Below are 57671 nucleotides of genomic sequence, written 5' to 3'. Positions count from 1 at the left end.
GGGAATTGACCTGCCAAATGAATTCTTGGGTCAAAGAAACTATACCAATATAGAAGCTGCTGGTAGTGCGCAGTCCGCACTGGTCTATGCCTCTTTCGGACAACAAGGAAGTTATACAGTAATGCAGCTTGCGCAGTATGTTACAACACTTGCTAATGAAGGACAGCGGATTAAACCTCAACTGGTTAGCAAGATTACTGATGCAGATGGAAATATAATCAAAGAATTTAAACGTGAGGTGCTTGATGAAGTAACAAACTTCGATAAGTCCTACTGGAATGAAATTAAGCAGGGGATGCGAAGTGAAGTTAGTGCTTTTTCTGATTTCCCTTATGACTTTGCCCGTAAGACGGGAACCTCTCAGCAAGTAGCTAAGGGTGAAATTCGCGATAATGGGGTATTTATTGCATATGCTCCACGTAATAATCCTAAGTTGGCTGTGGCGGTTGTAATCCCTGAAGGTGGTTTTGGTTCACAAAGTGCGGCACCAGTCGCACGTAAAATATTTGATGCCTATGATTGGGAATATGGCCTTGATGGAGTTCCAAAGAAAAGTCTCCAGTCTGGCAATAATACTAATGATAATGCGAAGGAGGGAGAGACTACAGGTACCGAGTAACTCTGACCCTATGGCTAAGATGTAAAAAAATAAACAGCTTCTCAAATGAGAGCATACAAGAATGGAGGGGTGGCAAATGATTGCCAAATACCGCCTGCTTGCATTGGATATGGATGGAACCCTACTGAATGATGAACAGATAATTACACCCACAACGGTGGAATGGATTCAAAAGGCGGTCAACGCAGGCGTTCATGTCTGTCTGTCGACAGGCCGGGCATTTGTAAGTGCCTTACCCTATGCAGAGCAGCTAGGTTTAGAGACACCGATGATCACTGTGAACGGCAGTGAGGTGTGGAGAGCGCCAAATGAAATATACCGGAGATCACTAATGGATCCCAAGCTGGTACAAGAAATGTATGATCTTGCAAAAGCAGATGACATCTGGTTCTGGGCTTATTCTCTGGACGAAGTTCTTAAACAGGATAACTGGGATGGGGATGTAACGGGTAGAGAATGGCTTAAGTTCGGTTATCACACTGAAGATGATGAGCTTCGTCATAAGCTGTTGCTTCGTCTTCAAGATATGGGTGGACTGGAGATTACGAACTCTTCTCCGCACAATCTGGAGATTAATCCTCTAGGCGTGAATAAGGCAGCAGGAATAAAGGAAGTCTGCAAGCTGCTGGGAATAGAAATGTCGCAAGTTGTAGCTGTGGGCGACAGCCTTAACGATCTGGCGGCGATCCAGCAGGCTGGGCTTGGGGTTGCCATGGGCAATGCGCAAAAGACGGTTAAACAAGAGGCTGACGTTGTGGTGGCGACCAATAATCAAGACGGGATTGCCGAGGTCATCCAAAAGTATATCTTTACCGAAGCTGCAGCCTCTGTAGGCAGCAAATAATAAAAGCAGTACTGCGAAGTGAATCCATGGAGCATTATGCTAGTAGGAGGTTAAGGAATTGACGATCCTGGGTTGGATTCTTATCATTGTTTTGTTTGCTGTAGGATTGGCAGGGGCTGTGTATCCTATACTGCCGGGTGCGTTAGCGATCTATCTTGCCTTTTTTGTATACGGCTGGTTCTTTTCTTTTGAGCCCTTTGGGGTTTGGTTCTGGATTATTCAAACACTGATCGTTGTAGTTCTTTTTGTTGCTGATTATGTTGTAGGAGCGTGGGGTGTCAAAAAATTTGGCGGCTCACGTTCATCGATTATCGGGAGCACGATCGGGCTGATCTTGGGACCTTTTGTTATTCCAGCTTTTGGTCTTATCATTGGACCATTTCTAGGGGCTTTTATTGGAGAATTGATTGTGGGATCTTCCCCGTCTAAAGCTGCTAAGGTAAGTGTTGGCTCCATACTCGGCTTATTTAGCAGCACCTTGGTCAAAATCGTGTTGCAGGTAATTATGGTCGTCCTCTTTTTTATATGGGTCGCCCGGTTTTAATTTAACAGTGAAGAAGGGGAAAGAGTTTGTCCAAGAAAGAGTCTTTTGTTAAAGGCACGCTTATCCTTGCTGCTGCAGCTTTGGTGGCAAGGGTACTCGGGCTTGTCCAGCGGGTGCCGCTGGAGCATTTATTTAATGATGTTGGTAATGCTTCATTTACGCAGGCAAACACAGTTTATTTGATGTTATTACCGCTGGCTACAGCAGGGATTCCAAGTACATTAAGTAAAATGGTATCTGAGCGTTATGCACTGAATAGGCCAAATGAAGCTCAACAGGTGTATCGGGCGGCATTAATGTTTGGTGTTGTAGTTGGCGTAATTATGAGCGCATTGTTATACATAGGTGCTCCTTATTATGCAGAATATGCAAAAGTTCCTGAAAGTACTTTGGCGATCCGGGCCATAGCTCCGGCACTCCTACTCTTCCCTTCTATAGCAATGATGCGTGGGTACTTTCAAGGGCGGAATAATATGATGGCTGGTGGCATCTCTCAAATTGTGGAGCAGATCGCGAGGGTATCTACAGCTGTTCTTCTGGCATTTGTATTGTTACAAAAAGGGTACGACAACACTTGGATGGCTGCTGGAGCATCATTCGGTAGTGTATTTGGTAGTGTTGGTGCTTTTGGTGTAATGCTCTATTACGCTATGAAATTACGGCGTAGTGAGGGGCAAACTGCGTTATACGAAACGAATGAAGCGAAGCTTCCTCTATTTGGAATTTATAAGGATATATTTAAATTATCCATTCCTATCGTGCTATCTTCAGTTACGGTTCCAGTAGTGAACTTTATTGATACATCTTTAATTGTACCGTTACTGAGTGGACAAGTTGGTGTAGCTGATGCCACACGTGCTTTGGGTATTTTCGGGAGTCGGGCACAGAGTGTCGCCGGGATTCCGCCGGTTCTTTCTATAGCACTGAGCACTTCACTAATACCAATTATTTCAGCTGCATATGCCCGTCGGGATGAGAAACATCTAAAAGGGCAAGTGACGTTAGCGCTTCGTATCTCTATTTTAACAGGAGCACCGATTGTTCTATCACTCGTAGTTGCTGCATATTCAGTTAATGGCCTCTTATTCAGTAGTTTAGATGGCAGTGGTATCGTAGCCATGCTTACTTTAGGAACGATCTTTCAGATTACGATGATGACAACGAACTCTATTTTGTTAGGTATGGGCAAATCGCGAATTTCCATGTATTATGTGTTAGCGGGTATTATTGTAAAATTAGTGGCAAGCTTATTACTTAGTAAGGTATTTGGCATCTACGGAATCATCGGTGCAACAGCACTTTGTTTCGTGGTCATTACTTTGCTTAACTTACGTATGCTGAAATCGATTGTGTCTTTTGAAATTATGGGCAAACGTTGGGGCGGTTTCGTGATTGCGGTACTTGTGTCCGGCGGGATTGGTTATGGCTTGAATGAGGCTGGGATTCTGTTAACAGATCTGATGCCTGCACGTTTGGCGTTTCTGATCACTTGTCTTGTTGTAGGAGCCGCTGTTGTTGTTATTTATCTAGTACTGCTTATTGTGCTGGGCGTGCTGACTAAACAGGAAATCTCCAGTTATCCGCGGGCGCTGCAAAAATTATTGAATCCGCTGATGAAGTTACAGCCTGCACGTGTTCGTATGAGAGAATAGGTTTGACTTCTACACTGCATTTTGCTTCACTTAAAGAGTAGAAAATAGACAGATATTGAAGAAGGGACTGAGTAAATCATGGACAAAATTAGTTCTCCTGCTGAATTTCAGGTAGCCATTCAATCACCTCGATTAACAGTGGCCATCTTCAAGGCTGACTGGTGCTCGGATTGCAAATTTATCGATCCTTTTATCCCAGAGGTAGAGCAGTCTTATGCAGACCGCCTTACACTGGTTGAGGTAGATGTTGATGCCGTGGGCGATGTTAGTCAAGAACAAAATATTATGGGTATTCCAAGCTTCGTCGCATATTCGGATGGGCGGGAATTGGTTAGATTCGTTAATAAATTGCGCAAATCCCGTGAAGAGATTGAGAATTTCCTTGATAAAGCGGTCCAAGTGCATCAAAGCCTTCAAAAGTAATTCCTAAGGAACCACCGCTTTCGCCTGTTTGTGCAAAGCGGTGGTTTTTTGAAATATAAGTCTGGCTGCTTCTTCATTACTAAAAACTGCGGGTGATATTTTTGACGACAAATCAGTTGAAATGGCTTAGTTATCTTACTTGCCTTATCATGTTCCTCGCTGTACTCGGAGGAGCGGTAGTGACGAAGACTGGATCGGGCTTGGAATGCGGAAATGAATGGCCGCTCTGTCATGGAAAATTAATTCCGGCTTATACTATAGGCTCGATGATTGAATACACCCATCGCTTGTTTAGCGGTTTGGCAGGGTTATTCTCACTTGCCTCGATGTTTGCTTTTTGGCGTTATGCCCGTACTCGGCGCGATTTGCTGGGATATGCATTTATGACCTTAGTATTCGTCATCGTTCAAGGTGGTATGGGAGCGCTTGCAGTAATTAAATCCCAATCCGCCGCTGTAATGGCGTTGCATATGGGTTTTTCTTTGATCGCCTTTTCAAGCGCTATGATGTTGGCTCTTGGAACCAAGAGATGGCATGAAGCACGTGAATATGATCATAAGCTGGAGGCTCAAAAGAAGCCCGTAAGTAAGGCTTTTCGCAATTTAACCTGTTTTACTGCCATCTATTCATATATTGTCGTGTATATTGGAGCCTTTGTAAGTCATACGGATTCACAAGGCGGGTGTACGGGTTGGCCGCTTTGTAATGGAGAATGGGTTCCGGAGCTTTCCGGAGGTGTAGGTGTTGTTTTTACGCATCGGATTGCGGCTTTAATCTTATTCATGCTTACTGCGCTGCTCGGGCATTTAGCATTTTGGAAACATAAGGATTATCCAGAGCTTAGAGCGCTGGGTATAGCTGCAGTGCTGTTATGCTTGATGCAGGTATTTAGTGGGGCGGCTGTGGTTTACACTCTAGATAATGAAAGGCTGTACATATTTGCCGCTTTGGCTCATATTTTGCTGATTGCCAGTTTGTTTGGTGTCTTATGTTATATGAGTGTAAGAGTCTGGCAGCTAAATCGCGCGAGTAGTGTCGTGTCTGGAAAAAATGTAACGAGCCCAATGATTCCACCGCCTTGGTAGAACATTCCCTCCGTGGATAGAGGTGCTTCACCCGCGGAATAATAAAGTGGAAATCGGTATATCGTGGAGCTGATTGGCCGATGCTTACGTCGCGAGTTTTGTACGAAGCAGTCCATGGAAGCAGACGCTGAACAAAACTTTAGGAGGACTGGGATATGCTGCGGGTATTACTTGGAGAGCCGCCTCGAAAGAACAGCGGTGTGTTGGCTGATGCGATGGAGAATATGGCCACTTTTGCAGCATTGCTGCGCAAGGAAATGAGTGCCCATGAGGATAATGACCATGAATACCGCAAGCTGGAGATTTGGACACGTGGGCTGATTTCCTCTCTGGATGAACTGGAGCAAAGTTGGTTCGCGGCCGCTTTTTACCGGAAATTAGTGATTGCGGGTTATATGGATGATATGACACCGGTGGAACAGGGTGATTATGCACGTTATGTTTATTTTTATAAAGATGGCTTTATCCGGGTTTTCTCTCTTCTGGACAAGCTTGGGACGGTACTGAATCATTTTTATGATCTCAAAACATCCAAATTAAAAACGCACTTTTCTTACTTTACAGTGCTGCGTCAGCTTCAATTATTGAATGTGCATCCTGCATTAGCGGATCAACTGGAAGAGATTAAGAACTCCTACCGCGATCCATTGGAGAATTTACGCAAGCGCAGAAATGCTGAAATTCATTATATGAATTCCGAAATGCAGGATGATTTGTGGCAGCGGCACCAAGGTCTGCATGACAAAATTCAGCTCGAGGATCTGGATAGCCATCTTGAGGATTTAAAACAATCGCTCGAAATGAACTGTAAGACATTAATCGCGGCATTTAGCTACAGCAATGAACAGCTGCGTAAGGAAATAAGCAAGGTAAAGAGCATAAAATCGTAATTGTTCAATATATTTCCTTTTGACAAAAATAGATAAACTCACTATACTTATGCTTGCATTAAAGTATGTACGATTTCAGAAAAAATATAATTTCATAACTTTATCTTATCGAGAGCGGCGGAGGGATAGGCCCGATGAAGCCCGGCAACCGATTTGTAACCAGCGCGGGAAGCGTTGTACAAATGTCATGGTGCTAATTCCTACAATGGCGCAGGTTGCGGTCGTTGGCAGATGAGAAGGCATTGTCTTAATAAACCCACAGAGCCTCTTGCGATCTGCATCGATCGTTGGAGGTTTTTTTGTATAGAATAAGTGAAGTATAAAGGGGGGGCGACGAGAGTTGATTAATCTAAAAGGGATAACAAAGGTTTATGGAAAAGGGAGTAATGCGGCAACAGCACTTTCTGGATTGAATCTGTCCATCGAGAAAGGTGAAATATTCGGAGTCATCGGCCACTCTGGAGCCGGGAAAAGTACATTGATCCGTTGCATTAATCTGTTGGAACGTCCGACAGAAGGAGAGGTCTGGGTAGACGGTGTTGAGCTAACCAGTCTTAACCAAGGTCAGCTGCAGGAACAGCGGCGCAAGATTGGGATGATTTTTCAACATTTCAATTTGCTGTCTTCGGCGACCGTATACGATAATATTGCCTTTCCACTGCGCCTTGCAGGTACATCTAGAACAGCTATTGATACAAAAGTCAAAGACCTGCTCGCTCTAGTTGGGCTTGAAGAACATAAAGATAAGTTTCCTTCTCAGTTATCTGGAGGACAAAAGCAGCGGGTCGGCATCGCCCGGGCACTAGCCAGTGACCCTGATGTGCTGCTGTGTGACGAGGCCACTTCTGCGCTTGATCCCCAGACAACGGATTCCATTCTTAAGCTGCTGCTCGATATTAATAAAAGATTCCATTTGACCATTGTGCTGATCACACATGAAATGCATGTAATCCAGAGCATCTGCGACCGTGTCGCGGTCATTCATGGTGGTGGGATTGTTGAGCAAGGCAAAGTTACAGAGGTATTTCTCAAGCCGCAGCATGAGGTTACACGCGATTTCATCCGCAGTGAGACACAGAATGAAGGACCTCTTCGAGTGGCGCTTGATGCTGCTGCCGGGGATAACTCTAAAGCTGTCAAAATTACTTTTTTCGGAGAAAAAACATACGGCTCGGCACTATCCGATGTCGTGCGTGATACGGGTGTAAGCTTTGCAATCTTACATGGTACCATCTCAACGATTAAAGATGTGCCTTATGGACAGATGATTGTGCGGTTCGAAGGGCCAGCTGAGGCGATTGCTGTAACGATCTCCAGACTAATTGCTCAAGGCCTTGATGTGGAGGTGATTTCGTAATGAATTTTGCAGATCTAAATTGGCAAGAAATGATGGATGCTACGGTTGCTACTATAAAAATGATATTTTTTTCCGGATTGTTCACAATTATTCTTGGTTTACCACTCGGAATTCTATTGTATTTATGGGGAAAATCGAATAGTATAGTAATCAGAGTAACTTACTCGGTCTTATCATTACTTGTAAATATCCTACGTTCCGTACCCTTTATCATTTTGATGGTGGCTCTAATTCCTTTCAGCAAAGCCGTTGTTGGAACCTCCATTGGTGTACTCGGTACGATTCCACCTCTGGTGATTGGTGCAGCTCCATTTTTTGCCCGCTTGGTAGAGACGTCGTTAAGAGAGGTAGACCGCGGAGTCATCGAAGCCGCACAAGGTATGGGAGCATCGACGAACCAAATCGTTATGCGTGTTCTTTTGCCAGAAGCTCGTCCAGGTCTGCTCGCTGGAGTTACGATCACACTGGTTACACTGGTCTCCTATACAGCAATGGCTGGTATGGTTGGGGGCGGCGGATTAGGTGACTTGGCGATTCGTTACGGCTACCACCGCTATGAGACGGAGATTATGATTGTTTCTATAGTATTTATTGTCGTACTGGTGCAATTGCTACAAATGGCCGGTGACCGACTCGTAAAACATTACACACGGAAATAAGGTACATCCATATATATCCTTATTCAATACAAAATATAGATTAGAGGGGGATTTACAATGAAAAAAGTACTACTTACATTTTTTAGCCTGACACTGGTTGCGGTGCTTGCGGCTTGCGGTAACAACAATGCATCTAATAATGCTGGGAGCTCGGCTGCTACAACAGCACCAAACGCAGAAGCAACAAGTGAACCTACTAAAGATCCAGTGAAATTGGTTATTGGTGCCTCACCTGTTCCTCATGCTGAAATTTTGAAGGCTATTGCTCCATTGCTTGAAAAAGATGGAATTACACTTGAAATCAAAGAATTCACTGACTATATTCAACCTAACGTGCAGCTTGATGAGAAGGAGTTAGATGCTAACTTTTTCCAACACCAACCGTATCTGGATGACCAAAACAAAAATAATAAAACCGACCTGGTCTCTGTTGCATCCGTTCACGTTGAACCTTTTGGGGCTTATTCCAAAAAAATCAAATCGATCGATGAGTTGGCTGATGGTGCAAAAGTTGCCATTCCGAACGATGCTACTAACGGTGGCCGTGCACTAATCCTACTTGCAAAAAATGGTCTGATTACCTTGAAAGATGATACAAACATTGCTGCAACAAAAGCAGATATCACTGAAAACAAGAAAAATCTCGACATCATTGAGTTGGAAGCAGCTATGCTCCCACGTCAACTGGATGAGGTAGACCTTGCTTTGATCAACACGAACTTTGCACTAGACGCTGGTCTTGTGCCAACTAAAGATGCATTGTTCATCGAGGGTGTAGATTCCCCTTATGCTAACATTTTGGTAACCCGTCAAGACAATAAAGATTCCGAAGCCATCAAAAAGCTGGTTGCTGCCCTGAATTCTCCAGAAGCTAAAGCTTTCATTGAAGAAAAGTACGAAGGTGCGATCATTCCAGCGTTTTAAGGAATGAAGTTAAATTCATCTATAGTCATAACAAGAACCCGCAGCCAAGTTGGCTTGCGGGTTTTATGTTCTAAGGTTGTGAGAGAATGTTAAATCCTCTATAATAAGAAAATCCCGATCTCCTTTACAGGAGAATCGGGATGGTTATTGAACGGGATTTAGAATACTTGAACTACTTCTTCAACGCCTTCTACTTCTTCAAGGAGGGCGCGTTCAATCCCGGCTTTCAAGGTGATCGTGGAGCTTGGGCAGCTGCCGCAGGCACCCATAAGTTTCAACTTAACGATGCCGTCTTCCACATCGACCAGTTCTACGTCACCGCCATCGCGCTGCAGGAACGGACGAAGCTTATCCAGCACTTCTAGTACTTCATCATACATTTCGGTGCTTTGTGCATTCTCACTCATTTCTCAATCACTCCTTTCGTAAGTTCATTATAGTACAAAAAGTTAAAAAATAAAATGGTTAGGCGGAATAGGGAGATCATCATGAGACCAATTATTGAATTTTGTTCCAGCAACATGGGTCACGGAACAGACAAGCTAATGCATAAGCTGGAGGAAAATCCAGATTATGATGTTATTGAATACGGATGTCTGAACAATTGTGGAGAGTGTTATTTAATGCCTTTCGCCATGGTTGAAGGTGACATTATTGCAGCAGACACTGTTGCAGAGCTAGAAGAGAAAATTGAGGCCAAGATCAAAGAGCTTGAGGCTTGGTTTAATATAGATCTTGACTAAATTTCTCGAGAAAAAAAGAGGGAGCACTCCATAATCTAAATTATGGAGTGCTCCCTCTTTTTGGAACCTTACTTGAACAAAATCCACCAATTTGATCGATTAGGCAACATATTGGAGAGTGCAGGGGCTACCGTGAAGGTGCCACCGGACTCAGGCGACCTTATATTGAGTGTTTTCCTACATTTGGATTGCTATCGGACCCCATAGTCACTATTCACCTGAAAAACAGCATAAATGAACCTCATTATAAGCAATAACTTCACTGGAGTCCGAAACTCTCCTTCAAAGGCTGAAAATTTGCGAATAAGGTCATCTGAGTCCGAAGGGTATACGCACCAATAACGTAAGGAAGCTACTCTCGTGTTTATCTGAGAGTAGCTTCCTTTAATACTTATGAACCAATCATAGGCTTATCCTAAAGTGCGTTTCGACATCCAGAGCACTCCGCTCTTGAGGATGCGGGGAACCCGTCCTTTGACGGAGCGTTGTCCCATAAGTCCGAATCCTGCTTTTTTTCCTAGTGACCCTAAAGTACCCTTCAGGCGAATAGGATGAAGCTTAGGAGTCTCACCGCGCCAGGTCGCTTGGATAACCTGAGCTACCTGCTCACCCTGTGCTCCAGCGGCTTGTGCGCTTGGTGCGAATGGCAGACTGGCACAGTCACCAATCACATATACCTCCGGATAATCCGGTATACGATAATACTCATCCAGCATAATCCGTCCACCGCGGTCCTTCGACACATTCAAATCTTGAACTACTTTTACAGGTTGAATCCCTGCGGTCCATACTGTCACATCTGAAAGGATTTCCTCGGTACCGTTAAAAATCGAATCCTTCTCTACATGAGATACAGAGATTCGTCCCAGCGTTTGCACCTGATGGTGATGAAACCATTCCTCTACGTACTGTGACAGCTTTGCCGGAAAGGCAGACAAAACACGTTCACCGCGATCCAGAATAGCAATGTTAAGGTCTGGACGGCTCTCCCGAAGCTCTGCAGCTAATTCAACACCGCTTAATCCTCCACCTACGATGTTTATCGTTCCGTAAGGCTTCACATCATTTAAACGGCGGTAGGTTTCCCGAGTACCAGCAAAGGTCTGGATGCTGCAGGTATATTGATCAGCACCAGGGATGTTGTGGTAATTGTCGGTACAGCCAAGAGCAATGGCTAGGAGATCATAAGATACAATCTCACCGGATTCCATACTGACTATTTTGCTCTCCAAATCAATGGAACTCACTTCACCGTACCGGACAGTAAGCCGGGGGTGAACCGGAAAATGAATGCGCAGGTGATAATCAGTTACGGTACCTGCGGCGAGCGCATAATATTCCGTTTTGATTCCTTGATAAGGCATTCGGTCAATTAAGATAATTTCAACATCATGAGGAAGATGATTATTGAGTAATTCTTGAATTAAGGCTAGGCCGCCGTAGCCACCGCCAAGAACGAGTATTGTTCTCATGCTGACCGAACTTCCTTTCCAATATGGGATAACAAATCTCAGGTATTCTTCTTATTCGTATACCTTAACTTCATTATAGAAAGTGTCACGTTCGACAGGAATTCGTCCAGCACCTTTCACTAGCCAGATCAATTCGTCGCGAGTCAGACCTTCCGGTGTTAAGGCGCCAGCCGCGTGGCTGATACGTTCTTTTAGAATTGTGCCATGCACATCTGATGCACCGAAGTTCAGCGCAACTTGAGTAAGCTGAGGGCCAATGTTAATGAAGTACGCTTTGATGTGATCGAAATTGTCCAACATCAATCTGCTGATCGCAATGGTCTTCAGATCCTCATAAGCAGAGTTGCGGCGCATGATGCCAGCGTTTTTATTCTTAGGCTGCATGGACAATGGAATGAATACCATAAAGCCATTGGTTTCGTCCTGCAAATCACGGATTTGCATCATATGGCGGATACGGTCTTCATGAGATTCAATGGAGCCGTACAGCATAGTGGTATGGGTCTTCATCCCAAGCTGATGTGCTGTCCGATGGACTTCCAGATATTCTTCCACATTAGCTTTGTCTACACGCATTTTTTTACGATATTGGTCGGATAATATCTCTGCGCCACCACCGGTGAGTGTTTTAAGTCCAGCAGCACGCAATTGTTCCAGTACCTCACGAATACTCAAACCGCTAATACGGGTGAAAAAATCAATTTCAGCGGCAGTGTAGGCTTTTAAGGTAACCTCAGGGAAACGTTCGTTCAAAGCTTTTAAAGAATCCACATAATATTGGAAGGGAACCTTGTCGTTATGGCCACCAACAATATGGAATTCGCGTACGCCTGGGTGGATATGCTGTTCGACATATTGCACCATTTCCTGACCGGAAAGGGTATAGGCTCCCTCTTCTCCATCATCTTTGCGGAAATTGCAGAATGCACAGTGCGATTCGCAAACATTGGTGAAATATAGACTCATGTTTTCGATAAAATATACCCGATTGTGATTCTTGGCGATATTGACTTCATTCGCTAGCTGGCCAATGGTAAGTAAATCGTTGCTTTGATATAAATAAACGCCATCTTCCAAATTCAATCTTTCGCCGCTGCGAACCTTATCAATAATGTTCGCCATTCGGGCATCCGTGTGGGGGGTAAAAAGAGTAGACATATTATGATTTCCTCCTGAAAGTTTACGAGCAGATTGCTCGAAGATAAATTCCAGACGTACCCAAGTGGTAGCTGTTCATTCTAAAAAAGAAAGAGGCGAGCTTGCCTCCGTGACAAATTTCCGAATTTTTACTTAGAGTGCCTTCCCTATTATAAACCTACTCTCCTAAGGGTATCAACAGCTTGATATTGATGGTGTTTTTTGCTGTGAAGGGTCATGCCGAAGGCAGTTGTGACTTGAGGGTAACGGAATAGTCGGTTATACTGAATTTATCAAGCATAAACGTCATTGGCATCCTTATAAAGTTGATAAGCGTTTAAGCGAGAAATATAAGACATAAAGAATAGGTGCAACACTTATACTTTCTTATATTTTTATGAAATAACTTTTGGCCGGAAGGTCCCTTAAACATAAGTTTCCGCTTATGAAGGGAGACGAATTTGTAGGAGGATGAGATCATGATTAATATTAGTGAAAAGGCAGCAGAACAATTAAAGGCGATGCTTGCTGAACAAGAAGTACCGAACATGTTCCTCCGTATTGGAGTAACGCCCGGCGGTTGCAGTGGATTCTCGTACGCTATGGGCTTTGATGATAATGAAACCGATCAGGACGTATATATGGACATTCAAGCCATGAAAGTGGTTGTGGAGAAGGAGAACCTTCGTTACCTGGACGGCCTCGAAATCGACTTTGAAGAATCCGGTATGACGGGTGGTTTCACCATCAACAACCCTAACGCTACTGCAACTTGCGGCTGCGGTTCAAGCTTCCGTACAGCTACGGATGCAGGGAAACCTAACGAAGAGCCTTGCTAATCACAGCAATCACGGCTCCAAGCCCCGTGTTGGATTCTAACAACACAGGCTTGGAGTTTTTTTTATTCTCAATGACAAAAATCATCACAAGGAGTTCGGAAATGGAAATGGAAATCAGAAAATTAAAAGCTGGTGAACAGCCTCCATTAGAATTACTTCTATTAGCAGATCCTTCGGAGAGCTTAGTTAACGGATATTTACAAAGAGGGTTATGTTGTGTGGCTGAGGTGGATAACAGCATCATCGGAGTCTACGTTGTGCTGCAGACAAGACTGGAGACTGTAGAAATCGTAAATATCGCCGTCGACGAAAATAAACACGGGCAAGGAATAGGTAAGCAGCTGCTGAACCATGCGATTCAGAATGCCAAGCAGCTTGGGGCAAAAACCATTGAAATTGGCACAGGAAATTCGAGTGTTGGACAATTGGCACTTTATCAGAAATGTGGATTCAGAATCACCGGCATTGATAGAGATTTTTTTATTAGGCATTACAGTGAAGAAATCTTTGAAAATGGGATTCAAGTCATAGATATGATACGCCTGTCGCTGGATTTATGAGTAATAGGGGAGTTTCTCAGAAGTCATTTAATGGGCGCTGGGGTAGTTCTTTATTCTTTTACATAGGAAGCAAACGATATATCGCTAATCATGTATCGCAAGCCAGGTATCGGACACAGAGGACCCTAAACGCCGCATTTTCCCATATTTGTGGTGCCAACGGACTGCATTGCCGCTATTGCTATGAAAATCAGTAAATATGAAGCTCTTTCTAAGCGATAGTGTCACTGGAGTCCGAAACCACGCCTCAAAGGTTGAAAATCTGCAAATAACGTCATCTGGGTCCGAAATGCTCATGGGTTAACGACACTGTTGAAGCAGATAGCTATTGTTTAAAAACACAGAGCAGCGATTCTCCACATAACTGGAGAATCGCTGCTCTGTGTTTTTTTTGCGAGGGTCGGACCGTCTGTGCATAGAAGTAAGCTGTTTATAGGCAGTCCCCTGCGTACATTAGGCTGGAATAATAAACTTGTAATTAATCATAAATACGATGAGCGCTGCAGCTCCAAGGGAGAAGGCGATACAGCCCGTACCCAGTGCTCTGCGTTTGTCTTTAATAAATTTAAAGCCAATGGCGCAGATCAGTATAGTCGTTCCAGCCAATACAATGGACATCCCAAGCATAGCCACCCAATATAAAACCTCAAAAAACTGTGCCATTCTGAGCCCTCCCCGCGCTGTGCTTTTTAGTGATTCTGTTAGTACTCACTATAATAGTAGAAATTGAAAATGTAACCGCTATTAATAATACAACGATTTTGAAGATTATTCTAGTTATAGTGAACTCATCCATTAAGATATTGATGTCGAATTTCTTGAGAACTGAATCTACAAAATCCGCGGTTGTACCCTGTCGCTGTCGACTGATGCTGTGCTAAACACTAAGCCCTTTTTGCTAAGAGCGGCATCTTACACGGACAATCATACAAGAGGGCGAGACCTTCTCTGAGTAATGTATAGGGTAGGCTGGATTGTGAAGGGAGGGAAAGGACGATGGCAGGAAGACAATTGGCCAGTAAGTGGCTGAAGACAGAGGCGTTGCTGACCGACGCTCGGGTTGCACCCTATATCCCAATGACGAGGGGGTACAGGGCAGAAACGCTCCTGGCAATGCTTCGTAGATATGGAAATGTTGTCATTAAACCTATTGTGGGTGGCGGAGGTTACGGTGTAATCAAAGTTTTTCGGGATAGTCGCGGTTATGGATTCACCTATATGGACAGAACTCGAATTTACAAGGATTTTGGATCCATGAGACGTGCGCTTAATACTGTGAAGGCAAGACGCAGATATTTGATTCAACAAGGGATTTCCCTTGCGAGAATCGGTGGACGGCCTATTGATTATCGGGTCAAAGTAGTTAAGAATGGTGAGGTTTGGGAATTTCGCTCCATGGTAGGGAGATTGGCTCGGCCAGGTCTGTTCGTAACCAATCTTTGTAAAGGGGGAACGATGCTATCATGTCGTGAAGGACTTCGTAGATCGTTGCCGCGGATTAAAGCTTCAGCGAAGAAAGCAGAAATGCGGAGACTAACCCATGTATGTATCGGAATTATGGAACGGCATTTTCCGGGAATAGGTGAGCTGGGCTTTGATTATGCTGTAGATTATTCGGGGAAAATATGGATTTTGGAGGTTAATACAAGACCTCAATAAATTAACAATTATTTTAAGAATTGACGATAATAGAGTAGTAAGATAAAATTGCGTTTAGTTGCGTTCTTTTGGGGTAAATAACATTGTAATTTATTTACAATAAAAATATATTTTTTGCTTTATACAAGTGGTTCAATCCTGTGTATAACTATTATCCCCATAGTCCACTGTGTAGCTAGTACCTTTATAACGCTTACACACATTTTATACACAGGATTTCCACATGTACTTGTGGATAACGCGAACGCTTGTTCGAAAAATGATAGTTTGATATGATAGATTCAGATCCAAATAAAGGAAAGGTAGATGAAGTTTATGGTTGAATTGTCGGATGAGATGCTGCTTGACTCTTACCATAGAGCAATAGAGCTGCAACTAGAGCATGATTTCATCGCTCTTCTACTCGTTGAAATTCGCAAACGAAACTTACACTCTCCAGTACATGCGGTTCTTCATTAAAAAAGCGCAAAGGATAACTTTGTAGCAGGCTACATATATAAAACCGCGAGGCACAAACAAACATAAAAGGGTATCCTCACAGGCTGTTATCAACAGGCCTGTAAGAATACCCTTTTTTATTGTGTTAATAGATTTAGAGTTTCATATTACTGCTGTGACCCGGTGATAGCTTCGCTTCTGGATCAATGTACACCTTAGCATTATTCACAGCCGTTGGAGCTTCGCCAAATCCTACAGCAATCAGCTTCAGCTTACCAGGGTAAGTTGTGATATCGCCGGCAGCAAATATGCCTGGAATGCTTGTTTCCATACGCGAGTCAACAACAATGGAGTTCCCTTCAATATCAATACCCCATTCGGCAATAGGACCTAGGGAAGAGATGAATCCGAAGTTAACAATAACGCTGTCCACTTCAATTTCTTGAGTTTCTTTGGTCTTGATATTTGACAATGTAACCTTGGTAATGAACTCATCACCATGCAGCTCTGTAATTTCAGTAGGGGTAACTACGTTAACCTTGGAAGCCATCAGGTTCTCAACGCTATGTTCATGCGCACGGAATTTATCCCGGCGGTGAATCAGGGTTACCTGTTCAGCGATGGGTTCCAGCATGAGCGCCCAGTCAACTGCAGAGTCACCGCCACCGCTGATCAGAACTTTTTTATCTTTAAAGGCATTTAGATCATTTACAAAATAATGGAGGTTTGCTTTTTCAAAACGTCCAGCGTTGGGTAATTCCAAACGACGAGGTTCAAATGCACCTACACCAGCTGTAATGATGATCGCCTTACTGTGGTATTCGGCTACATCGGTTGTAACCACAAAATGACGTTCGTCCCGTTTTTGAACAGAAATCACTTTCTCCTCCAGCCGGATATTGGATTGGAACATATCCATTTGCCGAGACAGGTTGTCGACCAATTCTTGTGCTGTTACTTTTGGAAAACCTGCCACATCATAAATGTATTTTTCTGGATAAAGGGCAGCAAGTTGTCCCCCCAATTGGGGCATACTTTCAATAAGGGTTACTGATGCCTGACGCATTCCGCCGTAAAATGCGGCAAACATGCCAGCTGGCCCGCCACCTATGATTAAAAGGTCGCTCATAGGAACGCTGGATTGCTCTTGGGTCACGGGATATTACACCTCCGAGTTGATATATTCATTTTGCCATACTTGTGTACCTACTTATTATAATCATTGTGACACATACCTGCAAAGAAAGACTTTAGAAGTCAATAAAAGTGTGACGTTTTTTAGTATTTTAATGTTTGATTAATGCTACACTAAGGTTTACAATGGATATGGTCAATTTAGAAATGCTTCAAGTTTGATTGGAATTTCTTCTAAATATAAGTGTATAAATTCACAAAAAGGACCGTACATTGTTTCAATAAAAAATACAAAGACAGATTTACCTCTTGGAAGGAGCCGGAACATGAGTAGTATTCCCAAAATCGTTATCTTAGGCGCGGGCTATGGGGGTATTTTGACCGCACAGCGCTTGCAGAAGGCTTTGAATTATAATGAAGCGGATGTCACGCTTGTAAACCGTCACGAGTACCACTATTTTACTACCCATCTACATATGCCTGCGGCGGGTACGGACAGTATTGAACACACTCGGGTGTCCATTTCGAAACTAATCGATGAATTCAAGATCGACCTCGTGAAGTCATCTGTTCAGGAAATTCGTACTCAGCAGAAAAAGATTATTTTGGAGGATGGTACCCTATCGTACGATTATCTTGTCATTGCTTTAGGTGGAGAGCCTGAAACATTTGGTATTCCTGGACTTGATAAATACGCACTGACAATCCGGAGCATCAATTCCGTTCGTTTAATTCGCGAGCATATTGAATATCAATTCGCTAAGTACAAGAACGAGAACAATGCTCAGGAGCATATTAATTTTGTTGTCGGTGGTGCCGGCTTTAGCGGTATCGAATTTGTAGCTGAATTAGCTGACCGTATCCCTGGACTGTGTAAAGAATATGACGTAGATCCAAGTATGGTTAATATATATAACGTAGAGGCTGCTCCGACAGCACTGCCTGGTTTTGCTCCTGAGCTTGTGGAGTATGCGATGGACTTGCTCACCAAAAAGGGAGTTACCTTCAAGATGGGTGTTGCGATCAAGGAGTGTCTGCCAAACGGGGTAATTCTGGCATCAGGCGAAGAAATCAAAGCCTCCACAATTATTTGGACAGGCGGAATCCGTGGCAATCGTCTTATTGAGGCTGCCGGATTTGAAGCTATGCGTGGGCGCGTGAAGGTAGATGAATATCTACGTGCACCGGGCCAAGAGAATATCTTCATTATTGGTGATGGCTCCCTTATGATTAATCCGGAAGGACGCCCTTACCCGCCAACCGCTCAAATTGCTATGCAGCAGGGTGAATGTTGTGCGCATAATTTGGTGGCAGCAATCCGCAATCAACAGCCGAAGAAATTCGCATTCAGCAATAAAGGAACCGTAGCTTCCCTAGGCAAAGGCCAAGGAATCGCTGTAGTAGGCAGCAAAACTTACAAGGGCTGGACTGCAGCTCAGTTGAAAAAAGTTGTAGATATGCGCTACTTGTTCATTATCGGCGGAATTCCGCTGGTTCTGAAAAAAGGAAGATTCTTATAAGATGCGCCATTGCAGCGTACAGGTACGCGGACTGCTGACTCGGGAAGAATTGGACCGTTATAACGGACTGATAGAGGTTGGATCTTATCTGGAGGATCAGAACCAGTATGATCTGGCTTATATCGTTCAGAAGGAAATTGATCTGCTCATTCTCCCTGGTATCGAACGCCTGAAGGATAAAGGGCGCGCTCGGGATCGGGCCACGGCTGAATATCTGGAAAGTTTACGTGAAGATGATGAGGATAACGAAGATGAGGATTCAGGAACTTCGGTGTCTTAATCTAATAATATGGCAGTAAAAAAGGTGTGTCTCCATGCGAACTGGAGACACACCCTTTTTTTTGTTGTTACAGCTTGAGCATTTCTTCAAAAGATTCTTCAGTCAGCAGATTGCCGACATAAAAAGGTCCGAATTCGCCGTAGCGGGCACTTACTTCGTCAAAACGCATTTCGTATACCAGCTTTTTGAATTGCAGTGCATCTTCAGCGAACAGAGTCACGCCCCATTCCCAGTCATCAAAACCGACGGAGCCGGTAATAATTTGCTTCACTTTACCTGCATATGAACGTCCAATTAACCCGTGTGAAGCCATGAGCTCCCGGCGTTTGTCCATATCAAGCATGTACCAGTTATCGGCAAGCTCGCGTTTTTTGTTCATAGGATAGAAACAAATGTGTTTCGCTTGCGGTAAAATAGGCTTTAGACGTGCGGCAACATGCGGATTCTGCATAGGGTCGCTGCCGTCGCTGCCACTGCCACCAGCAGCGTAGTTGCTTAATTCAACAATACTTACATATGAATAAGCTTTGGTTGTATATTGAGCAAAAGCGATTTTGTTAAAGGCGGTCTCAAGCTGGTTCAAAGCTTCTAGGCTTTCGCGCAAAAACATCATTACAAAATCAGCCTTTTGGCCCACTATGGAGTATACTGCGGTGCTGCCTTCTTTAGCTTCCTCAACAGGGCTCCATTCCTGCATAAAAGCATGTAGTTCTTCCAGGGCAACGGCACGTTCTTCATCATCTGCTGCCGTCCAAGCGGTCCAGTTCAGAGAGCGGAAGTCATGCAGTGCATACCAGCCTTCCAGTGTCAAAGCGGCTTCGATCATGATCTCACTCCTTAAAAGTTTTACGAAGCATAAGCCTCGCTGAAATAACATCGCGTAAAACTCGCAATTGAAGCATAAACTTAGTCTTACGAAGCATCTGCTTCATAGGCTATGTATGATCTGATTAATCTACTTGCATTGTATCGCAATCAAGCCGCCAAGAGCAAACGGAGGCATCCTCTAAGTGTGCGAATTAGTGCGTGAATTTGAATAAAGTTCATTGCTTCGTGACATTTTTTCTAGTAAACTTACTACTAGCTTGTAAAAGATGTGCGCTTCTTTATAGAAAGGGGTGGAGACGGTAAGATGGGATTTATTCCAGTGTTTATCCTAGCCGTTTTATTCTTTGTGATGATGTTTGGTATCGGCTTTATTCTTAACATGTTAATGAAGACAACCTGGTTTCCCGCTTATCTATTCGTACTTATTATTCTACCCGTCGTAATCTATTCTATTTGGGATAGAAACGCGATGTCGCTCTGGGAGCATCTCTCCAGTTTCCACTTTGTTGATTATCTTACAGGTGTCGCTGGTCTTGCAGGTGCTATACTTAGTGGATGGACCATTCAAAAGCTGCGCTTTGGCGGTTACAAGATGTTTTAAAGATTTGAAAGAGCCTATGTTATGAATCAGTCTTATATTTCTGCGAGAAACGGGATACCTTCCTCTTTAGAGGACGGCGAAGCCGTTTCTTCTTGTTTAATAGAGGTAGATATTCGTAAGAAGAAGTTGATTATATTGCGAAAAGAGTCGAAATTGGGATTTTATTTACATTTTCGCTATGTTAATTTGTGATAGAATAGAATCCTGTATGAATTCGTGTAAACAAGGGGGTATCCGTAGATGCGGATGAGTAACTTACATCATTTCACCGAACATCATCGGTACTGCGTTTCCCGCGAATTTGGTCTTAGTGTTATAGATGGACGTATGCTTAGCTCTGTATATCAACCTATGGTAGGAGCCTTTGCAATCAGTTTCTATCGCTTGCTGGTTGAACATGTGCCAGCAGATAGCATTGGCTATTCTGGAGTGGAGCAACAGCGCAGGCTATTTATGACTTTGGGTGTTGAACCCAATGAGAAAGGCCGCAAATATTTAATTGATCAGGCTTCCCGGTTAGAAGCAGTGGGTCTGTTGCAGACCTGTCGAATCTATGTGCCGGAAACAGATGATTATTTATATGAATATGAGCTAATGCCGCCGCTATCGCCAGCCGACTTTTTTGCCACTCAGCATTTAACCTTGCTGTTACGTGATAAGATTGGCAAATTTGCTGTGCTGTCCTTACGGGAACAGTTCTGGAATCGCGAGCCGGAAGAGTGGAGTCGCAGATCTATAGGCAAAGAGAATATTTCCGTGCCTTTTTATGATATTTTTCAACTTAATACACATGTCATTGATTATGAGCTGGAGCAAGCTTTGGCAGAGGTAGCCTCTGTTCGACAGCCCGGCACGCTTGAATCCGGAGAGCAGGCAATCGGATATAGTGACATTATTTTGCGTTTTCCACGGGAGTCTGTGAATCGGGCTCATGTAGAAAAACTGCGCTTTGACCATACTCAAATGGGTGTAATTAACTATGTTGCTCATAAATACGAACTGAGTCCGCAGGATTTATGTCGTTTGCTGGATGAGGATGGAGTGTTCTCACCGGAGGGCGAGGTCATGCTGGATGCGTTGCAATATAAAGCGAGCCAACATTTCAGGCAAGATATGAAACGACAGGAAAAACGTGAAATTGCAGCTGCGAAAGTTGTTTCTATCCGGTCCAGTGCGACCGAAGAGAATGATGATTCTATAGCACCACCAGAGCAATCAGTAGAGATGGAGTTTTATGTAGAAGTACCGCCACAATTTTTGTCCAAGTGTGACATTCACCAATATAATATGATGCTGCGAAACGAACCTTATACAAGACTGCTACAAACCTTTTTCCCGGGTGCAGTACCCAGCCATCTGATGGATATGTTCGAGAAAATAGATCTGAACTATAAGCTGAGCGGTGAAGTAATTAATGTACTCATTCATTATTTAATGACTATGGTAGCCTCGGGTGGAGAACAGCGGATGAACCGCAATTTTGTAGAGGCTATCGCCTCCAATATGCTGGTTAAACAAGTGAACACCTACGAGAAGGCTGTAAGATATATTAGAGATCAGTCCAAAGTGAAGGGCAAGGGGACAACGGCTAATACGGCTGGAGGAACACGATCACGTTCTTATGCCAAAAATTCAGGCCGATCCAATAAACCGGAAATTCCGATTGTGCTGGATGATGGAAGTGCCGGAACAGTATCGGAAGAGGAATTCGCGGCGATGATGAAGAAAGCGGCAGAAATTAAAGCCAGTAAGAAAAAAGGCGTATCGCAAACGCCTTAATGAAAGAGAGGTGGAACAATGGAGTCAATGGGCGATGTACTTCGTTCGATCAACAATCCAACTCTACGGCAGCGTCAACGCGATCTTGAACAGGGGTTATTCAATCATCCACTTGTGAAGGCATTACAGTCCGAACATCCTGAACTGGACGAATCACGACTGCGGCTTCATATGAGTCGCCTGTATCAATATGTAGAGGAAAGCCGAAACTGTGCGAACTGCCCAGGACTAGAGAAGTGTCCAAATGATTTTCCTGGCCATTATAGTAAACTAACGGTAGAAACTGTGAATGGTTCAGTGGATCTATATGAACGCAAGACGGCATGCCGACTTAAAGTGGCACAAGATAATCAGGATAACATCCGCAAACGTATTCGTAGTTTTTATGTGGACGAGCGTGTACTTAACGGCGGTTATGATGAGATAGATATTATGGGCAAAGACCCGCGCCGGGTCTCGGCTGTGAATAAAATATTTGATTATATCACGAATGTTAAAGAGGAAGGCCTGACTTCACGCGGCATTTATTTACATGGCTCTTTCGGAACAGGCAAAACTTTTTTGATGTGTTATTTACTGCATGAGCTTGCTGTTGCTGGATATACCGGAGTGATCGTATACATGCCAGACTTTATAGAGGACTTGAAATCGATCATGATGGATGGCCAGAAGATGAAGGAAACTGTTGATACGATGAAAAACTGCGATTTACTTATTTTTGATGACATTGGTGCGGAAAATTTGAATCCTTGGGCTCGTGATCATGTACTTGGGGCGATCTTGAATTATCGGATGAACCGCAAACCAACCTTCTACACCTCGAATTATCCGTTGGATGGCTTGGAGAAACATCTTAGCTTTACGAGCAAAGATGGTGAAGAGGTCTATAAAGGCCAACGACTAATGGATCGCATTGCTCCTTTTGTGGATGTTCTTCCACTGCATGGGGAGAATCAAAGAGGGGCCAATAGATAAGCCTGGAATATTCATAATGTAAAATTCAAAAGAGCAGTGATTCCTCTTTTATTGGAGGATCGCTGCTCTTCGTTTTTTTTGGTTATTCGAACTCAAACGCCGCTTTTTCCCTGCTACGAAGCAGGATCGCCTTAAGTCCTGATTGTTTTTCACTTGTTCAAACACACTTTCGGGTTGCAGCATCTGGCGGGCATACTGAATCTGATCGATAATTAGGGAATATCTCCCTAAAAATGAACTGATTCGTCAGCGAAAACAGATATTCTCCCGATTATTAGGGAGGAATTCCCTGATTTCGTTCATTTATAGCAAATATCGGTTATAATCAGGGAGGTTTTCCCTCATTATTCTAAAAAAAGAAGCCGCCCCATAAGTAGCATTCACTACTTTTGAGACAGCTTCTTTTTATTGTGCGAAGATTCCTTTACTCCGAGAGAATGAACTTAAGGATGACCATTCCGAAAAAGACAACCGTCATAAACGTGGTCATTCCGAAAAATCCGGTCATCAAATCCCCAAGATCATTGCGGGGTTCTTCGTTGATATGTTCTCGTGGGTCCCGTACTTGCGCGTTAACATCCATAGTTTCTGCCTCCTTACAGGGACAAGCCCCATATTATTAGATGCAAATTGACATTAGTTTATGAAATAAGTCATTGACAATTAATGCGCTTTCTTTAAGTATACCGAAATGCTGGGGAGGTTGTAAAGAAAAGAGTACGCAAAAAAAATACATTGAAGGCAATATAATTGCGAGTGATATTTCACATATCCCATAAAGATATGTTATACTTGTAATGTGTCGGTAAGTGGTAATTTGGTTATCATATTACATGAAACAATTTATTAACTCATATTTCGGAGCAGCTTCCATGAACTAAGCTTTGGCTTAAGATGTGCGTAATGCTTCGCAAAACTTAAAGGAGGAACAATATCATGGCTATCGTGAACGTGTCTGACCAATCCTTCAGTAACGAAGTGGAAGGTCAAGGTACTGTAGTAGTAGACTTCTGGGCTCCTTGGTGTGGTCCTTGTAAAATGCTCGCTCCAATCTTGGATGAATTGTCCACAGAGCTGGGAGACGACGTGAAAATTGCAAAATTGAATGTGGATGAGAATCCGGAAACGGCTTCCCGTTTTGGTGTTATGAGTATCCCAACTCTGATCTTCTTCAAAGATGGTCAACCGGTAGATAAAGTTGTGGGACTGAACTCCAAAGAATCCCTGAAAAATATCGTAGCAAAACATCAATAATTGATAGATGCTACTGTTCGGGCCTCGGCCCTGCCACTCAGCGCCTTCGGTTCATTCCGGAGGCGTTTTGTGTGCTGAATGCCAACTAATCATGGGTCCAATTTAGCTGGAGGGGATCATTTTGGACAATATCCGCAATAAACTGGCACTACTACCCGATCTGCCTGGCTGCTATCTGATGAAAAATCAGGAAGGCACTATTATTTATGTGGGCAAAGCGAAGGTACTTAAGAATCGGGTACGCTCTTATTTTACAGGCAGTCATAATGGTAAAACGCAGCGGCTTGTCGCTAATATTGCTGATTTTGAATATATCGTTACGTCCAGTAACATGGAAGCGCTCATTCTAGAGTGTAATCTGATTAAGAAACATATGCCGCGTTATAATGTGCTTCTAAAAGACGACAAGACGTTTCCTTATATAAAAATAACGAATGAAACTCACCCGCGCCTTGAGGTTACACGCCGGGTGATTAAAGATAAAGCAAAATATTTTGGCCCTTATCCTAATGCTTATGCTGCTCAGCAGACAAAAAAGCTCCTAGATCGTATGTACCCGCTTCGTAAATGCGGCGTGATGCCAAAGGAGGTCTGTCTTTACTATCACATGGGCCAGTGTTTGGCACCGTGTGAGAAGGAGGTTCAGAAATCCGAGTATGAGCAGATTACGCAGGACATCGCTGCTTTTCTAGGCGGAGGTCATGAGGCGGTCAAAAAGGATTTACAGCAAAAAATGCAGGAAGCTGCTGAGGAATTATATTTTGAGCGGGCGAAGGAACTGCGGGATCAGATTATCCATATCGATGCATTAATGGAGAAGCAGAAGATCAACACTACAGATACTAAGGACCGGGACGTATTTGGTTATGCTGTAGACAAGGGATGGATGTGTGTACAGATTCTGTACATGAGACAAGGGAAGATGATTCAGCGCCATTCCTCCGTGTTCCCGTTCTATGGTGAAGCCTACAGTGACTTTATGTCTTATGTGACGCAGTATTATAGTGATAATCCCGCTTTGCCGCAGGAGATCCTGCTGCCGGATGTGCTCGATGAGGAATCTCTGGCTAATAAAGAGACTAAACCCGAGATCGCCATAGCTGCTCCAGCAGAAGCGGATTTACAACAGGGTGAAGATACCCCTGAATCGGCTGAAGAGGCTGAGGCACGTGCGACGGCGGCGGAGGAAGCTGCGGCAGCTGGGATCGTGGATGCCGCTGGCGGCGCCTCCATTCTGCAGGAGTGGCTGGGCATTAAGGTGCTTGTGCCACAACGCGGTCTTAAGAAGCAGATGGTTGGCATGGCTTGCCAAAATGCAAGAGTGGCTATCGACGAGAAATTCCGGCTGATTGAACGGGATGAAGAGCGTACCTCTGGAGCAGCGATCAGCTTAGGCGAGAGCTTGGGGCTTGAACGCTTGAGCCGTATTGAGGCGTTCGATAACTCGAACATTCAGGGGACTAATCCGGTCTCAGCGATGGTTGTCTTCATTGATGGTAAGCCTGCACGAAAAGAGTACCGTAAATATAAGGTTCGTACGGTGGTGGGTGCGGATGATTATGGAACGATGCGCGAGGTCATTCGGCGGCGATATGAGCGGGTATTGAAGGAGAATCTTCCGATACCGGATCTTATCGTGGTCGATGGAGGGAAAGGGCAAATCTCCTCTGCTATTGATATTCTGGAGAATGAGCTGGGATTATTCATTCCGGTCTGCGGCCTTGTTAAGGATGATAAGCATAAGACGGCTCAGCTTTTGGTTGGAGATCCGCCAGAGCCTGTCGCGCTAGCCCGGGACAGTCAGGAATTTTACCTTTTGCAGCGGATTCAGGATGAGGTCCATAGGTTCGCGATCACCTTCCACCGTGAACAGCGCGGGAAGTCCATGGTTACCTCCAAGCTGGACTCTATACCTGGTATAGGTGAGAAGCGCCGTAAAGCGCTGCTAAAGCATTTCGGATCGCTTAAGAAAATTAAAGAAGCCTCCGTGGATGATTTCCGTACACTTTCTATTGGAGAAAAGCTGGCAAAACAAATTCTTGATGCGCTCAAGGATGAAGAGCCAACCTCATAGTAATGGTGACAAAAGAAAAAGGGTATCAAAGCAGCGACTAAAGCGGCTTTGATGCCCTTTTTTAATTTCATTACGTCTTCACATTAGTTTAAATCAAAGAAGAAGGCTCCACCGGCTTAGGCTTCTGTGGTGGATTAAATCGATAGACGATGTAAGCGACTATGAACGGCATAATAATCGCGAAGATACCCGCGCCTACATTTACGCTCTCCTTCATAAAGATCAGCGTAGCGCCCATCAGGATGCTGTCAAACACGACGTGGCTGAACATGACAGCAATAAACCCGTAACGAAGGAAAATATAGCTGAACAGCAGCCCGATTACAGTCAGCTCAATGGGACGGGAGCTGATGGGATAGATCGGATATAACGTATGGCCAAACGCCCAAACCAGCGTGGTGATCAAGCAAGCGATAAAAGTGTTCCGGAACACCTTTTTCAGCATAGGAATTCCGAAAAAGCGATAAATGGCTTCCTCAGATAAACCAGCGAGCCATGCGACGATAGGCAGAAGCCAAGCATATCTCATGTTATAAGGAGATTGGGTGGCGTCTGTAGTAGACCAATTGTGCAAGGTAAACGATAATATGATGAACATAACCGTCTGCACCCCTAGCAGAACGAAAGCCCAGATGTATCCAGCCCGGATACTGTCCAACACATATTGTCCATAGCCGGGCTCTTTGGCGCGGGGCCAAGGGTTCATGCCTTCCTCTTTTCGCCATAGGCCATTACCGCCCACTAAAGAGAAGTAGAGCAAGGAGGACATCAGCAGGCTGTACAAAGCATAAATGATAAACATAATGACAGAGGTAATCTGTGCTTCTAGCCCTTCGCCCGTTGATTCAGGCAGCATATTATAGGTGCTGATCATCATGATTACAAAATAGGCTGAGCTTAGGAATACTCCACGTTTAAAGGAAGTATGCTCTCTTCTAAGAATACTGTAGACGAGTGCCAGAATTCCTAAAATCAGTGTGGGTATACCGTAACCGAATAATGTTAGCTTTTCCGCTAAAGAGGTCTGTCCTTGTACGTAGGAGGTATGCCAAGCCGGTGCAGTGAATCCGGCATTAAAGCTGGATACCTGCTCTCCACTGAAATCAAAATAATAGTGCAATAAGGATTCGCCGACCTGAACAGTACTATCCGTATACACTAGCCCATGGCTTCCTGTATTCGATTCAATTTGTAGCTTGGCAGGATTTACTTCCCATTCCTGAAGCCAAGGACGAGCAAGATTCTCCTTCTGCGCTAGAGTGAGGTCAGCTCCCTTGTCCTCTTTTGCACCAACGGAAGCGATGCCTGACCCCTCTTCGGAGGTAACTTTTGCAGCCTTTGAGAAAGCGACAATCTTACCGTTATACATATTGAGGTCAACGATGATTTGCGGCTCTTGCTCCGCTGAAGGAGTAAGCGTTGCACGAAAGACATCAAAAGGATATTTTTGATCCAATTTTTTCTTGGTGTAGTCCTCCACAAGCTTCTCGCGAGACATATAACCATAAAAGGAAGAGTCCGTCTGGTAAAGTACATTCCATTGATCGTTTGGTGCTTCGGTGTAGTTGAGCTTTTGTTCTGCGAATAATATGGCTTGATCACGGGCTTCTGCCTTGCTAATGACGGTGGTATCTTCACCTGTAGGACTACTAAGCAGTGAAGGGGAAATCTGAAACATAATAAATAGAATAAGACCGATAATGCCCGAGATGATGAGCCTCTTGGAGAGGGCACGTTGCTGTAAGGGCTGGCCGACGGGATTCATGTAACGCCTCCTTGTTATGTACTGTGACAATGTTATGTTCCATTATAGTATTAGTGCCTGGTTGGTTACAAAAAACATTATATGTTCTTTTTATGGGTAATAGAGATAGTATAGAATAGTCATGTGAATTTATACCATGAATTTTATCGTGTTCATTTCTGCACGAATGATGAGAATCGGTGTAATTGCAGGGAAAACACGGAAAAGTGATGAGAAAAGGCACTCCTTTTGATGCAGTCTCTTTAAACCGCATTTTTTCATGTGAATGAGCATTAATTGTGTCTTTGTGAATTCACTAAATAACGTATATAATTTGTATGCAATTGTATAGTAGCCGAATTTCTGGTGAAAACGGGGGAACCATAAGAAGTGATGAAAAGTGGAGTGTACACGATAAATGGCACTTTCATCAGGGGTGAATTTCGTTCTGGGAACGAATAGGGCAGCCTGCACAGTCCGAATCCGACAGCTAACCTCGTAGGCTAATTTACTGCAGGAACCAAGTCAGCATTGGTTTTCCAGTGCTTTTTTTGTTGGAATTTTTGATAAGAAGGTGAGCAAAGTGGCTTCACAGTTTCGCAGGATTTCTGAATTTAAGTTTCTGAAGCTCTCGCCGCCGCAGATACTGGTGCTTGGTTTTGCATCGATCATTCTGATAGGGGCCCTGCTGCTTATGCTGCCCATCTCAAGCACAAGCGGGAATTCCGTGGAATTTATTGATGCATTATTTACTTCAACGTCGGCAACCTGTGTTACAGGGCTTGTTGTGCTGGATACCGGAACTTCGTTCACGATTTTTGGGAAAACCGTAATTATGATCCTGATCCAGATCGGCGGCTTAGGTTTTATGACCATGGCCACTCTATTTTCACTGGTGTTAAAGCGTAAAATATCTTTGCGGGACAGGCTAATCCTACAGGAAGCCATGAATCAAGGCTCTATGGAAGGAATTGTGCGACTGATCCGGAGAGTCCTCATATATTCTCTTGTCATAGAAGGCTGTGCCGCTGTGCTGCTGTCTATTCGCTGGGCTTTTGATATGCCGTTGGGAAAAGCGATTTATTATGGCATATTTCATGCGGTGTCTATGTTTAATAATGCGGGGTTCGATATTTTTGGGGATTTTCGCAGTTTAACTGATTATGTATATGATCCGCTTGTGAATATTATTGTAATGTTTCTGATTGTCTCCGGCGGGATTGGTTTTATTGTAATGTCAGATCTGGTGGAGTTTCGGGTAACCCGCAGGCTGTCTCTACATAGTAAAGTTGTCCTGTCCACCAGCACAGGGCTGATTCTGATCGGAGCTTTGGTTATTTTTATATTTGAGTTTACTAACACTCGTACCCTGGGTTCACTGAATTTCGGCGGTAAAATATTATCGGCCTTCTTTCAATCCGTGTCTCCCCGTACGGCTGGCGCGAACACAGTAGATATTGCTGGACTTCGGCAGGCTACACAATTTTTTATAGTGATTCTTATGTTTATTGGTGCTTCTCCGGGCTCAACGGGCGGCGGGATCAAGACAACAACCTTTACAATGATGATTGGTGCTGTAATTGCTATGCTGCGTGGACGGGAAGATGTTGTGTTGTTCCGTTATCGGCTGGCTCAAGAGCGCATCTACAAGGCATTAACGATCACGCTGCTGGCTTTGTTGTTAATCGCCTCTGTGTCGATGATACTCTCCACAACTGAAGACAGTAATTTCTTGGCAATCTTGTTTGAGACGACCTCCGCCTTTGCTACGGTAGGACTGACTATGGGGCTAACTCCGGAACTGTCAGCGATCGGTAAGATTCTACTCTGTCTGACGATGTTTGCAGGTCGGCTAGGTCCACTAACCTTAGCGTATGCACTCGGTCCCAAACAGGGTAAACCACTGTATAAGTATCCGGAAGGTAAAATAATTATTGGATAGGAGTTAATTAGAAATGAAAGCACAGCAATTTGTAGTAATCGGCTTAGGTCGCTTCGGTTCAAGCCTGGCGCTTGAGCTGATGGAAATGGGCTACGAGGTGCTCGGCATTGACCACCATGAAGAACGCGTGGAGGAAATGAGCGATCAGCTGACGCATACGGTAGTAGCAGATGCTACAGATGAGGGAATTATGCGCTCGCTTGGTGTACGGAACTTTGATTGTGGGATTGTTGCGATTGGTGACAATATGGAGAGAAGCATTCTGGCGGCCATTTTGTTGAAGGAGATTGGAGTCAAGCAAGTGGTGGCTAAGGCAATCTCTATCCTTCATGGCCGCGCACTGTCGCGGCTGGGGGTTGATCGGGTTATTTTTCCGGAGCGGGATATGGGGATTCGTGTGGCACATCAGCTGGTGACGCCCAATTTGCTGGATTATATTGAACTGTCCAAGGATTATAAAATTGTCGAGCTGACCGTACCTTCCTGCATGAACGGCAGAAGCTTGTCTGATTTAAATACAAGAGCTAAATATGGCTGCAGTATTGTTGCCCTAAATAGGGAAAGCGGAATAATCGTCGCTCCAACTGCCCATGATTATTTGAGTGAAGGCGATGTTATGGTACTCATTGGTCCTAATGAAAGTATTGACCGTTTTGAGAGTGAAGTTGTGAACCAAGAATCATAGAAAAAGAAGCTGACTCAAAAGTAGTGAATTCTACTTAGGGGCAGCTTCTTTTTTATGGAGTAAAGAGTAGGAAACGTATTGGATTTTAATATGCCATATGACTATAGACCATGCGTAGTGTTCTAAGATATTGCTTTGGGGGTAGGCGAGTTGCTAGGTGTGATATTCGTACGGCTGTAGTAGATGATTTGTGGTATCTGTGACGGTGCATTATGGGCGATATGCGTTCTTTGTTTGTACGATGTACAGAGTGGGTGTGAACTAATTAGGAAAACCTCCCTAAAAATAGCCGCTATTCGCTCTAAATGAACGACATCAGGGAATTCCTCCCTAATAAACAGAGGGATTCCTTTATTAGTTAGTTACTGAATCGGCCGAAAATTAGGGAAGTTTTCCCTAATTATAAGTCTGCTGAACAGAAATCTCTGAACTTCAGGGAGAAATTCTCTAATTACGCTATAAGTACTTCACTTATTGCCTCATTTGGAGATCACTAGGTGCGCCCCTTGATTCATTTGGTCCGGCTTTACTGCTCACGTTCTGTCAGAAACATCTCTTCGGTAACTTGCACCAGACTGCGAGCCGCCGTGCTCATGCTTCCATCGTCACGGTAGATCAGGCAGGTGGTCCGTTGAGTCTGCTCCAGCTCCTTGATATGTAAGGACACCAGCCCGCCGCCGTTCAGCAGCTCTGGACGCAGATAAGACTTTGGCAGCAACGCAGCCGCTTTGACAGTCGGAAGCAGCCGTACGATGGCTTCGAAGGAGTCAATCTCCATGCGCACATCGGGATCAATCCCGCAGCGCTGGAATAGATCGTCCGTCAGACGCCGGTACCAGGTCCCCTTTGAGAAGAGAATCATAGGCAGCCGGGATAGATTATCCATGGTTAGCTTGGAAGATAAATTTAAAGGATGCTGCTCTGAGACGACTAGTCGCAGTTGATCCTCAAATAGAGAAATGCAGCGCAACCCAGGTTCTTGAATAGAGGAAGCGATCAGACCTACATCTGATTTTCCCTCACTAACTGAGGATACGATCTCATGCGTTCGGCCTGTGATCAGCTTCAGCTCTGCGGTCGGATATTTGTCCATATAAGCGTTTACCAGCGGCGGAAGCGTGGTCTGCAGGGAGGTAAGACTAGCCCCCAAGGTGACAAGCCTTGGCTCCCCCTCTTTGAATTTGGAAAGAGCCTCCAGAAACTTGGAACGCTGCTGCCGTTGTTCAAGCGCATAGGAATAAGTGAGACGCCCAACCTCGGTTAACTCCAGTCGTTTGCCATAACGATTAAACAGTGCAACCCCCAGACGTTCCTCGAGTTTAGAAATTTTGCGAGACAAGGCGGGCTGGGATAGATTGAGCTGGCGTGAGGCCCGGTTTAAGCTGGAATGTTCCACAACTGCTGCAAAAACATCTAAATCGTCAAACATAATTGAGTTCCTCTCCTAATGCGATGTACGATCAGTAGTGATGAAATTCATAGCCGTAAGAGTAACTGTTCTTATTACATAAGGAAAATCAGGTTATGTCGGAAAATGTTGTTTTGCTAAATGAGAATTATTATCATATAAAATCTATTCTTATGCGTTTATTGTATAACGTTTAATAATTAGATTGCAATTCCCTTATAAGCGAAAAAAGAGTAACATGAAAAGTGACACAAGATATTCACATTTTGTGAAAAATAAAACTAAGTCCGGTAAACTCTAGGATAACGGTAAATTAAGGAATTATGTCATTGGATTGTCAACGTTATCCTGTGTCAAATGTAGTTCCGGCGGTGAATACCCATTAATGAAAACGCTGTTTTAATCGGAAAGGGGTTACTTTGTATGAAAGGATTTTATTCCAGAAAGATTCATTCCTTGCTAGGCGTTATCCCACTTGGAGCCTTCTTCATTGAGCACATGATGACGAATTTTGCGGCTGTAGAGGGTGGCGCTTCCGGTTTCACTGACAGCGTGTTATGGCTGAACAGCCTGCCGCTCGTCTTCTTCCTGGAATTGTTCGGTATATGGCTTCCTCTGCTGTACCATGGGGTATACGGACTTTATATTGCGTATCAATCCAAGCCGAACTTGAACCGTTTCAACATTGAAAGAAACTGGCGTTATACCCTGCAACGGATTACAGGTATTGTTACCTTCATCTTTATCGTCTGGCACTTGTTCCAAACACGGGTTCAGGTGGCGGTGGGTAATGTGGAGCATGAAGAATTAGGCGGTCTGATGCATGATATCGTGACTCAGCCACTTCTGCTGACACTGTATATTATCGGTATCGTTGCTGCATGCTTCCACTTCTCGAACGGTCTCTGGTCTTTCTTGATCAGCTGGGGAATTACCGTAGGTCCACGTGCACAGCGGGTATCTTCTTACCTCTGTCTTGGCATATTTGTATTAGTAACTTTCATGTTCCTGATTTCGCTGGTTACTTTCCGTGACAGTGAATTTCAAACTGCAGCAACCATTGCCCAGTCCATAAAGACCTTCATTTAATTTAAGAATCCTTTCTGATATTTTCGATAAAAGGAGTGAACTATCATGGCAACATCCGATATCATTATCGTGGGCGGCGGCCTGGCCGGCCTGATGGCTACCATCAAGGCAGCGGAAGCTGGTGCGCATGTCCATTTATTCTCATTAGTTCCTGTAAAAAGATCACACTCCGTATGTGCGCAAGGCGGCATCAATGGCGCTGTAAATACCAAAGGTGAGGGCGACTCCCCTTGGGAGCATTTTGATGACACCGTCTATGGCGGTGACTTTTTGGCGAATCAGCCGCCGGTTAAGGCGATGTGTGAAGCTGCGCCAGGTATCATTCACCTTATGGACCGGATGGGCGTTATGTTCAACCGTACGCCGGAAGGCCTGCTCGACTTCCGGCGTTTCGGCGGAACGAAGCGGCACCGTACAGCTTTTGCCGGCGCGACTACAGGCCAACAGCTGCTGTACGCGTTGGATGAGCAGGTGCGCCGCTGGGAAGCTGAAGGTCTCGTAACTAAACGCGAGAACTGGGAGTTCCTTTCAGCTATCATCGACGACGAAGGTGTATGCCGAGGCATCAGTGCCCAGAATCTTAAGACGATGGAGATTGAGACTTTTCCTGCGGATGCTGTTATTTTGGCAAGCGGCGGGCCGGGTATTATTTTTGGCAAAACAACGAACTCCGTTATTAATACAGGGACAGCCGCAAGTGCGGTGTATCAACAGGGCGTACATTATGCCAACGGAGAATTTATCCAGATTCACCCAACGGCTATTCCGGGAGATGACAAGCTCCGCCTGATGTCGGAATCGGCACGTGGCGAGGGCGGCCGTATCTGGACTTATAAAGACGGGAAGCCGTGGTATTTCCTCGAAGAAAAATATCCGTCCTACGGTAACTTGGTGCCGCGCGATATTGCTACACGTGAAATTTTTAATGTGTGTGTGGATCAAGGGCTGGGCATTAATGGCGAGAACATGGTGTATTTGGACCTGTCTCACAAGGATCCGAAAGAGCTGGACGTGAAGCTTGGCGGGATTATTGAAATTTACGAAAAATTCATGGGGGATGATCCCCGTAAAATACCAATGAAGATCTTCCCGGCTGTGCACTATTCTATGGGCGGCATGTGGGTTGATTACAATCAAATGACGAACGTTCCGGGTCTTTTTGCAGCCGGAGAATGTGAATATCAATATCACGGAGCGAACCGTCTAGGCGCCAACTCTCTGGTATCTGCTATTTACGGCGGTATGGTCGCAGGACCAAAGGCTGTTGAATACATTAAAGGTCTGAAGAAATCATCGCAGGATATCTCTTCTTCCGTATTCGATAGCTTCCACAAAAAGCAAACGGACAAATATGAGTCTCTATTGGCAATGTCAGGGACAGAGAATGCTTATGTGATCCACAAGGAACTGGGCGAATGGATGACCGCTAATATGACCGTGGTGCGGCACAATCCGAAGCTGGAAGCGACCATTGGTAAAATCAAAGAGCTTAAGGAGCGTTATCGCAAGATCAATATGAATGATGCATCGCGCTGGAATAACCAAGGTGTGGCCTTCACTCGCCAGCTCTGGAATATGCTGGAGCTGTCCGAAGCGATGACACTTGGAGCGCTTATGCGGAATGAGAGCCGTGGTGCACATTACAAACCGGAATTCCCGAATCGTAATGATGAGGAGTTCTTGAAGACCACAAAAGCAGCCTGGACTGCAGAGGGTCCACAAATCTCCTACGACGAAGTGGATGTCTCGCTGATTCCTCCACGGGTACGCGATTATTCGAAGGATTAATGCTTTCCAGTAACAGAATAGCTTGCGAGGCAAGCTTCATGAAATAAAATCAGGCAATTTTAGGAGGGAACCATTATGGCGGAAACAGCTGCAGCTCCCAAAAACGTAAAGTTTATCATCACCCGCCAGGACGATCCACAAAGTTCATCGTATGTCGAGGAATTTGAACTTCCTTATCGTCCAGGTATGAATGTGATCAGTGCTTTGATGGAAATTCAGCGTAACCCTGTGAATGCCAAAGGTGACAGCACAGTTCCCGTATGCTGGGATTCCAACTGTTTAGAAGAAGTGTGCGGAGCTTGCTCCATGGTGATTAATGGCAAACCCCGCCAAGCCTGCGCTGCACTTATAGACAATCTGGAGCAGCCTGTACGAATTGAGCCTATGAAGACATTTCCGGTGGTGCGTGACTTAGTCATTGACCGTACCCGGATGTTCAATGCACTAAAAAGGGTGAAAGCATGGATTCCGATTGACGGTACATACGATCTTGGACCGGGACCGCGGATGCCGGAGAAAAAACGGCAGTGGGCCTATGAATTATCCAAATGTATGACCTGTGGCGTATGTTTGGAGGCTTGCCCGAATGTCAACGAAAAGACGGATTTCATCGGACCGGCAGCCATTTCTCAAGTACGTCTGTTCAATGCTCATCCTACAGGTGAAATGAACGCTGACGAAAGATTGGATGCTCTGATGGAGGATGGCGGGATCGATGGCTGTGGTAACTCACAGAACTGTGTACGCGCTTGTCCAAAGGGAATACCTCTTACGACATCCATTGCAGAAATTAACAAGCAAACAACGAAGCATATGTTCAAACGTTGGTTAGGTGTGTAATTAATAGTACCGCCAAATGTTTATCTATTGAGCTATCCTCAAAGTGGATTCCATTCGCTGGGGGGTAGCTTTTTTTATGTTGTTATGACTCTCTTATCTGCTTGTGGCGGGAAAGTCTTGCAGGGCTGGAGCAGGTTCAGAACATTGACCAATTTATGCTATAATATCCATTGTTAACGTAATGTTAGCTGTGGAACAAGGAGGAATAATCGTGATTTGTCGGGAGCAAGATGGAGCAATTGTAATGGTTAAGCAGCATGATCACGGGAAACTTGCCGGAGAGCTGGCCATTGGGTTCAAAGAGCAGCATGTGCCAACTGAAGGACGCCGGGAAGAGGTACTGTGGGCAGTAGCCCAGCATGATAGGGGTTGGATTGATCTCGATGAGACCCCTTTCTGGAATGATGCGGAGCAAGCACCCTACACCTTTATTGATTTTCCTGTAGTGCCTAAGTTGACCTTTTATAAGCGTGGATTAGATGAGATCGAGGAACACACACCGTACGGAGCGTTGCTGTGCAGCTTGCATTTTGAGCGGCTTATTAAGATTGCGGGACTCGATTATCCAGAACTTACATTGTATCAAGAACATGAAGAGGAACGCAGAGCACGTATCCATCGGGAACTTGAAGCTTCCAAGCCTATTGGGGAAGATGAGCTGTATTATGATGCCCGCCTTTTAGAATTCTGCGATGATCTGTCCTTGTATTTGGCCTTAAATGAGCCAGGGTGTCCGAAATCAGAGGAGCATCCATGGTGGCGTGAAGGGTTCTCAGGTACTGAAGATTTCAGTTTTACGTCAGGTCGTGTTATCACAGCGGAATGGGAGGATAAGTCAACGTTAATGCTTGAACCGTTTCCTTTTGAAAAAACGCTGGAAGTAGCATTTATGCTGAGACGAGTTCAAAAATCAGAAATCGCAAAAAAAGGGATTGCACGCGCTTACAGCGAAACTCCGGAAGAAGAATGCCGGATTGTTCTAACTGCCCGGAATAATATATAAGTTATTATTTGGACCATCTGTTTTTCGGGGAAAAGGTAAAGAAAGGAGAATCTCCCTATGAAGATACAATCGTCTGGGGCTTCTCCCAATAAGAATGGCGATAAGATCCACAAGGACACCTCTAAGGGGCGTTCTGGTGGCGAGTCAACAATTACCCGCCGGCAGTTCCTGACTCGGGGTGCGGCTGCTGTAATCGGCGCAGGATTGCTTACAAGCGGATATGCATGGCAGGGGGAGCCAAACTGGATTGAGGTCACTAAGCTGGACTTGCGCTTTAAGGAGCTTCCTTCCGCTTTTTCAGGGATGAAGCTTGTTCATTTCAGTGATACGCATCTCGGATTTAATAAGGATGCCAGGGATCTGGCCCGACTCGCTAAACATATAAGCAAAGCTGAACCAGATCTTATTTGCTTCACGGGTGACATTGTGGACAGCGATCCTGAGGATCTTGTTGAAGCCGTACCGGTGCTGGCAGCGTTAAGTGCGCCATTGGGTAAATTTGCGATATTAGGCAATCATGATTACAAGAATACCCAGCTGGTTACCGAGCTGCTGGAGTCTGCGGGCTTCCGGGTGCTGAGGAATAAATCCTACCTTCTAAAAAGAGGCGGGGCAGTCATGGCGGTTACGGGTCTGGATGATCTGTTACACGGTAAACCCGACCCAGCGAAAGCCATTACTGGTGTTCCTGAAGGAACCTTTAACGTCCTTTTGATGCATGAGCCGGATTATGCGGATACCGCACAGGCCTATTCATTTGATCTACAGCTTTCCGGGCACAGTCATGGCGGACAAATTCGCCTGCCCTTTATAGGTGCGCCATTTACACCTTATGGATCGCTTAAATACATAAATGGATTGTATTATACAGAAGACAAAGCCATGCCTGTGTATGTGAATAGAGGGTTTGGAGAGACATACATGCCATTTCGGTTATTGTGTAGGCCAGAATTAACGGTTCTGACGCTGCATCGGTCCATGAGCTGATTAGGCTGGAATTTTAGCTGCACGGAAGGGGAGAGAAGATGAGCACCTATGGAGCAGTGTTGTTAGAGACACAACATGGTTTAGCGGTTGATCTGAGGCTGATCATGCCTGAGGATGTTTTAGCTTTGCGGCAGCTGCTCTCCCATCCAGATGTGCAGCGCCATATTCTAGTACGCTCCGGCCCTGGATCAGTATCTGCCCAGGTGGAGAAGCTGGTAAACCGGATGTTATTTGCCTTCGATCCTTGTGCGCTGCATGCCGGGATCTATTTAAAGGGGCAGCAGCGGTTGATCGGTATAGTGGCTTTGCAGAATTGGAACCGCCGTGAGGGCACAGCTACCTTAGGATATATGCTGGACCCGGCATGGTGGGGATGCGGGCTGGCGACGGAGGCCGTGGGTTTGTTCTTGAACTATAGTGTTCATACCCTTGGGATAACAAGGATCGAAGGACGCTGCACAGGAGATAATATTAGATCGGAACGTGTGATGCTCAAGAACGGTATGAAGCTGGAGCGGGTGATGCCCAAAGTCGGCTCCTTGGACGATGTAATGAAAGTATTCACATTGTTACACAAATGAAATAATGCCGTTATCAAACTCTAACAGTGTGCGGTTAAACTAAGTACATGACCCCCTTTTAAAAATATACTGCTTTGGGACCCGATGATTCGGGTCCATTTTTTTTGTTTGAAAAGAGTAGCGTAAGTGATTGGCAGTACCGAATCCGATCGTTTATGATTAACATACTATGGAGTGGAATGACCAAGGAGGCGTAACATTTTGAATGAAGTGGTACAAACATTAAAAAATCATCGTTCTTTCCGGCAATATTCAGACCAGCCTGTGGAGCCAGAGAAGCTACAATCAATGATTGAATCGGCTCAAGCCGCACCGTCATGGGTTCATGGACAGCAGGTATCGATAATCGCCATCAAAGATCCTGCGCGTAAGCAGCAGCTTTCAGTTTTGTGCGGAAATCAGAAGCATGTAGCGGCAGCACCGGTTTTTTTGGTGTTTTGCATGGATTTTTATAGAGCTAAAGTAGCTAGTGAGCTGGAAGGCAAGTCTTTTGAAGCCGTAAAAGATGTGGATGCGCTTTTGGTTGGAGCTACAGATGTGGGAATCTCATTGTCTAACGCGATTGCAGCGGCGGAATCCATGGGACTGGGCATCATTCCTATTGGGGGTGTGCGCCGCAACACAGCGGGTGTGATTGAACTGCTGAAGCTGCCGGAGTACGTATTCCCTGTCGTCGGTCTCTGCGTGGGATACCCAGCGGAGGAGGTTTCTCAGAAGCCGCGGCTGCCGCTGGAAGCTATATTTCATGAGGAGCAATACAATCCGGATGTACAAGGCCTCCTGGAAGCATATAATCAAACCCACCGTGAATTCTTGCAGCAGCAGGGGATGACGGAGAGAGATTGGACCAGTACGATTGCTCATTTTTATGAGATCAACCCGGAATATGGAGATGCGAAACGTACGCTGAAACAACAAGGTTTTAGCTGTGATAATCTGTAAATAAACAAAAAAATGCACCAAGCTGAGATTGGTTTAAGGGAGGTTGAACCCTGCCCCTAAACCAATAACGCTTGGTGCATTATTTAATTTCTCGCTTTAACGCTTACCGTCCTTATAGGGACGGTGAAGGCGTTTAGGCTTGATTACAGAGAAACTTTGACTTTTTGGCGCTGCTTGTAATAAACCCAGTGTGTAAAGCCTATTGCTTTGAGCTGTGCAGCTACCGCATCCCGATCCTCGGCGACCCGGGAAGGCTTATGTGCATCCGAACCAAAACTAACCTCTACGCCAAAATGTAGTGCCCGCTCCAGAATATCTTCAGAGGGATACCAGCCGCCGACCAGCTTAGTTCCGCCTGAGGTATTGATTTCGATGGCCACGCCACATTCACTGATTACACGCAGACAATCGTCAATCGGCTGAGGTGCAGGAATTTCGGAAAAAGCAGGATAATTCCCCTTCATCGCATCAATATGCCCGAGTATTTGGAACATACCACTGCGTGCAGAATCAGCAATCAACCGGTAATATTCAGACTTCACGCGGATCTTCTCATTTTTGCTAAGGTTTTTCCAGCGCCCTTTGTTAAAAATGCTGACTCCACCAACACTATGTACCGATCCAATCACATAATCAAAAGGGTAGGCGGATAATGTCTTGCTGTATATCTCAGCATGTTCGGGGAAGTAATCTGATTCGATGCCTAACAGGACGTCGATAACGCCTTCGTACTCTTTTTTGAGGGAGAGAACATCATCTACATAATTAGCAAATTCGGATTTAGCCATTGCGATTTTGGGAAAAGCCTGATCGGATGGATCTCCGAAATAGGGAGTATGATCGGAAATACCTATAACGCCCAATCCAGCGGCAATCCCAGCTTCGATATAATCTCTAATCGTTCCGTCAGCATGGCCACAGCGGAAATGATGGGTGTGTAAATCAAATTTCATCAAGAACATCTCCTTTAAACAAGGTTATGCAATCAGCTCAGAAGTAATCGGTTCCACTTTGTGGGTGGGATTTATTCAGACCCGATAAATTGGGTTTCTGGCATGCCTTTAAGATCGCTTAGGAACTGCCTCATAGCAGAGTTTACGTATTTTCCTGATTTCGTGATCACACCAACAGGATGCGTGACCTCCAGCTCAATAATTGGCACAATTTTGAGAGTGCCGGCTCGAACCTCAGCGGTAACTGACTGCTTGGAAATAATGGCGGCGCCCAAATCGAGCTCGACCATCCGTTTCACTTCCTCGCTGCTGGTCAGCTCCATAATGACCTGAGGTTGAATGCCATGTTTGTTCAGAACCTCATCCGCAAATTTACGGCCCACTGTGTCTGGTGAGAGCAGAATCAGCGGGGTTTTGCTTAAGGCTTCTATCCCAGCGGTCTTCACTTGAGCGAGAGGGTGTCTGGGAGAGACCACCAGTTCGAAGGTATCATAATACAAAATGGAAGTAGACATGCCCGGGCTACGTCCAATTAAATAACCGATGCCGACATCAACAATGCCGTTTTCGACATGCTGATAAATTTGTGATGAGGACATAGAGGAAATTGATGTTTTGATATGGGGGAACTGGTCTTTAAAATAAGATAGAATACGCGGTAAAATTTGAATAGCGATTGAGGTAGTTGTGCCTAAAACTATATGACCTTGGGGATTTTCATCAAGATCTGCAAGCCGTTCCTTAAGTTCCTCGACAATCCTCACTATTTGTTCCGCATGCTCCAGAAAGACAGTCCCTCTATCCGTTAATGTAACAGGCTGGTTTCGGTCAACCAGCTGAGTCTTGAACTCTTCTTCAAGGCTCTTAATCTGTGCTGATACCGCTGGTTGGGTCAGATTAAGCAGTTCTCCGGCCTTGCGAAAGCTCATCGTTTTGGAAATTGTTATTAGTGTCTCCAGCTGGCTGATGTTCATGGAATACCTCCTTTGGACCATCGAATTGGATGTGTAATTGCGTTAATATCTTACGTTCCACGTTGGCATTTGTTTAAATTATAGGAGATAATACCCGGCAGAGCAATGTTGCTGCGTAAACTATCTTGGGTTTGAATTCGACATATGCATTAATTTTTGCTGAATTGTGCCGATATATAAAGTATAATATATCCATATTGCTTGGGACTTTTGGTATATGACCAAAGCACGATAAAGGGGGAGACTAGACATTCATGAAAGCAGAAGTAATTAATCCGTTTCTAGAGTCTGCACGGACTGTTATAGAACAAGTAATTCAGGTCTCGCCTTCTACGGGGAGTTTAGGCATTAAAGAAATTGAACTGATCGATAATCATATATGGATTCAAGTAGGGATGACAGGCCAACTGAGCGGAAATATTATATTTGGTATCGCGGAGCAGGTAGCCTTGCGAATGGTATCGATTATGATGGGTGGCTTTGTGATCACCGAGATGGATGAGATGGGTCAAAGTGCAATTTCAGAGCTGAGCAATATGATCAGTGGGAATGCCAGTACCATTCTATATAATCAAGGTGTTTCGGTGGATATAAGTCCTCCTCAGATTATGAAGATGGAAAGCATGTCTTTTATGCCTCGTAAAGCGCTTAGTATTCCGTTGTTGATGGATGGGGTTGGAGAGATGGATATTCAGGTGATGATCTCTTAGGCAAGAGTTAGGAGCTGAAATACTTTTCATGGTACTCAAAGATAAGGTTGTTGTGATTACAGGAGCGTCCAGCGGCATTGGTGCATTAACGGCACAGATGCTTAGTAAAAAGGGGGCAATCCCTGTCCTGGTAGCACGTTCCGAAGCGAAGCTGAAAGAAACAGCGGCCGGTATCCCGGGCGTTTTTGGACTGTACACCTGTGACGTAACAGATGCTGAGGGTGTTCAGAAGACCTTCGCACAAATTTTGGAGGCATATGGCAGAATTGATATTTTGCTAAATAACGCAGGGTACGGCAAATTTGCTGCTTTTACGGAGATGGAGCCTCATGAATTTGACGATATGATGGATGTTAACTACATGGGGATTGTCCGGTGCACGAAGGCTGTTATTCCACATATGCTGGAGCGGGGAAGCGGCCAGATTGTAAATGTGGCTTCCATGGCAGGGAAGATAGGCACGGCCAAGTCCGTAGCCTATACGGCTACCAAACATGCTGTACTCGGATTCACAAATGCGCTCCGTCAGGAGCTGCGGAAGAGTGGAATTATCGTCTCGGCTGTGAACCCGGGGCCGATTGCCACCGATTTTTTCAAAACGGCTGACCCGTCTGGCAATTATGAGAAGAGTGTAGCCCGGATGATGATGACCCCAGAGCATGTATCTTCCAAGATCGTTAAGGTTATGGAGACCGGCAAAGAAGAGCTCGATCTTCCGGGTCTGGCAGGGTTTGGCATACGGCTTTACGGGCTGTTTCCTCGCCTGGCGGACAAGCTTACTTATAATGCGATGAACAGAAAATAGACCCTGTTGCCAGCTTTATTGGCCTTCCATTTGGTGGAGAGGCCTTTTTGGCATATAATGAAGATATTATCTCAAGCGAAAAGGATGAATTACACTTATGAATAAAGCTTCTTTTGCGGCTATCGGCATTCAGGAAGACCTCATTGCCCGGTTGTCGGAATTCGGCATTAACGCTCCATCCCCGGTACAAGAGCAGACAATACCGCTTCTACTAGAGGGAAGAGATGTTATTGCAGCTTCCCAGACTGGAACGGGTAAGACGCTGGCCTATCTATTGCCGCTGCTTCAAACGATTAATCCGGAGCAGAAGGTGGTCCAAAAGCTGGTGCTCGCCCCTACACAGGAGCTGGCGATGCAAATCTTACGCGAGGCGGAACGTTATGGTGAACAGCGCGGAATCCGAGTTATGGGTCTTATTGGCGGGGCCGCAATCAAACGCCAGATTGACAAGCTGCGTGAGCATCCACAGCTAGTTGTGGGAACACCTGGGCGGATCCGCGAGCTGATTGGCCTTCGTAAATTGAAGATGCATGAAGTCAGTACTATTGTTCTGGATGAGGCGGACCAAATGTTCCAGCTTAGCGGAGCCGGCGAAGTCACAAAAATTGTCAGCAGTGCGCTGCGTTCACGCCAGCTTGTTATGCTGTCGGCAACGATCGGACCAGAGACGAAAGCGCTGGCTAATCGTGAAATGAAGAATCCGGCAGAGGTTGGGATTGCTCCAGGTGTAATGACTGCTGAAAGCTTGGAGCATCATTATGTTGTTGCTGAAGAGCGTAACAAAATGGACATGCTGCGCCGGGTGATTCGCCATTACAATCCCGATAAAGCGATTGTGTTCGTGAATGCTACAGATGATATTGCCGAGGTTGAGGCTAAGCTGAATCATCTTGGGCTTACTGCGGCAGCACTTTACGGAGATGCCGATAAGGTAATGCGCAGCAATGTATTAAAAGGTTTCCGGGAAGGCAAATTTCGTGTGCTTGTTGCCAGTGACGTAGCTGCCAGAGGACTGGATATTGAGAATCTTTCTTTGGTAGTTAGTTACGATCCGGCTTTTGATTCTGAACATTATGTACACCGTGCAGGCCGTACCGGACGGATGGGACGCCGCGGCTTATCTGTAACAATTGTTACAGAGCAACAGACCTTTATCATGCGGAAATTCGCCCGCGAATTGGATATTGCGCTTGAGGAGCGGGAGATGGTCGGTGGTAAGGTGCTTGCAGCAGATGAAGCACGCAGCGCTTTGCACAATGGACGGGGACGGAGTAATGAAGGCAGTGGGCAACGCCGTGATGGATCCGCTCCACGCAGCGGCAAGCCGCCTGTTAGCACATCTGGAGCCTCCAATGTTCAGTCGCCATCCGTTGGAGCAGGTACACCGCCTGCCAAAAGAATGGCTACGATTAACACAAGTGAAACAACAAGCGGAGAACAACAGCGCGATTCACAGCGCAGCGCGAATCCTTCTGCAGGAGCACGCGGAGATGCGACTCCTGCACGGAGCAAACGCAGCAGCAATGCGGAACGTGAGAAGAACCGTAAAAATAAAGGAGCTCCAAAGTGGTTGAAAGACAAAACTCCGAGAGGTGACGGTCAATGATTAATGCTCCCGTATTGCAAATTACGGGTCTCAGTGGTGGGTACAGCCTGAATAAGCCAGTGCTGCATGATATTGCACTTCAGGTGCAGCCTGGCGAAATGGTTGGATTGATTGGTTTAAACGGAGCAGGAAAAAGTACGACGATGAAGCATATTCTAGGATTGATGTCGCCCCATAAGGGCGATATCACCGTACAAGGCAAGACGCGTGCTGAAGATCCCGTTGGATACAATAATGCGTTGTCTTTTGTACCGGAATCGCCGCTACTGTATGACGAAATGACGGTTCGTGAGCATGTTGAATTTACTGCCAGAGCTTATGGGGTAGATCAAAAGGATTATGAATCCCGCACCTCGCATCTTGCCAAGCTGTTCCATATGGAGGATAAGATGGACACCCTGTCGACCCATCTATCCAAAGGGATGAAACAGAAGGTTATGATCATGTGCGCTTTCGTTGCACGACCTGCATTATATGTCATCGACGAGCCTTTTTTAGGATTGGATCCGCTAGGGATCCGCTCCTTGCTTGATTTCATGATGGATCTGAAGAACTCTGGATCGTCGATTCTGTTAAGCTCTCATATTCTTTCCACAATAGAGAATTATTGCGACCGTTTTATTGTATTGCATAAAGGTAAGGTGATTGCACAAGGCACGCTGGCGGAAATAGCGGCAACTGCCGGGCATCAGGGGCTGACTTTGGAGCAGCTGTTCTACGAGCTGGTTCAGGGAGGGAAATAATATGGATTTGAAAGAGCTGCGGCGCACGCGGCGCGGTCGATTCATGGGAAGTATGCTTCCTTATGTGGGATATATCATTCAAAGCGGCGTAGCCATGGTCTTCCTGTTCGTGTTGATCGTCTTCTCTGCTTGGTATACATCGCTGCTACAAAATGTACCTGAAGGCATTCCCATTCGCTGGATTATGTTAGCACTACTGTTGCCTGCGACAGTGCATAGCGGCTTCCGAACCTATTTGCAGACCCCGGATACGATCTTTCTGCTGCCTCAGGGTCACCGCATGAAGGAATATTTTGCACCGTCCTGGGTCAGTGGAAACGTGTGGAAGATCATTCGTTTGTTATTTGTACTGATCACCCTTTGGCCGTTGTACATACGTACAGATGATTCTCCCAAGCGACTTTTATTTACAGTGTTGATCCTGATTGCTGTGAAGCTGATCGCGAGCTATGGATTATGGAAAGAGATAGCTATGCTGTCACGTCCGATGGCAGGTGTGTATGCTTTCTTGCGCTGGGCAGTTGGAGGTTTGATTATTGCTGCTTGGTTGTGGCAGCCTGCCGGCCCGAGCCTGATATTTATGGTGTTGTTGGCAGCAGCCTATCTTGCTGCACTGTCTGTGCCCGGACGTCACGCTGTGCCATGGGAAAGACTGATCGCCATGGAAAACAATCAAGGTGCACGTGCGCTGATGGTTCTGGGCTGGTTCGTGGATGTGCCGGGCCGTGAGCAACGGGTGTATTCCCGCCGTTATCTTTCCAAATGGGGCGCTAAGCTGCCTTGGCGCAAGGATACTGCTTATCGGTATCTGCTGACCAAAAGCTTTGCCCGGGGCGATATCTTTGGAATCATTATGCGGATATCGGTGCTGGCTCTGCTGCTGAATTGGTGGAACCGTGATAGTTACTTTGGCACCGGAATTTATTTGTTCTTCCTGTTTATCATTGGTGTTCAATTGTCGGCACTCCGCAAATTGCATAGCGAGTCTTTTTGGCTGACAGTATATCCTTTTCCTGAAGGCAGTAAGGCGGACAACACAACACAATTTGTATTCCGTGCGCATCTGGTTGTGGCATTGGTTCTTGGATTACCTTTCTTAGCTTCCATAGGTGACCGTCTGATGCCAGTGATCTTTACCTTAGCGGCAGGTATTGTGGTAGTCTTTCTGTTTAAAGGATACTTGTCCCGCAAAGCGGCACGATTGGATGACGACGATCTGTAAGGCAATTTCATATTCACAATAAAAAGGCTGTCTCACAGTAGAGAAATTCTACGAATGAGAGAGCCTTTTTTTGCTGGAAGCATAATTTGAGCGGGCAAGTCCTTAAATTTGCAAAAACGGAACAGAGTATTTAAAAAATGCTGTATGTCTTTTACCAGATGGCTCCAGCATAATAAGCCTGTATCTTACATCATGTATACGCTTCCATTCATAGGCGTAGTCATCCGTACCAACAAAACAGTATTGGGGGAGGATTCAGGCGTGAAAAGAAGATTATCAATATTCATGGTGGCGCTTTTACTATCATCCTTATTCTTGAATGTGCTTGAGGCGGGTATACCGCGGGCCGCAGCGGATGCCGCAGGAGTTCCAGTGTACTATGATCCCACAAAAAGTGTGGAGGAGCGCACTGCGGATCTATTATCCCGAATGACGCTGGAAGAGAAGATTGGGCAGATGGTTCAAGCAGAAAGAGCTGCCGTCACACCTGAGGAGGTACAGAAATATGCTCTTGGCTCTGTACTCAGCGGGGGAGGCTCATTCCCTAACGGAAAAGAAAGTGACAGCACTCGCGATAACTGGAGAAGTTTGATTGATAGTTATCAGGATGGTGCATTGTCTACCAGATTAGGCATTCCGCTGCTCTATGGGGTGGATGCGGTGCATGGACATAACAATGTCAAAGGCGCGACGCTTTTTCCGCATAATATTGGTCTAGGGGCTGCTAATGATCCCGCATTGACTGAGCTTATTGGTGCAGCTGCTGCTAAGGAAGTAGCCGCAACAGGAGCGAACTGGACGTTTGCCCCAACGATAGCCTCCCCTCATAATGCAAGATGGGGTAGAACCTATGAAGGTTTTAGTGATAATCAGGATATCTCAGCAGAACTAGGTGCGGCTTATGTGTTTGGTCTGCAAGGACGGACTGCTGCTGCATTGGCAGGGACAGATACAATCACGGCAACTGCAAAACATTATCTAGGTGAAGGTTATACGGATAATGGTGTAAATCAAGGCAACATCACTAAATATACCGAGCAAGAGATCATGGATAAGGATTTGAAAATTTATAAAGCAGCTGTAGACGCAGGGGTGCAGACGGTTATGGCCTCCTATCACAGCATCCAAGGTCTTAAAATGCATGCCCATAAACATTTGCTGACCGATGTTTTGAAGGGTGACAAGAAAAATGGCGGACTTGGCTTTACCGGTATCGTTATCTCGGATTATAACGCTGTGCAGCAAATCACAGTGGATAGCGAGGGCAAAGCTGTTAGCGGGTTGAAGAACCAGCTGAATGTGTCCGTAAACGCCGGAGTCGATATGTTCATGATGCCGACCGTTTGGAAGGATACGATTAAGTACATCACAGAACTTGTAGGCGAAGGTAAAATCTCTACGGAGCGCATAGATGATGCGGCAGAACGTATCCTGCAGGTCAAAATCGCTTCAGGATTGTTCGAGCATCCCAAAAGCGAACCGGAGCTGTTGAGTGCTTTTGGCTCAGCAGAAAGCCGCAAATTAGCCCGCCAAGCTGTGGCGGAGTCGCTTGTTCTTTTGAAGAACGATGAGGTAAATAGAAGTCCAATTCTATCGCAATTAAGCGGGATGGATAAAATATTCGTAGCGGGTAAAAACGCTAATAATATCGGTAACCAAGCCGGCGGCTGGTCGATCACTTGGCAAGGGAAGTCGGGCAATATAACTGAAGGCACGACGATCCTCGAAGGGATAAAGGAGGCTGTTCCTGCTTCTACAACGGTCACATATAACCTTAATGGGCGCGGGGCTGCGGGTTATGATGCGGCGATCGCTGTTATCGGTGAGACACCTTACGCCGAGACCGATGGCGACCGGACCAGCTTGAATCTGGATGAGCAGGATCTGGCGACACTTGCGAATATACGTGCTGCTGATCCTAATATTCCGCTTATCGTTGTACTGGTGTCTGGACGTCCAATGACGATAGCCAGCCAATTGGAAGATTGGGATGGGCTTGTGGCAGCTTGGCTACCAGGCACAGAGGGTGCTGGAGTAGCTGATGTGTTATTTGGTACTAAGGATTTTGTAGGCAAAAATCCGATTCGTTGGCCATTCACTTTGAACAATTATCCGGCAGACAATAACAGTACAAATGTGTTATTCAAAACGGGATATGGCTTGACCAAAAATGAGAAAACACCAAAGCTTCCAACCGCTCCTGTCGATCCGGAAGCTCCAGAGATTCCTTCCCTGCCGATTCCCGGCAAAATTGAAGCAGAGGATTTTTTGAACAAAAGCGCAGGACTGCAAACTGAAAATACGCAGGATATAGGTGGCGGTCTCAATGTCGGCTATACCTCGGCTGGACAGTGGCTCGAATATAACGTGAATGTGGCGCAAGCAGGTACGTATCAAGCCGATTTCCGCTATTCCGTTAATAGTGGCACTACAGGCGTCAACATCAAATCAGCAGAGGGAACTAAGCTAGGAACATTAAGCGTGACCTCAACAGGTGGCTGGCAGAATTGGCAGACGAAAGCTGTAGAAAATGTTGTGTTTAAGAAGGGAGGATTGCAAAAGATCCGTCTGGAATTTACCGGTGGGGATATCAACCTGAACTGGGTAAGCTTTACTCGAACAGGTGATGTTCCTGTAGATCCATCGAATCCCGGAGATGGCGGGGAAAGCACTAAACATGTTATTAAGTCAGATGTAGTTAGCTCCTGGGTATCGAGTGAGCGAGATCCTTCCGATCGGAAATGGTATTATGCTGACCGTTATCAAGAGGGTGATTTGAAGCTGGAAGAGCAGGCGAAGCTGGATATTGTGGTTCCCGACGTGAAGGCAGGTACAGAGCTCCATATTGATCCTGACCGGAAATATCAATCTATTCTAGGGATCGGTACCTCCATGGAGGAATCGACGGTCAATAATCTGGCGAAGATGTCTGAGGCGAAGCAGGAGGAATTGCTGCGGAAAATGATTGATCCTGTATCGGGGATCGGAATGAGTATGCTCCGGTTGACGATTGGGACGGCTGACTTTACAGATAAACAATTTTATACCTACGATGATATGCCTCCAGGACAAACCGACATTAATTTGGAGAATTTCTCCATCCAAAAGGACATTGACTACCATATCATCAGCACGGTTAAAAAAATTCAAAACATCAATCCGGATATTAAGTTTTTTGCCTCACCTTGGAGCCCGCCCGGTTGGATGAAGACTACAGACAGTATGATCAAAGGCCAAGTGAAGGATGAATATCTGCCTGTACTGGCCAAATATTATCTTAAATTCGTACAGGAGTACGAGAAGCTGGGAATTACCTTTGAAGGCCTGACCTTGCAGAATGAACCTTTGCTGGAAATTGAATATCCAAGCACCAAAATGCCGTGGGAGCAAGAAGCCCAGCTGGCTAAACTGCTGCGGAAGGAATTAGATGAACATGGTTTCAAAGACGTGAAGCTGTGGACATTTGATCATAATCCTGGTGACACGATGGCCTATCCAGCACAAATCCTAGGCAATCCTGAATTAGGTGCCTACGATGCGGTGGACGGAACTGCTTTTCATGATTATGGCGGTGACCTTGGTCTGATGACCCAACTCCATAATCTCTATCCTGACAAAAATGTATATTTGACCGAACGCGCAGTCTGGGGTACCTCAGGCGCAGACCGCATTGCTCAATATTTCCGTAATTGGGCCCGCAGCTATAACTCCTGGGTAGCGATGCTGGACAGTGATATTGCCTCCCATCAGTGGACCGGAACGCCAGACCCAACCCCGATTGTGCAGGATTCGGGAGACCGTAACCATTACTGGCTGCTGCCAGAATATTATCTGATGGGCCAATATACAAAATTCGTTAAACCGGGGTACGTGCGGATTGATAGTGACTACGGCTCAAGCAGTACTGTAACGAACGTAGCTTTTGCTAGTCCGGATGGAAAAGAGATTGTGACGGTAGTAATCAACCAGACGTCGGATCCACAGCCGTTTAAATTGCTAGTGGACGGTGCGCAAATTAGTGCTGTGCTGCCGGCGAAATCAGTGGGCACTTATAGCTGGGAACGTCTGAATGGTATACAGGCGGTGCCGGGTGTAGTGAATGCTGTTGATTTTGAAGAAGCGCAAGGGGTTTACACTGTGAATGAGCAGGGTTATATTGGCGGGTTCTCGCCAGACGCATCGTCCACCTTCGACTATGTGATTGATGTTAAAGAGAGCGGTGAATATTCACTTCAATTTAAGCATGCCGCTCAATTCAGCGATGGCGCCGGAAAATCGGTGGAGATTAGTGAAGATGGTAAGGTCATTGCTACGCTTCCAATTGTGCAGCAGACGGAGAGTCTGACCGATTTTGCAGATTATCAATCCTTGATCTCTCTGAACAAGGGCATTCACAAGCTCACCTTGAAGACGAACGGGAACGGTTATAATATCCGTTCATTAGCTTTACGCCAAGCACCTTCCGGATCACATGAGCTTCCTGCTGTGCTTCAAGGGCAAGACTACACGACAGCTTCAGGTGTATTAGTAACGGGTGGTGCAGTGGGTTATACTGACCCCGGCGATTGGGTGAAGTACAAGATTAATGTACCTGCCAGCGGTACCTACCCACTCCTGATCTCCTATGCTACTAATCAGGATGATGCAGAGCTGGAACTGCTGACGGGAGAGGATGGAGTAACGGTAACGGCAGCTACTTATGCTTTGACGAAGACGGGGGGATGGTCCAATTGGCAAATAGCTAATGGAACGGTAACCTTGCCTGCCGGGGAGCAGACGCTGACCATGAAAGTAAATGGAGCAGGATTTCATCTGCAGTCGCTTACAATCGGCCCCGCGCTTCAATCGGAGACTGCTCTGGTAGAAGGAAATGAGGAGGGTGCAGAAGTTATCGTCAAGCTAGTAAATGACAAATATGCACCTGAACTGGACACCGCTTATTGGTCTATTGAAGGTTACGAAGGTACAGTTGTCAATAGCGTATACCGGGTGGATGATTATACAGCGAAGGTCGTATTAGCGGGTACGCGAATTATTGATTTCGACACGGATCGTATTCTTACGGTTACCGCTGATGTGTATCAGACAGAATCAAATCAGTCTTTTGGCAGCGTACATGTTCTGAAATTGCCTCTTATAGTTACAGCAATCAACGACGAAGAGAGCATCAGTCTTTCTCCGAGTACTCTGCCTTATCAAGTGAACGGGAATGAATTGGTAGTCAGCCTTTCAGGAGGGACATTTAATCCTGATGCCATTCAGAGCATTTCTGTCTCGGGCCCAGGTAAGGATCAGGGGCATGTAAGTATTGGGGCAGCTGCCTTACTTGACCCTACCCATGTGAAGCTGACGCTGGCCTGGAATGATCATACCCCGTATTATAGTGATTTGCAGCTTACCGTAAATGTGCCAGCAAATGCTTATGCCGATTCAAGTGGTGGCGGCGTGCTGCGTGCGGAGGTTAAGCTCTTAGGAACAACTAGTGCTACAGCACCTATAGAAGTCACAAGCTTGAACGCACTGGATCAATTCTACCAGCTGCAAGGGATCACAGTCAGCGGTCAAGGCAGCGGAGCGAAGCTGACCGGCATTGATGCTGGAGACAGCATCGATTACTGGGTAAATGTGCCGCAGGATGGAAACTATGCTTTTACGCTTACCGCGACTTCCGCGAATGGTGCTCCTAAGGGCATTATTTATAAAACGGAGGATGGGAAGACATTAAGAACCGTTGATGTGCCGAATCTTTACTCGCAAACCGTTGGCATACGCACCGTTCTTCAATTGAAGGCGGGTGAACAGAAGCTGCGCCTGCAAGCTGGATCAGCAGGATACGAGCTCAGTGGTATTCAAATAGAACCTTATACTGAAGAAATCATGGATGGCGCTGGTTCTTTAAAGGTGGAAGCCGAGAATTATTACGATGCTACACCCAATGGAATTCAGAGTACCATGACTGGCGGTGTGCTGGACTTTAGAAATGTAGGGTTTACCGTTGCAGGGGGTTCCATGGATTATGTCCTTGATATTACTGAAGCCGGATTTTATAAAATCGTATATCGATATGCTACAGCACAAGGCGGGGTAAGCACTACGTTATCTGTAAAGGGTACAAAACTCTCAACAGTGCCTATGCCTACTACAGGTGGATGGTCGAATTACACGCTGGCGAGTGGTGTCGTACAACTTGCGCAAGGAAAACAGGTAGTACGGATGAGCTTCAATAATGACGGTGCCAATCTAGATTGGTTTACGCTGGAACGGACGGAAGAAGGAGAGCAGCCGATTCATTCAAAGGTTTCCTTACCCGTTTCTTCTTTGAAACCGGGAGCTTACAGCGGATTACAAACGATCAGCCTTACTACAGCGACATCAGGAGCAGAGATTCATTACACAACCGATGGGTCATTGCCTACAGCAGACAGTCCACTTTATACCGGAACTATTGACGCAGCAGGAGTCACAGTTCTTCGTACGATAGCGGTAAAAGAGGGCATGGAGAACAGTTTTGTAGCTCCATTCACGTATGTGATCAGCGGAGTGGTTGATATGAAAACGGTGTCTGCACCGCAGGCTGATCCTGCCGGGGGAACTTATACAGGGCAGGTTGCCGTGAAGTTAACTACAGCTACAGCTGGAGCGTCTATTCACTACACGTTGGATGGCACTGTACCTACAGCAGCCAGCGAACTGTATAGTGGAGTGATTTATGTAGGCAAGAGCAAGACGATTAAGGCGATTGCTGTAAAAGAGGGCTGGAAGCCAAGTGATATTTCCAGTTTTGAATATATTGTTTCTGCGGATAAACCTGATCCAACACCTACACCAATAGCAACGCCTGAACCAACCCCAAGTCCAACCATTGAACCGACTACTCGGCCAACGACAGCACCAACTTCCGGAAGCGGGGGTACCACAGGTGGTGGCAACAGCGGAACAACAGGGGGGAATTCAAGCGGAAATGCAGGCAGTGTAACCGGCAGCACCATCCTTACAGCAACACCAGTGCTGAACAGTAATACCGGTGCGGCGAGAGCAAGTGTAGACCTGGAGAGCTTGAAAAAGGCTGCTACAGCAGGCTTAAGTGGAGCAACTTCAGCGGTTACTGTTGATATACCGGCAGTAGCTAAAGCTAAGGGTTATGAGCTGCAATTGCCAAACGGTATAATCTTTGCAGATGATAAGACTTCATTGGTCGTTCATACTGAATTTGGTGTGCTGGAGCTGCCAGGTAGTCTGCTGAAACAAGCGGCAAAAGAGGCAGGAACCCCTTGGGTAATTACGATAACCAAGGTGGATTCAGATTCTCGTCCAGAATTTAAACTGAGCGTAACTATCAATGGCAAGGAAGCCGTATGGAACAGTCCTGACATGCGGGTTAAGGTGTCCCTACCGTATATTCCACGATCAGAAGAACGCGGTAAAGAAGGACATATAACGATTCATAGTCTGAATCCGTTGGGGATTCCAACGGTTGTTCCAAGTGGCAGATATATCGCTGCTACAGGGATGGTTTCCTTTACAGGAATTCTCTCTGGTACGTACAGTATCACCTTTACGGAGAAGACATTCCGGGATATCGGTAAATTTGAGTGGGCCCGCAATGCGATTGAGGTGCTTGGCTCCAAAGGCATCATCAACGGAATGACAGAGGATCAATTTGTGCCTCAAGCGGAAGTGAAGCGGGGAGATTTTGTGCTCCTGCTTATAAAAGCGCTTGGCTTGGAAGGCGTTAGTGCAGAAAGCTTCACAGATGTGCAGCCTGGCGATTACAGATATGAAGCGTTGGCTATAGCGAAGCAGTTGGGGATCGCCACTGGTCGTCCAGATGGAAGCTTTGATCCTAACGCTTCTGTTACGCGGCAGGAAATGATGACATTGGCTGCAAAAGCGATTGCAGCAGCCGGCAGACAGCTTCCAGCCGGCAACGGAGCTTCAATGACCCGTTTCACGGATAGCCAGCAAGTATCAGCGTTTGCACGTGACAGTGTGGCAGCACTAATACGTGCTGGCCTGATCAAGGGAGACGGCTTGCGGATTCATCCACAAGGTGTTACCACCCGTGCAGAGGCAGCGGTTTTGATCTACAACCTGTACAATCTGTAATACATCAGCTGTAAAGATACTTTTAGCTTTTGGGCTGTCGCATCCGTAGATTTTCTACGTTTGCGACAGCCTTTTTAAGGTGTGGTTTGGATCTACATTAAGCCCGCACCTCCGCCGCCGATCATAATTATCCCCTGAGGCTTACGGACCCAGTTGACGTTATTTGCAAATATACAACCTTTATCGGGGAAGTTCGGACACCAGTGGCGTTATTCCCTATGAAGAGGTTCATATTTGGGGTTTGGCATGCCAATAACGGCTTTGGGGTCCGTAAGGAAACCAAATATGGGATTATACTGCCTTTAGGGTCTGCGGTGTCCGATAGCTGCTTTTGTGCGGCAAATGTGATCTGAGGTAACGAAGGTTGGTGCGGTTGGTGCTTAGACCAAGGTGGAATTTTAAAAAAAGACGCGGACGTCACAGCAGCCATTATCATGACCTACTGGACACCCACGTCTATTGTAAAAAAAGGGATTGAAAATAGGAAAGAGCTTAGAGCTCTCTCCCGAGACTGTCATTAATGGTTAGACAAAAAGTGAACGGCTGATGATAACCAGCAAGATAAAGAGAACCAGGATGGCGCCAGTGCTAGTGAATGGGCCACCTCCACAACATCCATATCCGCCTCTAACTTCTTCGCTCATGTTCATTCCCCTTTCGGTGTGTGTGTTGTACTTGAGTACATCGTATTGTATGTGCGGAGAGTGGGGCGTGTATAGGCCAATGTCGGATTCGTGTACAAAAAAAATCAGCTCCGTGAAAACGGAGCTGATTGTAAGCTATATAAAGTTCAGTTAGGCTTTTTCTAAATCGCGAACACCTGCGTATACAAGATCGAAAAGATCTTCGAGCTGTTCCTCTTCGATACATGAGAAGGCAATACGTAGATCAGTTTCACCCAAAGCAATAGTGCCTAGTCCGTAATTATGAATCAGATGAAGCCGGAGATCTTCAGCCGCAACAGTATGCAGCTTCAGACACATAAAGTAACCGGAGTTAAAGGGATAATACGTCCATACATCCTCGCCGTATTTGCCGCTATCCAGCAGTGCTTTTACTTTATTCGCACGGCCTTTCATGATCTGGAACTTCTCTTCCTTCTGTGCTTCGAATTCCGGCGACTTCAAGGCGTCTAGTACGAAGGTCTGCGAAGGATGCGCACCGCTGGAAATGGTGGCACGGATGATGCCTAGTGTTTTTTGCTCCAATGCTGCCAGCAGGTCTTTGTCCTCCGAGGCATAAGTGATGAAACCGACACGGAAGCCCCAGACAAATTCTTCTTTGGTTGCACCGTCAATCTTGATTGGAAGCACACGAGGATGCAGATGAGCCAGTTTGCCGAACAGCGATTCTTTCAGTGAATCCTCAAAGAATAGCCCGAAGTATGCATCATCACTTACAACAACAACGTTGATGCCTTCCTCAGCCGCACGGAGGATAGCTGCAACGATCTCATCGCCTTCCTTAATCCCTGGAGTATATCCGGTAGGATTGTTAGGGAAGTTCAGCAGTACAATCGCTTTGCCGCGTTCTTTTTGAGCAAGCAGCGCGTCTTCCAGACCTGCACTGTTAAAAGTCATTTCTTCTGTGAACAGCGGATAGTTAACGGTCTCCCCATGGCGGCGGATTCCGAAGGTTAATTCGTAGTTCTCCCAGTTCTTGTCCGGGTAGATAATCGCGTCACCTGGCTCTGCGAAGAGGTCAGCGACAATGCTAAGCCCGTGAGTCAGGGCATTGGTTACAACGGGATTGCTGATGGTTTTACCTTCTAGCGATGGATTTTCGCGCAGCATCTTTTCACGCCATACAGTACGCAGCTCTGGTTTACCTGCCGGAGGGGCGTAACTATAAAGATCCTTAGGACTGTAAGCGGAGAGTTTATCCTGAATGACGCCGAGGTGCATAGGTACGCCACCTTCAGTAGCAATACCGATGGTTGCGTTGTATTTCTTGGCGTGAGCTCCTGCTTCAGCGGATTGGCTCAGGATGCCCTCTTTTGGGAAGTAAATCTCTTTGCCAAGCGTAGAGAGCATATCATACACATGTTCATTTCCTGCTTTGATACTTTCGTTTAATTGTCCAGCTAGTGGATTCATCAGTTTCATCCTTCCAGGGTTCTTTGGGGATAACATACTGTTAACATTGCCTAACATTATATCACCGCCAATTGCAACCGTCACTTGGAAAGATACGATTTTTAAAAAATATCATTCGGCGTGGAAAGGGCAGTATTTTTTCATCATTTCTATCGTTTCTTCATCACGCGGATTATTTCTTTCAGACAGGCCGGAAATGATGCCGGAGCGCTCTTCTTCTTTTAGGTTTTGCCCAAACTTAAACTTCGCAGTGATCTCCTCGGGGGTAATGCGCACAACGGCAACTCCCTTTAGACGGGGACGATATTTAGGGTCCTCTGCATCGATGGAATCATAACCCCCCTCGGGCTGGAGCTTTTTCATAAATAAGGAGAGTACACTGGCTTTTTCACTAATGTCTTCAACAGGTTCGGCTTTGCCGTAGGCGGTCACACTTTTAAAATAGGCGGTTGCTGGGCAGGCCAGCTCGGGATCGCTAAAATAAGACGGGATAAGGGCATACTCATCCGCTACCGTAAAGCAGACCTGCTGCTGATTGCGGATCGACTTCATTTTGCTACCAGCATGACTGCCGTGGAAATAGAAACAACCATCTGTATATACAAAATTCAACGGTGTCACCCGCGGTTGCCCCTGCTCATCGCTTGTTCCGAGAAAACCAAAACTCATTCCGTTTAGAAAAGAGACCAATTCTTCCTCCTGATCTACTTTAAATTCTTTTCTGCGCATAGGGATCACGTCCTCTTTCTTTTTTAGTCTAGAGCTTCTGCACCAATGTAAATGTTCTTTAAAGAATAGTAGAGTGGTTGACAATTAAAAAGGACCAATTAAGATAGTTTTTAATGGACCACTTGCTGGTCAAGGAGGATAACGATGAATATCACGCTGGCATACGATCAATATCTGGCGATACACCGCTACAAATATTTAGCGTTATATCACGCGCTTCGCGCAGGAATATTGGAAGGAACACTTCCGGGAGGCACTCCGCTGCCGTCTACACGAAGTCTTGCTAAGCACTATGAGCTGTCACGCGGATCGGTCTCGCAGGTGTATGAAATGTTGCTCGCTGATGGTTATGTAAGGACTGAAACGGGGCGGGGGACATTCGTATCGGAAGATAGCTTTGCTTCAGCTACCAGTGGCAGTGACGGTGA

At 45.6% G+C, this 57671-nt stretch carries 52 protein-coding genes and 2 riboswitches (2 of these 54 cut by a window edge); of the genes, 38 read left to right on the top strand and 14 right to left on the bottom strand.

Features of this window, described 5'->3' with window-relative positions; translation table 11 throughout:
- The 10 genes from MHB37_RS26725 to MHB37_RS26680 all read left to right on the top strand — a co-directional run.
- A protein-coding gene (locus MHB37_RS26725; protein WP_076308837.1) for a penicillin-binding protein 2 crosses the window boundary here: on the top strand, nucleotides 1-619 show its end. Its footprint begins 1487 nt before the window's first position; the window shows 619 of its 2106 coding nt (coding positions 1488-2106); its start codon lies beyond the left edge, outside the window; its stop codon occupies nucleotides 617-619.
- A gap of 76 nt (nucleotides 620-695) precedes the next feature.
- Nucleotides 696-1463: a Cof-type HAD-IIB family hydrolase gene (locus tag MHB37_RS26720; protein WP_339188426.1), complete on the top strand. Its 768-nt coding sequence runs from the start codon at nucleotides 696-698 to the stop codon at nucleotides 1461-1463.
- Between the two features lie 58 nt (nucleotides 1464-1521).
- Complete coding sequence (locus tag MHB37_RS26715) at nucleotides 1522-2007, top strand: DUF456 domain-containing protein (RefSeq protein ID WP_038573189.1); 486 nt, start codon at nucleotides 1522-1524, stop codon at nucleotides 2005-2007.
- 26 nt (nucleotides 2008-2033) lie between these two features.
- Nucleotides 2034-3659, top strand: coding sequence for a polysaccharide biosynthesis protein (locus MHB37_RS26710; protein WP_076184764.1), 1626 nt, complete (start codon nucleotides 2034-2036; stop codon nucleotides 3657-3659).
- Nucleotides 3660-3737: 78 nt separating this feature from the next.
- Nucleotides 3738-4082 carry a thioredoxin family protein gene (locus MHB37_RS26705; protein WP_076127982.1) on the top strand — a complete coding sequence of 115 codons (345 nt, stop codon included), beginning with the start codon at nucleotides 3738-3740 and terminating at the stop codon, nucleotides 4080-4082.
- 92 nt (nucleotides 4083-4174) lie between these two features.
- Nucleotides 4175-5167 (top strand): COX15/CtaA family protein, encoded by a 993-nt coding sequence (locus tag MHB37_RS26700; RefSeq protein WP_405132537.1) that lies wholly within the window; start codon nucleotides 4175-4177, stop codon nucleotides 5165-5167.
- 155 nt (nucleotides 5168-5322) lie between these two features.
- Nucleotides 5323-6057, top strand: a complete 735-nt coding sequence (locus tag MHB37_RS26695) for a Cthe_2314 family HEPN domain-containing protein (protein ID WP_076127978.1) — start codon at nucleotides 5323-5325, stop codon at nucleotides 6055-6057.
- A gap of 102 nt (nucleotides 6058-6159) precedes the next feature.
- A riboswitch (SAM riboswitch) is annotated at nucleotides 6160-6295 on the top strand.
- 102 nt (nucleotides 6296-6397) lie between these two features.
- On the top strand, nucleotides 6398-7414 hold the full coding sequence (locus tag MHB37_RS26690; protein WP_076193371.1) for a methionine ABC transporter ATP-binding protein: 1017 nt from the start codon (nucleotides 6398-6400) through the stop codon (nucleotides 7412-7414).
- A gap of 29 nt (nucleotides 7415-7443) precedes the next feature.
- On the top strand, nucleotides 7444-8073 hold the full coding sequence (locus MHB37_RS26685) for a methionine ABC transporter permease (RefSeq protein WP_370510697.1): 630 nt from the start codon (nucleotides 7444-7446) through the stop codon (nucleotides 8071-8073).
- A gap of 57 nt (nucleotides 8074-8130) precedes the next feature.
- The gene (locus MHB37_RS26680) at nucleotides 8131-8997 is read left to right on the top strand and encodes a MetQ/NlpA family ABC transporter substrate-binding protein (protein ID WP_036685252.1); all 867 of its coding nucleotides are present in this window, start codon (nucleotides 8131-8133) and stop codon (nucleotides 8995-8997) included.
- Nucleotides 8998-9155: 158 nt separating this feature from the next.
- Here the strand turns inward: MHB37_RS26680 and MHB37_RS26675 are convergent, their stop codons facing one another.
- Nucleotides 9156-9404: a NifU family protein gene (locus tag MHB37_RS26675; protein WP_036685249.1), complete on the bottom strand. Its 249-nt coding sequence runs from the start codon at nucleotides 9402-9404 to the stop codon at nucleotides 9156-9158.
- Between the two features lie 81 nt (nucleotides 9405-9485).
- Here MHB37_RS26675 and MHB37_RS26670 point away from each other — a divergent pair, with 81 nt between their 5' ends.
- Nucleotides 9486-9740 carry a YuzB family protein gene (locus MHB37_RS26670; RefSeq protein WP_036685247.1) on the top strand — a complete coding sequence of 85 codons (255 nt, stop codon included), beginning with the start codon at nucleotides 9486-9488 and terminating at the stop codon, nucleotides 9738-9740.
- Nucleotides 9741-10150: 410 nt separating this feature from the next.
- On the opposite strand, the gene MHB37_RS26665 is transcribed toward MHB37_RS26670, so the two are convergent.
- Both MHB37_RS26665 and mqnE read right to left on the bottom strand, forming a co-directional pair.
- A complete protein-coding gene (locus MHB37_RS26665) occupies nucleotides 10151-11212 on the bottom strand; it encodes an NAD(P)/FAD-dependent oxidoreductase (protein ID WP_076099373.1) in 1062 nt (353 codons plus the stop codon).
- 51 nt (nucleotides 11213-11263) lie between these two features.
- The gene (gene mqnE, locus MHB37_RS26660; protein WP_036685236.1) at nucleotides 11264-12370 is read right to left on the bottom strand and encodes an aminofutalosine synthase MqnE; all 1107 of its coding nucleotides are present in this window, start codon (nucleotides 12368-12370) and stop codon (nucleotides 11264-11266) included.
- A 458-nt stretch (nucleotides 12371-12828) separates the two neighbouring features.
- Between mqnE and MHB37_RS26655 the strand changes: the two genes are divergently transcribed.
- Both MHB37_RS26655 and MHB37_RS26650 read left to right on the top strand, forming a co-directional pair.
- Nucleotides 12829-13188, top strand: coding sequence for an iron-sulfur cluster assembly accessory protein (locus MHB37_RS26655; RefSeq protein ID WP_076184761.1), 360 nt, complete (start codon nucleotides 12829-12831; stop codon nucleotides 13186-13188).
- Nucleotides 13189-13295: 107 nt separating this feature from the next.
- On the top strand, nucleotides 13296-13748 hold the full coding sequence (locus MHB37_RS26650; RefSeq protein ID WP_312149031.1) for a GNAT family N-acetyltransferase: 453 nt from the start codon (nucleotides 13296-13298) through the stop codon (nucleotides 13746-13748).
- A gap of 453 nt (nucleotides 13749-14201) precedes the next feature.
- Here the strand turns inward: MHB37_RS26650 and MHB37_RS26645 are convergent, their stop codons facing one another.
- A complete protein-coding gene (locus MHB37_RS26645) occupies nucleotides 14202-14411 on the bottom strand; it encodes a hypothetical protein (protein ID WP_036685233.1) in 210 nt (69 codons plus the stop codon).
- Nucleotides 14412-14744: 333 nt separating this feature from the next.
- Between MHB37_RS26645 and MHB37_RS26640 the strand changes: the two genes are divergently transcribed.
- Complete coding sequence (locus MHB37_RS26640; RefSeq protein WP_076127972.1) at nucleotides 14745-15407, top strand: YheC/YheD family protein; 663 nt, start codon at nucleotides 14745-14747, stop codon at nucleotides 15405-15407.
- A 315-nt stretch (nucleotides 15408-15722) separates the two neighbouring features.
- Nucleotides 15723-15866 (top strand): sporulation histidine kinase inhibitor Sda, encoded by a 144-nt coding sequence (locus tag MHB37_RS26635; RefSeq protein WP_036685584.1) that lies wholly within the window; start codon nucleotides 15723-15725, stop codon nucleotides 15864-15866.
- 133 nt (nucleotides 15867-15999) lie between these two features.
- Here the strand turns inward: MHB37_RS26635 and MHB37_RS26630 are convergent, their stop codons facing one another.
- The gene (locus MHB37_RS26630; protein WP_076128050.1) at nucleotides 16000-16974 is read right to left on the bottom strand and encodes an NAD(P)/FAD-dependent oxidoreductase; all 975 of its coding nucleotides are present in this window, start codon (nucleotides 16972-16974) and stop codon (nucleotides 16000-16002) included.
- Nucleotides 16975-17305: 331 nt separating this feature from the next.
- Between MHB37_RS26630 and MHB37_RS26625 the strand changes: the two genes are divergently transcribed.
- On the top strand, nucleotides 17306-18499 hold the full coding sequence (locus MHB37_RS26625; protein ID WP_036685230.1) for an NAD(P)/FAD-dependent oxidoreductase: 1194 nt from the start codon (nucleotides 17306-17308) through the stop codon (nucleotides 18497-18499).
- A gap of 1 nt (nucleotide 18500) precedes the next feature.
- On the top strand, nucleotides 18501-18779 hold the full coding sequence (locus tag MHB37_RS26620) for a hypothetical protein (protein ID WP_036685228.1): 279 nt from the start codon (nucleotides 18501-18503) through the stop codon (nucleotides 18777-18779).
- 67 nt (nucleotides 18780-18846) lie between these two features.
- On the opposite strand, the gene hemQ is transcribed toward MHB37_RS26620, so the two are convergent.
- Nucleotides 18847-19605: a hydrogen peroxide-dependent heme synthase gene (gene hemQ, locus MHB37_RS26615; RefSeq protein ID WP_036685226.1), complete on the bottom strand. Its 759-nt coding sequence runs from the start codon at nucleotides 19603-19605 to the stop codon at nucleotides 18847-18849.
- Nucleotides 19606-19911: 306 nt separating this feature from the next.
- Here hemQ and MHB37_RS26610 point away from each other — a divergent pair, with 306 nt between their 5' ends.
- The 3 genes from MHB37_RS26610 to dnaI all read left to right on the top strand — a co-directional run bounded on the left by MHB37_RS26610 (nucleotide 19912) and on the right by dnaI (nucleotide 22962).
- Nucleotides 19912-20208 (top strand): YuiB family protein, encoded by a 297-nt coding sequence (locus tag MHB37_RS26610; RefSeq protein ID WP_036685224.1) that lies wholly within the window; start codon nucleotides 19912-19914, stop codon nucleotides 20206-20208.
- Nucleotides 20209-20448: 240 nt separating this feature from the next.
- Nucleotides 20449-21987: a DnaD domain protein gene (locus tag MHB37_RS26605; protein ID WP_280753730.1), complete on the top strand. Its 1539-nt coding sequence runs from the start codon at nucleotides 20449-20451 to the stop codon at nucleotides 21985-21987.
- A gap of 18 nt (nucleotides 21988-22005) precedes the next feature.
- Nucleotides 22006-22962, top strand: coding sequence for a primosomal protein DnaI (gene dnaI, locus MHB37_RS26600; RefSeq protein ID WP_076134190.1), 957 nt, complete (start codon nucleotides 22006-22008; stop codon nucleotides 22960-22962).
- Nucleotides 22963-23386: 424 nt separating this feature from the next.
- Here dnaI and MHB37_RS26595 read toward each other — a convergent pair whose 3' ends face one another.
- On the bottom strand, nucleotides 23387-23545 hold the full coding sequence (locus tag MHB37_RS26595; protein WP_094902239.1) for a YqzM family protein: 159 nt from the start codon (nucleotides 23543-23545) through the stop codon (nucleotides 23387-23389).
- Nucleotides 23546-23898: 353 nt separating this feature from the next.
- On the opposite strand from MHB37_RS26595, the gene trxA reads away from it, so the two are divergent.
- The gene (gene trxA / locus MHB37_RS26590) at nucleotides 23899-24216 is read left to right on the top strand and encodes a thioredoxin (protein WP_036679814.1); all 318 of its coding nucleotides are present in this window, start codon (nucleotides 23899-23901) and stop codon (nucleotides 24214-24216) included.
- A gap of 121 nt (nucleotides 24217-24337) precedes the next feature.
- Nucleotides 24338-26290 (top strand): excinuclease ABC subunit UvrC, encoded by a 1953-nt coding sequence (gene uvrC / locus MHB37_RS26585; protein WP_282580007.1) that lies wholly within the window; start codon nucleotides 24338-24340, stop codon nucleotides 26288-26290.
- An 88-nt stretch (nucleotides 26291-26378) separates the two neighbouring features.
- Here the strand turns inward: uvrC and MHB37_RS26580 are convergent, their stop codons facing one another.
- Nucleotides 26379-28055 carry a CPBP family intramembrane glutamic endopeptidase gene (locus MHB37_RS26580; protein WP_339169666.1) on the bottom strand — a complete coding sequence of 559 codons (1677 nt, stop codon included), beginning with the start codon at nucleotides 28053-28055 and terminating at the stop codon, nucleotides 26379-26381.
- A 322-nt stretch (nucleotides 28056-28377) separates the two neighbouring features.
- Nucleotides 28378-28553: riboswitch (cyclic di-AMP (ydaO/yuaA leader) on the top strand.
- 64 nt (nucleotides 28554-28617) lie between these two features.
- Here MHB37_RS26580 and MHB37_RS26575 point away from each other — a divergent pair.
- Together MHB37_RS26575 and MHB37_RS26570 are read left to right on the top strand one after the other, a co-directional pair.
- Nucleotides 28618-29976 (top strand): TrkH family potassium uptake protein, encoded by a 1359-nt coding sequence (locus MHB37_RS26575; protein WP_249267754.1) that lies wholly within the window; start codon nucleotides 28618-28620, stop codon nucleotides 29974-29976.
- Nucleotides 29977-29989: 13 nt separating this feature from the next.
- Nucleotides 29990-30661 (top strand): TrkA family potassium uptake protein, encoded by a 672-nt coding sequence (locus MHB37_RS26570; RefSeq protein WP_036679808.1) that lies wholly within the window; start codon nucleotides 29990-29992, stop codon nucleotides 30659-30661.
- 526 nt (nucleotides 30662-31187) lie between these two features.
- Here MHB37_RS26570 and MHB37_RS26565 read toward each other — a convergent pair.
- Complete coding sequence (locus MHB37_RS26565; protein WP_036679806.1) at nucleotides 31188-32090, bottom strand: LysR family transcriptional regulator; 903 nt, start codon at nucleotides 32088-32090, stop codon at nucleotides 31188-31190.
- Between the two features lie 402 nt (nucleotides 32091-32492).
- On the opposite strand from MHB37_RS26565, the gene MHB37_RS26560 reads away from it, so the two are divergent.
- The 7 genes from MHB37_RS26560 (at nucleotide 32493) to MHB37_RS26530 (ending at nucleotide 39299) form a co-directional block, all read left to right on the top strand.
- Nucleotides 32493-33158 (top strand): succinate dehydrogenase cytochrome b558 subunit, encoded by a 666-nt coding sequence (locus tag MHB37_RS26560; protein WP_036679804.1) that lies wholly within the window; start codon nucleotides 32493-32495, stop codon nucleotides 33156-33158.
- Between the two features lie 45 nt (nucleotides 33159-33203).
- Nucleotides 33204-34946, top strand: coding sequence for a succinate dehydrogenase flavoprotein subunit (gene sdhA, locus MHB37_RS26555; RefSeq protein WP_076127961.1), 1743 nt, complete (start codon nucleotides 33204-33206; stop codon nucleotides 34944-34946).
- Nucleotides 34947-35021: 75 nt separating this feature from the next.
- A complete protein-coding gene (sdhB, locus tag MHB37_RS26550) occupies nucleotides 35022-35786 on the top strand; it encodes a succinate dehydrogenase iron-sulfur subunit (RefSeq protein ID WP_036679800.1) in 765 nt (254 codons plus the stop codon).
- A 211-nt stretch (nucleotides 35787-35997) separates the two neighbouring features.
- On the top strand, nucleotides 35998-36789 hold the full coding sequence (locus MHB37_RS26545; RefSeq protein WP_405168696.1) for a DUF3891 family protein: 792 nt from the start codon (nucleotides 35998-36000) through the stop codon (nucleotides 36787-36789).
- A gap of 57 nt (nucleotides 36790-36846) precedes the next feature.
- Nucleotides 36847-37776: a metallophosphoesterase gene (locus tag MHB37_RS26540; RefSeq protein WP_405168695.1), complete on the top strand. Its 930-nt coding sequence runs from the start codon at nucleotides 36847-36849 to the stop codon at nucleotides 37774-37776.
- 38 nt (nucleotides 37777-37814) lie between these two features.
- The gene (locus MHB37_RS26535) at nucleotides 37815-38357 is read left to right on the top strand and encodes a GNAT family N-acetyltransferase (RefSeq protein ID WP_076184756.1); all 543 of its coding nucleotides are present in this window, start codon (nucleotides 37815-37817) and stop codon (nucleotides 38355-38357) included.
- A gap of 210 nt (nucleotides 38358-38567) precedes the next feature.
- A complete protein-coding gene (locus MHB37_RS26530; RefSeq protein WP_340012767.1) occupies nucleotides 38568-39299 on the top strand; it encodes an NADPH-dependent oxidoreductase in 732 nt (243 codons plus the stop codon).
- A 143-nt stretch (nucleotides 39300-39442) separates the two neighbouring features.
- Here the strand turns inward: MHB37_RS26530 and MHB37_RS26525 are convergent, their stop codons facing one another.
- Together MHB37_RS26525 and MHB37_RS26520 are read right to left on the bottom strand one after the other, a co-directional pair.
- Entirely contained in the window at nucleotides 39443-40252 is an 810-nt protein-coding gene (locus MHB37_RS26525) for a histidinol-phosphatase (protein ID WP_405168694.1), read from the bottom strand.
- Between the two features lie 71 nt (nucleotides 40253-40323).
- Entirely contained in the window at nucleotides 40324-41226 is a 903-nt protein-coding gene (locus MHB37_RS26520; RefSeq protein WP_038573173.1) for a LysR family transcriptional regulator, read from the bottom strand.
- A 254-nt stretch (nucleotides 41227-41480) separates the two neighbouring features.
- On the opposite strand from MHB37_RS26520, the gene MHB37_RS26515 reads away from it, so the two are divergent.
- From MHB37_RS26515 to MHB37_RS26490, 6 genes are all read left to right on the top strand, one after another.
- Nucleotides 41481-41936 carry a chemotaxis protein CheX gene (locus MHB37_RS26515; protein ID WP_036679793.1) on the top strand — a complete coding sequence of 152 codons (456 nt, stop codon included), beginning with the start codon at nucleotides 41481-41483 and terminating at the stop codon, nucleotides 41934-41936.
- Between the two features lie 28 nt (nucleotides 41937-41964).
- Complete coding sequence (locus MHB37_RS26510) at nucleotides 41965-42741, top strand: SDR family oxidoreductase (RefSeq protein WP_076141978.1); 777 nt, start codon at nucleotides 41965-41967, stop codon at nucleotides 42739-42741.
- A gap of 97 nt (nucleotides 42742-42838) precedes the next feature.
- On the top strand, nucleotides 42839-44347 hold the full coding sequence (locus MHB37_RS26505) for a DEAD/DEAH box helicase (protein ID WP_405168693.1): 1509 nt from the start codon (nucleotides 42839-42841) through the stop codon (nucleotides 44345-44347).
- Nucleotides 44344-45090, top strand: a complete 747-nt coding sequence (locus MHB37_RS26500; protein WP_076184752.1) for an ABC transporter ATP-binding protein — start codon at nucleotides 44344-44346, stop codon at nucleotides 45088-45090. The genes MHB37_RS26505 and MHB37_RS26500 overlap by 4 nt, the downstream gene beginning before the upstream one ends.
- A gap of 1 nt (nucleotide 45091) precedes the next feature.
- On the top strand, nucleotides 45092-46312 hold the full coding sequence (locus MHB37_RS26495) for an ABC transporter permease (protein ID WP_076141980.1): 1221 nt from the start codon (nucleotides 45092-45094) through the stop codon (nucleotides 46310-46312).
- A gap of 261 nt (nucleotides 46313-46573) precedes the next feature.
- Entirely contained in the window at nucleotides 46574-54418 is a 7845-nt protein-coding gene (locus tag MHB37_RS26490) for a glycoside hydrolase family 3 N-terminal domain-containing protein (RefSeq protein ID WP_405168692.1), read from the top strand.
- Nucleotides 54419-54942: 524 nt separating this feature from the next.
- Here the strand turns inward: MHB37_RS26490 and MHB37_RS26485 are convergent.
- The 3 genes from MHB37_RS26485 to MHB37_RS26475 form a co-directional block, all read right to left on the bottom strand.
- Nucleotides 54943-55062 carry a YjcZ family sporulation protein gene (locus tag MHB37_RS26485; protein ID WP_212592220.1) on the bottom strand — a complete coding sequence of 40 codons (120 nt, stop codon included), beginning with the start codon at nucleotides 55060-55062 and terminating at the stop codon, nucleotides 54943-54945.
- Nucleotides 55063-55212: 150 nt separating this feature from the next.
- Entirely contained in the window at nucleotides 55213-56514 is a 1302-nt protein-coding gene (locus tag MHB37_RS26480; RefSeq protein WP_036679816.1) for an aminotransferase class I/II-fold pyridoxal phosphate-dependent enzyme, read from the bottom strand.
- 111 nt (nucleotides 56515-56625) lie between these two features.
- Entirely contained in the window at nucleotides 56626-57243 is a 618-nt protein-coding gene (locus tag MHB37_RS26475; protein WP_339244829.1) for a pyridoxamine 5'-phosphate oxidase family protein, read from the bottom strand.
- 144 nt (nucleotides 57244-57387) lie between these two features.
- On the opposite strand from MHB37_RS26475, the gene MHB37_RS26470 reads away from it, so the two are divergent.
- Nucleotides 57388-57671, top strand: partial view of a PLP-dependent aminotransferase family protein gene (locus MHB37_RS26470; RefSeq protein ID WP_405168691.1) — the start only. Its footprint extends 1222 nt past the window's final position; the window shows 284 of its 1506 coding nt (coding positions 1-284); the start codon lies at nucleotides 57388-57390; its stop codon lies beyond the right edge, outside the window.

Origin of the sequence: Paenibacillus sp. FSL H3-0286, assembly GCF_045040705.1 — a bacterium.
In the GTDB taxonomy this organism is placed as follows: Bacteria; Bacillota; Bacilli; order Paenibacillales; family Paenibacillaceae; genus Paenibacillus_AQ; species Paenibacillus_AQ odorifer.
The sequence above is the reverse complement of the archived record's forward strand: the minus strand, read 5'-3'. Positions and strand labels throughout refer to the sequence as shown.

Bases quoted from the DNA above. Each gene is read 5' to 3' on its own strand.
- MHB37_RS26480 (WP_036679816.1), bottom strand. From the start codon at position 56,514: ATGAATCCACTAGCTGGACAATTAAACGAAAGTATCAAAGCAGGAAAT.
- MHB37_RS26640 (WP_076127972.1), top strand. From the start codon at position 14,745: ATGGCAGGAAGACAATTGGCCAGTAAGTGGCTGAAGACAGAGGCGTTG.
- MHB37_RS26495 (WP_076141980.1), top strand. From the start codon at position 45,092: ATGGATTTGAAAGAGCTGCGGCGCACGCGGCGCGGTCGATTCATGGGA.
- MHB37_RS26635 (WP_036685584.1), top strand. From the start codon at position 15,723: ATGGTTGAATTGTCGGATGAGATGCTGCTTGACTCTTACCATAGAGCA.
- MHB37_RS26515 (WP_036679793.1), top strand. From the start codon at position 41,481: ATGAAAGCAGAAGTAATTAATCCGTTTCTAGAGTCTGCACGGACTGTT.
- trxA (WP_036679814.1), top strand. From the start codon at position 23,899: ATGGCTATCGTGAACGTGTCTGACCAATCCTTCAGTAACGAAGTGGAA.
- MHB37_RS26510 (WP_076141978.1), top strand. From the start codon at position 41,965: ATGGTACTCAAAGATAAGGTTGTTGTGATTACAGGAGCGTCCAGCGGC.
- MHB37_RS26565 (WP_036679806.1), bottom strand. From the start codon at position 32,090: ATGTTTGACGATTTAGATGTTTTTGCAGCAGTTGTGGAACATTCCAGC.
- mqnE (WP_036685236.1), bottom strand. From the start codon at position 12,370: ATGTCTACTCTTTTTACCCCCCACACGGATGCCCGAATGGCGAACATT.
- MHB37_RS26475 (WP_339244829.1), bottom strand. From the start codon at position 57,243: ATGCGCAGAAAAGAATTTAAAGTAGATCAGGAGGAAGAATTGGTCTCT.
- MHB37_RS26695 (WP_076127978.1), top strand. From the start codon at position 5,323: ATGCTGCGGGTATTACTTGGAGAGCCGCCTCGAAAGAACAGCGGTGTG.
- MHB37_RS26540 (WP_405168695.1), top strand. From the start codon at position 36,847: ATGAAGATACAATCGTCTGGGGCTTCTCCCAATAAGAATGGCGATAAG.
- MHB37_RS26485 (WP_212592220.1), bottom strand. From the start codon at position 55,062: ATGAGCGAAGAAGTTAGAGGCGGATATGGATGTTGTGGAGGTGGCCCA.
- MHB37_RS26605 (WP_280753730.1), top strand. From the start codon at position 20,449: ATGCGGATGAGTAACTTACATCATTTCACCGAACATCATCGGTACTGC.
- MHB37_RS26705 (WP_076127982.1), top strand. From the start codon at position 3,738: ATGGACAAAATTAGTTCTCCTGCTGAATTTCAGGTAGCCATTCAATCA.
- MHB37_RS26665 (WP_076099373.1), bottom strand. From the start codon at position 11,212: ATGAGAACAATACTCGTTCTTGGCGGTGGCTACGGCGGCCTAGCCTTA.
- MHB37_RS26610 (WP_036685224.1), top strand. From the start codon at position 19,912: ATGGGATTTATTCCAGTGTTTATCCTAGCCGTTTTATTCTTTGTGATG.
- sdhA (WP_076127961.1), top strand. From the start codon at position 33,204: ATGGCAACATCCGATATCATTATCGTGGGCGGCGGCCTGGCCGGCCTG.
- MHB37_RS26645 (WP_036685233.1), bottom strand. From the start codon at position 14,411: ATGGCACAGTTTTTTGAGGTTTTATATTGGGTGGCTATGCTTGGGATG.
- MHB37_RS26650 (WP_312149031.1), top strand. From the start codon at position 13,296: ATGGAAATCAGAAAATTAAAAGCTGGTGAACAGCCTCCATTAGAATTA.
- MHB37_RS26685 (WP_370510697.1), top strand. From the start codon at position 7,444: ATGATGGATGCTACGGTTGCTACTATAAAAATGATATTTTTTTCCGGA.
- MHB37_RS26655 (WP_076184761.1), top strand. From the start codon at position 12,829: ATGATTAATATTAGTGAAAAGGCAGCAGAACAATTAAAGGCGATGCTT.
- MHB37_RS26535 (WP_076184756.1), top strand. From the start codon at position 37,815: ATGAGCACCTATGGAGCAGTGTTGTTAGAGACACAACATGGTTTAGCG.
- MHB37_RS26560 (WP_036679804.1), top strand. From the start codon at position 32,493: ATGAAAGGATTTTATTCCAGAAAGATTCATTCCTTGCTAGGCGTTATC.
- dnaI (WP_076134190.1), top strand. From the start codon at position 22,006: ATGGAGTCAATGGGCGATGTACTTCGTTCGATCAACAATCCAACTCTA.
- hemQ (WP_036685226.1), bottom strand. From the start codon at position 19,605: ATGATCGAAGCCGCTTTGACACTGGAAGGCTGGTATGCACTGCATGAC.
- MHB37_RS26675 (WP_036685249.1), bottom strand. From the start codon at position 9,404: ATGAGTGAGAATGCACAAAGCACCGAAATGTATGATGAAGTACTAGAA.
- MHB37_RS26580 (WP_339169666.1), bottom strand. From the start codon at position 28,055: ATGAATCCCGTCGGCCAGCCCTTACAGCAACGTGCCCTCTCCAAGAGG.
- MHB37_RS26720 (WP_339188426.1), top strand. From the start codon at position 696: ATGATTGCCAAATACCGCCTGCTTGCATTGGATATGGATGGAACCCTA.
- MHB37_RS26505 (WP_405168693.1), top strand. From the start codon at position 42,839: ATGAATAAAGCTTCTTTTGCGGCTATCGGCATTCAGGAAGACCTCATT.
- MHB37_RS26670 (WP_036685247.1), top strand. From the start codon at position 9,486: ATGAGACCAATTATTGAATTTTGTTCCAGCAACATGGGTCACGGAACA.
- MHB37_RS26520 (WP_038573173.1), bottom strand. From the start codon at position 41,226: ATGAACATCAGCCAGCTGGAGACACTAATAACAATTTCCAAAACGATG.
- MHB37_RS26570 (WP_036679808.1), top strand. From the start codon at position 29,990: ATGAAAGCACAGCAATTTGTAGTAATCGGCTTAGGTCGCTTCGGTTCA.
- MHB37_RS26680 (WP_036685252.1), top strand. From the start codon at position 8,131: ATGAAAAAAGTACTACTTACATTTTTTAGCCTGACACTGGTTGCGGTG.
- MHB37_RS26500 (WP_076184752.1), top strand. From the start codon at position 44,344: ATGATTAATGCTCCCGTATTGCAAATTACGGGTCTCAGTGGTGGGTAC.
- sdhB (WP_036679800.1), top strand. From the start codon at position 35,022: ATGGCGGAAACAGCTGCAGCTCCCAAAAACGTAAAGTTTATCATCACC.
- MHB37_RS26620 (WP_036685228.1), top strand. From the start codon at position 18,501: ATGCGCCATTGCAGCGTACAGGTACGCGGACTGCTGACTCGGGAAGAA.
- MHB37_RS26595 (WP_094902239.1), bottom strand. From the start codon at position 23,545: ATGGATGTTAACGCGCAAGTACGGGACCCACGAGAACATATCAACGAA.
- MHB37_RS26630 (WP_076128050.1), bottom strand. From the start codon at position 16,974: ATGAGCGACCTTTTAATCATAGGTGGCGGGCCAGCTGGCATGTTTGCC.
- MHB37_RS26525 (WP_405168694.1), bottom strand. From the start codon at position 40,252: ATGAAATTTGATTTACACACCCATCATTTCCGCTGTGGCCATGCTGAC.
- MHB37_RS26625 (WP_036685230.1), top strand. From the start codon at position 17,306: ATGAGTAGTATTCCCAAAATCGTTATCTTAGGCGCGGGCTATGGGGGT.